Below are 43,702 nucleotides of genomic sequence, written 5' to 3'. Positions count from 1 at the left end.
CAAGAGGTGGTTGACCAGGAGGTCAACCATCCGGGAAAAAAGCACAAGAGGTAGTTGCCCAGGAGGTCAACCATCCTGGAAAAAAACGCAAAAAGTAGTTGACCAGGAGGTCAACCATCCGGGAAAAAAGTGCAAAAAGTGGTTGACCAGGAGGTCAACCATCCGGGAAATAAGCGCAAGAAGTGGTTGACCAGGAGGTCAACCATCCGGGAAAAAAGCGCAAAAGGTGGTTGACCAGGAGGTCAAACATCCGGGAACAAAGAGCAAGAGGTGGTTGACCAGGAGGTCAACCATCCGGGAAAAAAGGGCAAGAGGTGGTTGACCAGGAGGTCAACCATCCGGGAAAAAAGCGCAAAAAGTGGTTGAACGGGACATCAATCATCCGATATTACTCTGCGAGCTAAAAAAATTTTCATTTCGCTTGACAGAACAATGTAACTGCTTTTTTTTGTTAAAAAAGAGGTAAATTATGTTAGATGTAATTGTCTTTTTAGGAATCCAGGGTAGCGGTAAAGGCACTCAGGCAGAACTTTTGGCTGAAAGGACAGGATTTCAACACATAAATATTGGAGATCTTTTTCGCGAAGAGGTTAGCAAGCAAACAGAGCTGGGGAAAAAAGTGCAAGAAATTATTGCCAAAGGTGAACTTGTTCAGGACGACCTGGTTTTTGAAATTGTGAATGCCTCTTTGGCGAAGAATTGTCCTGGTGTTATTTTTGATGGTTTTCCCAGGACTTTGGCTCAGGCGGAATATTTATTGCGGAACTATAATGTAAAAAAAGTTTACTATCTGGAATTAAGCGCTGAAGATGCAATAGCCAGAATTGAGGCACGCCGTGTTTGTAGTTCCTGTGGTGAAAACTACAATATTCTAAGTAAAAAACCCAAGCAGGAAGGTATTTGCGATAAATGCGGTTCTCACTTAATTCAAAGAGCGGATGATTCCGGAGAAGCAATTCGGCAAAGAGTGAAGGAATTTTATGCTCAGACCTTTGCCTTGAAAGAATTTTTTGCGAACAAGGGTTTACTGCGTGAACTTTCTGCTCGCCAAACGATTGCTGAAATTCAGCGGGAAATAGTTACTGACTTGCAATCAGGTAACTAAAAAACGAAACTATGCCCTCGGAAAAAAAATCTGGAACTATTAGCCATATAGAATTAATTGCCTATTTACTGGCTATTTGGAGTTTCTTAGTTCTTTTTCTGGAACCGATTATTGAATATTATACCGGTGCTTATAAGACCATTGTCTTTATTACTGCCCTGGCAAATTTAGGGCTATTGGTACTTACCATTTTATCGCGTTTGTTATCAGGAGAGGTGAAACAAAGCAAAACAATTGTTTATTTTGATCTTGCGATGTTGATCTTGGGTTCTTTGCTGCTTAGTTATCAGGCAAAGTTTGTAATCTTTTTCCTCTTGATTCGGCAGACCTGGTTTATTGTGCAATTTCTTCTTTTTACGGCATTTGAAGGTAAAATATACAAGTTGCTGATGAAGAATCCACCTGTTTCCTTAATGCTTAGTTTTGCAGCGGTAATTTTAGTTGGTACTATTTTGTTAATGCTGCCTGCTTCTTCTACGGAAGGATATATCACAAACTTTATAGATGCTTTGTTTACTGCTACTTCTGCTACTTGTGTAACGGGTTTGATAGTTGTGGATACGGGCACCTATTTTTCCTTATTCGGTCAGATTGTAATTTTGTTGCTGATTCAAATTGGGGGATTAGGGATAATGACGATATCTACAGCTTTTGCTATAATGCTGGGGCAACGGATATCTTTAAATGTGCAGAATGTGATGCATCAAGTTGTTGGTGAGACCCCGGTAATTGATGTGTTTAAACTTTTGCGGGGAACTGTGTTAGTTACATTGCTAATTGAACTGATTGGAGCGATGTTTCTTTTTTTCAGTTTTGCCAATATGATGCCTGTTGCGAAAGCGATTTACTATTCTATTTTTCATTCTGTTTCAGCATTTTGCAATGCCGGTTTTTCTTTATGGAGCGGTAATTTAGTCAGTTTTGTGGAATCCCCGTTGGTAAATTTCAGTTTCACTTTTTTAATTATTCTGGGGGGATTGGGTTTTGCGGTTTTAATTGACATCTATCATTTTTTCTTTCATCATCAGCAGGTGCGAAAATTAGCATTGCATTCCAAAATAGTGCTAACTGCTACTGCATTATTGATTGTTTCTGGTTTTATAGGACTTTATATTGGAGAATATTATAGTTCTATGAAGGGTTTTACGGTTTCCAGAAGGGTTTTCAGTTCCTGGTTTCAATCCGTAACGGCAAGAACTGCCGGCTTTAATACCATTGATATTAGTTTATACAGTTCCGCTTCGGTGTTATTAACCGTTATTTTAATGTTTATTGGTGCTTCCCCTGGTTCCACTGGAGGGGGAATTAAAACCACAACTTTTTCGGTATTGGTGCTTTCCGTGCTTTCAATGCTCAGCGGAAAAAATGACCTGTTAATTTTCAAGCGCAAAATACCGCAATCCAATGCCAGAGAGGCAACAACCCTGGTAACTCTGGCTTTGGCTATCATTTTAACGATAATTTTTATTTTGCTGCTTATAGAACCGTTTCCCTTTGAAAAAATACTGTTTGAAGCATTTTCTGCTTTTGGAACGGTTGGCTTAAGTATGGGAATAACTTCTCAGTTATCTTATGCAGGTAAACTGCTGATAACTATCTTGATGTATATTGGAAGGATAGGACCTTTAACTTTGGTGTATGCAATTTCTATTCGCAAAAGACAGCCCAATTTCTCTTATGCGGAAGAAAAAATCTCCATTGGCTAAAGGAACTGTTGGAAAAAGGAGTAAAAAAAATGGCAAGATACGGAGTAATAGGTCTCGGTCGTTTCGGTATGACCGTTGCTAAAATATTGGCAGAAAACGGGATGGAAGTGATTGCCATAGATAAAAATCAGGATTTGGTTAATGAAGTAAGCTCAATCGTTACTTTCGCCGTTTGCATGGATAGCACCGATGAAGATGCTTTAAGAGCTCAAAACCTGAATGAGACAGATGCAGTGATTATCGGTATCGGAAGTAATATTGAAGAATGCATTCTCACTGCCGCTATCCTGAAAAAAATTGGTGTGGGTATTATCTATGCCAAAATTGAATCGGAATTGCATGGCAGAATTTTGAAATTAATTGGCGTGCAGCATACTCTTCTGCCTGAAGAAATGGTAGGCAATCAATTGGCAAGAACCTTAATTTCCAGTAATGTTCTGGAATATATCAATCTCTCCAGTGGGCACATAGTAGTGGAAATGATTGCTCCCAAAGAATTTGTGGGCAAACCATTACAGGAACTTGCCCTGCCTTCAAAAAGAGGGGTGAATGTAGTTGCCATCAAATATAACTACCTTTCAGTAACGGAAGATGGGCAGAATGTAATAGAAAATCGGTTGAACGATATGCCTGGAGCCAATGATATTATTAACGAAGGCGATGTGCTAATTTTGCTTGGACCTAAAGGCAATATAGACAAGCTTATCTATGAAACGGCAGTAAATAAGGATTAAAGCAATGAAACGCTCTTTTAAAACCAGATATCATATTTTGATTGCCATTCTGTTTGGCATCATCGTGTTACAAACCCTTATTCTATTATTTTCGGTAGCTCAGGCACAGGATTTAGCTACCCTTGCCAGCGATATTCATTCCATTGTAATCATCTTCGTTTTTCTCATTTTTGTGTATATCGTTATTCTTTACAACTATATACCCTACCGTTTGCATAAGGCGATTTATGAGGTGGAACAGCTGATTGAGGAAATTTCCAGCGGCAACTATCAAATTGATATAGACAGCTCTATTTATGATCAGGATAAAGATTTCCAGGAGCTGGTGAATGCCCTGAACAAAATGCTGGAGATAATTACCCGTTTTGATCAGGCAAAAGCGGATAAAATATTTGAACACCATCAGCGCCTCCAGCTGCTAATAAACCTTCTACCCCAAAGTATCTTAATAACCGGTGCCAATGGCGATGTAGTTTATTGTAATGAACCTTTGCGTAAACGCTTTCCGATGATTTCGGAAACAGTGAATTTGAACGAACTGATTTGGAAAAACGATTATTATTCCCGCATTTTTTCTGTGATAATGGATTCTTTGCGCTATGGAAATAATATTTACGATGTGATTGTGGAAGATGTAGTATATTTAGGCAAAGTGCGAATCAACGGTTCTGTTGTAAGAAACAGGAAAGGAATTTCCACCGGCGCAGTTTATGTGCTGGAATTTTATAACAGTGAAAGATAAACTGAAGGTATTATACTCTTTACCTGCCTCGCAGAGATTAGATAAATATCTGGTGGAATTGAATATCCAGGAATTGTATTCCCGCAGTTTTATTGAGCGCCTGATAGAAGAAGACAGAATCCTGGTAAATCTTACTCCGGTGAAAAAAAGCTACCTGTTGAAGGAAGGAGACGAAGTTATCATCAATCTTCCGGAACCTGAACCGATGGATGTTTTGCCGCAGAATATACCTCTGGATGTAATTTATGAAGATGATGATCTTGCCATAATCAATAAACAAGCCGGAATGATTGTGCATCCGGGTTTTGGCAATCCGGAAGGAACTTTGGTAAATGCCATACTATATAGATTCGGAGAAAATCTTTCCAGAGGCAGAGAATTGAATAGACCTGGAATTGTGCATCGTTTGGATAGAGGCACTTCGGGATTGATTATTATAGCTAAAAATGATCCTGTTCAGGCACGGCTTTGTGAAATGTTTGCCAAACGCTTAGTAAAAAAGACCTATCTGGCTATAACTACAGGAGTTCCCGAACCCCTAAACGGTGATATAGAAACCTTTCTGGCACGCAGTAATAAAAATCCCAGAACAGTTTGCGTGGCAAAAGAAGGACGCCATGCCCTTACTACTTATGAAACGCTGAAAACCTGGCATTATTTTGCCTTGGCGAAAGTGAATCTTGCTACCGGAAGAATGCATCAAATAAGAGTCCATTTTGCCTATATTCATTATCCCGTTTTGGGGGATTTATTATATAACAGCAGAAACTATGTGCATTCATTGGTGCCGCAAAATATGAAACGCAAAGTTACTGAATTGCTTGTTAATCACTTACACCGCCAGGCGTTGCATTCATGGCAACTGGAATTTGAACATCCGATAACAGGCAAGTTGTTGAATGTTACCGCTCCCTTACCGGAAGATATAAAATACACTTTGCGCTGGTTGAATAATTATTTTAGTATTGACACGGATACCCGTGATGTTAATGTGTTACTGAATGAGGATATAAACAATGGACAGAATGGAACAGGAATTGGATAGAACTGTTTTCGCCTCTATTGAAGAAGCGATTGAAATTATCCGCAAGGGTGAAATGCTAATCGTTGTAGATGACGAAAATCGGGAAAATGAAGGCGACTTTTTGCTGGCTGCGGATAAAATCACACCTGCCAAAGTGAACTTTATGATTAGCCAGGGTAAAGGTCTGCTTTGCGTTCCTTTGGATATTGAGGTTGCCAACCGTTTGAATATCCCTTTGATGACTAATAAAAGCAGTGACCGCCAGGGAACCAAGTTTGCCGTTTCCGTGGATGTGATTGAAGGCACTACTACAGGAATTTCAGCTGCGGAGAGAGCAAAAACCATCAAAGCATTGGCAGACCCAAATGCGAATGCTTCTATGTTTATGCGTCCGGGGCATATATTTCCTTTAATTGCAGAGCGGGGAGGGGTTTTAAGAAGAGCAGGCCATACTGAAGCTGCTGTAGATTTAGCTAAACTTGCCGGTCTGAATCCTGTAGGAGCAATATGTGAAATTATTCGCTCGGATGGAGAAATGGCTCGGTTGGATGATTTGATTCTTTTTGCCTCCAAATTCAACCTGAAAATAATCACGATTGAGGCGTTAATTCACTGGCGGAGAAAAAAAGAGCACCTTGTGCATCAGGTCTCTCAAGCACAGCTGCCAACCCGGTTCGGTCAATTTAAAATTATTACCTATAGCAGCGATATTTCAGATGAATATCACATTGCTTTAGTGATGGGAGAAATCAATAAAGATGAGCCGGTTTTGGTGCGTGTTCATTCCGAATGCTTAACCGGCGATGCGTTATTCAGTTTACGCTGTGATTGCGGAGAACAATTGGCTCGTGCCTTTCAAATGATTTCAGAAGAAGGACGCGGAGTAATTCTTTATATGCGTCAGGAAGGTAGAGGAATTGGTTTACTGAATAAAATTAAGGCATACCATTTGCAGGATGAAGGAGCGGATACTGTGCAGGCAAATATCCAGCTTGGTTTTCCCCCGGATTTAAGGGATTATGGAATCGGAGCACAAATTTTGAAAGACCTGGGGATAAAGAAAATGCGACTAATGACCAATAATCCGAAAAAAATAGTGGGTTTAAGCGGTTACGGACTGGAAATTGTGGAACGCGTGCCAATTGAAATTAAACCCCAGGAAAACAACCGCGAATACCTGAAAACCAAAAAGGACAAGATGGGGCATATCCTGAATGATATATAAACGGTTCTTTTCCGCTATTTCATTCCTTTTAGCAGCAACATTACTGTTGGGCGTAGTTGTGCCCAAAAAAGTTGGTTTTGTAAATGACTTTGCCAATGTTTTAAGTGCTGAAACCCGCAATAAGATTAATGACTGGGCAATTGAGTTGCGGGAAAAAACGGATGTGGATCTGGTAATAGTAACTCTTCCGAATATTGAAGAAGCCGATATAACAGATTTCGGGGTTCAACTATACAATAAATGGGGAATTGGAAGTAAGCGGGATGAAGGTGTTTTAGTGCTTTTGGCTTTGCAGGAAAAACAACTGCGTTTGGAAGTCGGCTATGGTTCCGAAGGATATTTAACCGATGCCTATACATTTCAGGTTTACCAAACAATGAAAAGCTACCTTACCCCGGGTAATGAAAAATGGGATGATGCATTCATTCAGGGTTCAATGATGTTGCTTTCTGCCATAGCCAAAGAAAAGGGAGTTACCATCACCGGTATCTCAGAATATGCCCAGAAGAAAAAAGAGAGTAATTCCTCAGGGTTAGGCATATTTGCTTTTTTGATAATTTTCGTTATCTTAATAATAGTCACTCGTGGTAGAATTTTGGAGTGGCTTATCTTGATTAATATTTTTGGCGGACGCGGAGGTGGAGGCAATAGTGGTTCCTGGGGTAGCGGTAATAGCGGCTTCGGGGGCTTTGGCGGTTTTGGTGGCTTCGGAGGTGGTCGTTCTGGAGGTGGGGGAAGTGGAGGAGGTTTTTAAATGATTTTTTTAAAGTCACTCACTTTTATCTTATGGAACATAGCCCTGGGCACACTTTTAGTGTTGCTTCTGAATTGGCTGTTGTTCAATCGCAAAGCAAGATATATCTTTGGCAAAAAGATACCGCTAACTCCAGGTTTCTTTGTTGCCAAAAGAGAATGGGTGTTTGATAAAGCTCGTGATCTGTTACACGATTATTTGGATCAGGCAACCCATCCCTATATAAAAGACGGCTATCTTTACGGCTGGATAAAAAAAGTGCATCAGTATCTTTGGGAAAAAACAAGTTTTGTAGATGACTGGCGGTTTTTACCCGGAAAGTTCAAACAAACGATTAGGAATAAGATTACGGATGCGTTTACGGCTATTGCGGAAAACCTGTTACGCAAAACGGTGCCCAAATTGGTGGATAGCTTAAGGATTGAACATCGTATTGATGAATATGACATCCAATTCAGCGTGGATTTCTTCTATGGCTATTTCAAGCGCTATGTTTATAAACCGATGTTACTTATCTTTGCCGGAATTAACCTCTTGGTCGGCATTATGAATATGGTTTGGTTCTTGATTATCGTATAAACCAATGAAATTATTTGGACATCCCTTTCGGAAATTATTAGACCGCTTTAATATCCGCGGAGAAGACCAAAAACTGCTTATCCGTTTTTTATGGGTATGCTCTTTTATAGCCATTCTGCTATTGATTTCCGCATTGCTGGCTTGGGGTTTTGAACATCAGGGCGGGCAGCAAAACTCTATAAAGTCATTCTGGGATGGTATCTGGTGGGCAATTGTAACAATAGCTACAGTTGGCTATGGCGATAAATACCCGGTTACCTATCAGGGTCGTTTTGTGGGTATCATTTTGATTATTGTGGGCTATTCTTCATTATCTTTTTTTACGGGTTTGGTTGCTTCCCTTTTTGTGGAAGACCGGCTGAAAGGAGCTAAGGGCTTGAAACAGATAAGAACGCACAATCATATAGTAATTTGCGGCTGGAACAATACCGCCGATTATTTTTTGAAAGCGATGGTGGAAAAAAAGGCAACCGAGATAGATATCTGTGTTGTAACAAATAATCCGCCGGAGTTTTTTGAAAGGTTGGAATCTCGTTATCCAACTCTTTCGCTGAAGTTTGTTCGGGGTGAAACTATTCAGGAAGAAACTTTAAAGCATGCTTCCGTAGAGACGGCTGCCCGGGTTATCATTTTGGCGGATGAGCAATTTGAGAGCTCCAGTGCTGATGACCATAGTATTATTGTTGCTAATGCAGTTCATTATCTTGCCAAAAAAGACAGGATAACTGTGCAGCTGGTAAATCCTGAAAATCGTTCTATGCTGCAGCGTTTAGGTATTCAGAATATTATTGTGTGGGATGATATTGGCGGTTATGTTTTAGCCAATACCGTTGCAGATAATAATTATCTGGCTGTTTTCTGTCAACTGGCACAGGATAGAGAAAATCATCTGCAAACGCAAGAAATTCCTGCTGAATTTATCGGGAAAAGCTTTGGCGAGCTATCCGATTATTATTATCAGGAATGCGGTTACTTGCTTTTAGGAGTAATAGCCACGGAACCGGAGCTTGAACTTTCCTCTATTTTTACGGAGGATAGCAGTGGTATAGACCAATTTATTCAATATGCCTTAAGCAAATCCCGTAAACAAATTCCGGAAGAGAAAAACAATGTGCGCTGGAAGCCAAACAGGGATGTTACGCTGCAGACAAATGACTATGCCATCCTGATGGTTTAAAGGGGGAAAGAATGATAGAACTGGAAACTCTGGCTAAAGTTCCCCTTTTTACAGGAGTAGATACTGAAGCGCTGATATTTTTACAACCCTGCTTTAAACAACTGCTGGTTCCTAAAGGTACGGTAATTATTAAAGAAAACACGGAAGGTGACCAGATTTTTATTCTGGTGCAGGGCAAAGTGCAAGTTACGAAAGACCTGGTAAAGGGCTTTGATGAAGATCAGCTGCTAACGGAAAAGGTTTTAGCAACCCTCAGTGATGAATCGCTGCCCACTTTTGGAGAAAATGGTTTATTGGCACATGGAATCAGAATGGCAAATATCATCGCTCTTGCGGATAGTGAATTATACACTCTTGCCAGAACGGATTTTGATAGCTTTGCAGCTAATAACTACCGGGCAGGTTATATCGTGATGAGGAACATAGCCCAGAAATTATCACAAAGCTTGAAAGCCACCGACGATAATTTGGTTAAGCTGGCAACGGCATTATTTATTGCTGTGCAGTGTTAAGCCATCTGAAATTTGCTTGTTTCGGGAAATTGATTAGTATATATAGATGAATCAAAAAATAGGGATGTGATAGTTACGATACGGAACTTAATTTACATACTGAAATAACATTGTTATGTTAGAGATTATATATGGAGTCCTGTTGCTTAGAGATTACAGGATGGTATAATTAGTTTAGATGATGGCAGTTTTCATTTTAGCACTTGCCGGGAAATCCAGTTAAAAATAATTATCCGGATTTCTGATAAGGCAGGTATTATACCTAACCTTTCGTTTAAGAAAGGTGTTAACGAACAGAAAAAAAATCATTAGGAGATAAAGTGGATAATACAAGCAATAAAATACCCCGAACTTTACCCGTGCTGCATATGAGCAATGTAGTGATGTTTCCCTACCTGCTTATGCCCCTGGTGGTTTCGGATGAAGAATCTAAGCTGGTGATTGACTATGCACTGGCTAACGATAAATTGATGGCATTTTTCCTGGATATGGAAAAAGAGGATGGCGAAGTAACTGAACTTGTCAAATTCGGAACGGCTGTAACTATTTTAAGAATGCTGCGCAATCAGGATGGTTCAATCAGTATGCTGCTACAGGGTTCAGCGCGCATCAAGCTGCAGAAAATTGTGCAGAAAACCCCGTTCATTATGGTAGATGTGGAAGCAATTCAAGAGCAATATGAAGAAGATACGGAAATTCAAGCTTACCGAACTGTAGCTTTGGAACTGCTGGAAAAAATAGCCGAGGAAAGCACTATCCTCAATCGGGAAATGATTGCCGGGCTTAGCAATATCAAGCAGGCAGGCAGAGTTGCCGATATCATTGCCGGAAACATTGATTTACCGATTTATGACCGCCAGCAAATATTGGAAACGATTGACCTGAAACAGCGTTTCCGCTATCTGAACAATTGCCTGGCAGAACTGATTAAGCAGATTAAGGTGGAAAATCATATCCGCAGCAATATTCAGCTGGAAATGAATGAAGACCAGAGGCGTTATTATTTACGGGAACAATTGGATGCCATTCGCCGAGAATTAGGCGAAACAGATGAAGTCAGCAAAGAAATATTGAAATGGCGAGAACTTATAGAACAGAAAAATCTGCCCGATTATGTGCAAGAAACGGCTCTGGAAGAAATAGACCGACTTTCCACTATGCAACCTGCTTCCAGTGAATATAGCGTAATCCGCAATTATCTGGAGTGGATTGTGAATTTGCCCTGGAGAAATTATAGTAAAGATTGTCTGGATTTGCATAAAATTGAGCGCATTCTGGAAAAAGACCATTACGGCTTGAAAGAAGCCAAGGAACGCATTCTGGAATTCATTGCGGTGAAGAAGCTGAAAGGTAATTTAAAAGGACCTATTCTCTGCTTTGTAGGACCTCCCGGAACAGGAAAAACCTCCATTGGTAAATCGGTTGCCAGAGCTCTGGCGCGTAAATTTATCCGAATGTCCTTAGGTGGAATTCACGACGAAGCGGAAATTCGTGGACACCGGAGAACTTACATTGGTGCTATGCCCGGGAAAATTATAATGGAAATTAAGAGGCAGGGGACTGCCAACCCGGTTTTTATGCTGGATGAAATTGATAAAGTAGGCAGGGATTTTAGAGGAGACCCCGCTGCCGCATTACTGGAAGTTTTAGACCCTGAACAGAATAACAGCTTTGTGGATAACTACATCAACCTGCCCTTTGACCTTTCGGAAGTGCTGTTTATAACCACTGCCAATTCTTTGGATACCATTCCTCCTGCCTTGCGGGACAGAATGGAAATTATTGAATTTACCAGCTATCTGGAAAATGATAAAATAGAAATAGCTAAGCGCTTTTTAATTCCCAGGGAAAAGGAAGATAACGGATTGGGAAAAGAAAAGGTTAACCTTACCAAAGGCGCTCTCCAGGAAATTATTCGTTATTATGTGCGCGAAGCGGGAGTGAGGAATTTACAAAGACGCATTGGCTCCATCTTTCGTAAGATAGCCAAAGAAGTTGCTATGGGTAAGCAGCAAAATTTAACTATTAAAGCTGAAGATATTGTTAACTACCTCGGTCCCCGCAAAGTAACTCTGGAATTGGCAAATCGCAAACCCGAGGTGGGAGTTGCCACTGGTCTTGCCTGGACAGGTTACGGGGGTGAAATCCTTTTCTGTGAAACACTGCGGATGCCGGGAAAGGGGAATATTATCTTAACCGGGCTTTTAGGAGATGTTATGAAAGAATCAGCACGCATCGCGGTCAGCTACCTGAAAGCCAATCATAGCACTTATTTGATACCACCCAAGATGTTTGAAACGGGAGATATACATATTCATTTTCCTTCTGGAGCAGTTCCCAAGGACGGACCCTCCGCCGGTTTAACTCTCACGGTTGCTTTGGCGTCTCTATTTACGGGACAGAAAGTGCGTCATGATATTGCTATGACCGGGGAAATTACCCTGCAGGGAAAGGTTTTAGCTATTGGCGGGTTGAAAGAAAAGCTTTTGGCAGCCAGGCGTGCAGGAATTAAAAAGGTAGTTATTCCGGAAGAAAATAGAGAAACCCTATCCGATTTTCCCGCCGATATTTTGGAAGGGATGGAAATTATGTATGTAACCGAAATTCACGAGGCAATCAAAATATTGCTGATTCCGAATAACGAGGTTGTTCAGTCAAAATCCAAAGCCGAAAGGATTGCCTGATTTTGGAACGCTATCCTAACATCAATATTCTGTTGAATCTGCCGGAAAAGTATATCCCGAAAGCAGAGTTTGTGCTCCGCACCTATTGTTATATATTACGGTTAAATCCAACCTTTCTTTACGGCAAGCACTATGAAGGTGCACACCTTTATTACGGCTTACCCGGGAAGTTTGATTATCCGTTGAAAATATATTACGAGCCGGAAACAGCAGAGTTCTTTGAAAGAAGGGAATTGTATCCCCTGGAGAAAGTGGATTTCTGCAAGTTCAGAAACGAACCCATTCCCTTTCTTTTTTCCCGCAGCGGAGCTATCTTTTCTTTTACGGAAGAGACCTGCTTCTTTCATAAAGATATAATTGCCAGCGGGTTTTATTTTTTAACCTGCTGGCATGAATATATCAGTTCTTTTTTCGGGCAAACAGAGGGCAGGATTGACTATAAACAAAGCTTGCAATACCGTTGGGATTTTACGGAAACTCCCGTTGTGGATGTATATTGCCAAATGCTGCTGTATGCAATGGAAAAATACTGTCCGCAATTCATCAGAGAAATAAGCTGGATAGAAAAAAAGCGTTTTGCCGTATCTCTTTCTCACGATATTGATTACTGGAATTATTGGAATAGTTCTGCCAAACTGGATGCCTTTAAATATAACCTACGGACATTTATCAAACGACCTGTTAATTCTATATATAAAATTTCTGGTCATTTTCTGCATAAAAATCTAATCTATAATCCCTGGAAGACAATGCGAACTTTAGTTCGCTGCGAAATGGACAGAGGGGTTCGTTCCACCTGGTTTTTACTGGCAAGGAACGATTTTCCCGATCAGCGTCAGAATTACATCAGCGATGTGAAAGCCCGCGTTCAGATAATGGATTTATTGGGTCAGCAAGATGTGGGTTTGCATGGCAGTCCGCAATCCGCATATAATCCTGAAGTTTTAGCTGAGGAGCTGGCAAACTTGCGAGATTTAGGATTTAATCCTGCCGGTTTCAGAACCCACTATTTGCACTTTAACTATCAGAAGAGCTTTGCTATTTTGGAAAATGCCGGAATTAAGTATGATTCCACTTTGGGCTATTGGGAGCATATTGGTTTTCGGGCAGGGATATCTTTTCCCTTCTTTCCCTTCAATATAGCTGAAAACAGACCTTTCCGGGTTTTGGAAATTCCTCTCATTGTAATGGATACAACTCTTTTTTCCAAAAAAGCGATGAATTTACACTATATTTCTGCTAAAAGTTCGTTGCGGAATCTGATTGATACGGCAGAACAATATCAATCCCATCTGTCTTTGCTGTGGCATAATACCACTTTTGATCCCATTGATTATCCTATGTGGGGTAAATTATACTGGAAAACAATTGATTATGCCTTAAAAAAACGGGGCTGGGTAACTTCTCTGAATGATATCTATGAAGAGTGGGTAACCCTTAGTTATTAAGACAATAGCATAATGAAATCACTGCTTTGGGAAGTCCTATTCTGCCTTTTGTTTCTTCTTTGGATGTTATTCTATATCCTATACCTCGTTGCCAAGCTACTTTTACCGCGAAAAATCTCCCACCGCTTTATGCAGTTTGTAGTCGGCTCCTGGGCTAAAATAACTATTTTATCCACAGGCAGCAAAGTGAAGGTCTCAGGAAAAGAAAATTTGCCTGCTGGCGGGAATATCTGCTTCGTCAGTAATCATCAAGGTTTGTTTGATATTCCTCTTATTTTGGGCTTTTTGGGAATGCACACCGGCTTTATTGCCAAGCGAGAACTATTTAAAATACCCATTTTAAGCCAATGGATGCGAGAAATTCCCTGCACTTTCATTGACCGCAGAAATCCCCGGAAAGCAATGCAGACCATTAAAAAAAGTGCGGAACTGATTAAAAAGGGCAATCCGCTGGTTATTTTCCCGGAAGGAACACGCAGCCGTAGCAATGAATTAGGAAACTTCCATTTGGGAAGCTTGAAACTTCCCCAGTTAGCGGAAGCGACGATTGTGCCTTTAGCTGTTAAAGGCAGCTGGCAAATCTATGAAAAAGAGAATAAAATCCGTCCTGCTACCGTCTATCTGAAAATACTACCGCCAATTAAGCCAGAGGATGAAATCTATAAAGATAAACGGAAACTTGCCGATTTCTTGCATTCCTGCATTTCCAGGGCACTGGAAGAAGAAATTTTTTGTACCGGCGCTCGCCGTAGCGCCGAATAAGATTTTTTTTGTACCGGCGCTCGCCGTAGCGCCGAAAAAATAAGGCGGAACAGCGTCCGCCGGTACTATTTTTGTTTTAACTCTAAACCGAGCTTCAGCTTTGACAGTATCGGACAATAAATAAATTTCCTGTTGCGATTACATATAGTTGCAACTACAAAAGTGTCGGTTTAGAGTCAAAACAAACAAGAATCCTGCACACTTACAACCGAGCTACAAATGTTTTCCTCATTTCAAAATTGTGAGTAAAAGCAAGAACAACAATCATCAATCATTCCTCTTTGTTCTTCCGTAACTGATGTCTTAACGAATCTTTAACAATGCCTTAAATTTGTTTAGGAATCGTTAAAGAATCGTTAAAGCTATATAAATGACAGGAGAAAGCAGCGGTAATTGGATAGCTGCACTATGCCCGGCAGGGTGAGAATAATTTTTGGAATTTTGTCACCTCTTATCTGTTTTTGTCACCCCCGGATATTATAGAAAGACACAAAAAGGAGAAAGAAAATGAAAGTAAAATTTCAATACGGCTTAGCGGGCTACACTGGTAAAGCAGATGGTTTGATCTTCTGCTACAACAGAAAATCTGGAAAGGTGTATGCTCGCCGAAAAGTGCAGCCGAAAATTACGGCTCATAATCACAGAACTGGTTCAATAACGGCAAATTTGCATTCCCTGAAGCCATCTACCGGTTTCAAAAATGATTTGCGGTTGTATTCGTTACGCTATAACGGTTTGCCGCAAAATGCTGAAAAGAATGTGTATTCCTGGGTGAATCTCTATTTGAAAATGATGCATAAATTGGCGGAATTGTATCCGGAAATTGATTTGAGCACTATTACCAGGGAATATATCTATGCTAACAACCTGCCTTGCATCAGCATTAAAAAAGCTGTAGAAACGGGTTTATTGCCTGAAGTTCAGGACTGGCAGTTTTTAGACCACTCCCTGTAAATGGACGATAACCTTGAAAATTGCCGTAGAAACAATTAGCAGGGATATTTAGCATTAGGGTTGCCGAATTCCGATTTACTTAATGCCGGGGAATAAGTTTACTCTGAAACCGGCATTATTGTGCCCCATCGGAATTTGACAACCCGTTTATTTGCATCTGCTTTTAGCTTTAGCTAAATTATTATAGCTAAAGCGTTACCCGGTTCAGACGCTAACCGGCTATTTTGATATACCCTGAAAAGGTTTACTAATAAGACGCCGTTGCCTGATTTATCAGCTGATTAACTCTATTGATCCGATTATTGATATCTGTGAGAGCATTTTCATCTGTAGCGCGTGCTTTGGCGTTATTTAAATATTCCAGAGCTTTACGGAAATTGGCTATAGCTGCGTTCTTGGCATTATCTCGCTGGGTTTTTAAAGTACTCGCTTTTTTACCGACTGCCTGAGCAGCTTTTTTCTCCAGGTCTATGAAACTGTTATAATCGGTTGTACCTTTGCTTTGACTTACCGTAGCAAGATATATATAGGGCAGATATAAAGTTGGATCATTTTGCAATGCCTTATTGGCATATAATTCGGTTTCGGTAAATTTATTCTGTCCCAGATAAATAGCTGCCAGATTCATATAAGCTAAAGCATTGTTCGGTTGATTTGTAACAAGAGCATTCAAGATATCAATAGCTTTTTTATTGATTGCTGCAACCACTGTCGGGTCGGATGTTTGGGAGGCCTTTAAGCGATAAAGGTTTACGGCGCTTAAATAAGCAGTTGCATTTTGGGGATTGGTTTTAATAGTATTTTCATATTTAGCAATGGCATCATCCAAACGATTGGCTTTCTGATAGGCGCTTGCCAAACGGGTAGAAATAAGTTCGTTTTCGGGATACTGATCAAAAATCGCTTCCAGATAGGGAATTGCCTCTTCGTAACGATTGAGGTCATACATCAGCAATGCCAAACGAGTTTTTGCCTCAATAAAAGCAGGGTCAATTTCAATTGCTTTTTTAAGTGCAGCTTCTGCTTTGGGGATGTTATTCTGTTCAGCATACAGGTTGCCGATGGTAAGCCACAAATCTTCATTATTATTTAAAGCAGCAAGTTTTTCCATAGTGTTTAAGCGCTTAGCGGGCTGATTTGTCTTCTCGTATAATTCCATTAAAGAATTGAGCGTTTGGGTATGTTGCGGATTTTTTTCCAGATTTATTTCCAGATTTTGAATTGCCTGTTCCAGCTTGCCTTGTTTGTAATAAACGGAGCCAAGATAATAATAAGCATCTTTAAGGTCGGGATTAAGCCCCAGAGCAAAATTGAGGTTTTTCTCTGCTTCCGCATAGTTGCCATTGGCATAATTATTTAAGGCAATATTATAGATTTTGCTCACTTCATTGGAAACTACATCATCAAGCTTGGCAATAAAAGTTGTTTCCAAAGTTTTCCAGCGGGCTTCTCTATCTTTAGTTACATTAAAATCCAGTTGAGTAAGTTCTTCTGTTTTTGCACTGAAAAACCGTGTTGATAAAGAAAACTGATCACTACTAATACTATTGATGCTACCTAAAACCAGGATATCGCATCCGGTCATTTCTGCCAGCTCTCTCATTTCTTCAATTTCCAGTTCTTCTACATCCCGATAACCGGAAAGCCGGAATTGTTCTGCCACTTCTTCCATATTCAAAAGTGAATATTGAGGGTGTTTAGCGAAAACATATTCCAGGTCACGCACGGTTAAAATCTTTTGAATGTAACCACTGGATGAATCCATCGTTTTAAGCGGTAAGATAGCTACTTTGGTAACAATCCCCGTATAGGGTTCAATATTTTCAATTTCCGGAACTGTGCGATTTGCCGTGCAGCCAAAGAGAAACAGCACAACAGTTAACACTGATAGTATCCATTTATTCATTATTCCTCCACTATATCCAAGGTCAAATTATTTTTTTTAACCTGATTTTGGATTTTGCATATCTGTCAAGAAAAACCGTAAACTGTTTACCGAAACAGAAAGAATTTAACTGAGGCAGGTTAATTTAAAAATTTTAAGATAGAGCCGGTATGCACCGTTATCAGTTCACCCTTTTCATTTCTTGTCAATAAAGCTCCGCTTTCGTCTATTTCAATAATTTCTGCTTCCAAATTCGTTCCGCCCGTTTCCAGTAAAGCAATGCGCCCTTTGCCAAAAAGATAGTCATTACAATAGTTCAGATAACTGCTCTGCTCATCCATAAAGACACAATTATCCTCCACCGTTTTAATTATTAAGCGGCAGAGTTCTTTATTAGAGACCTCAAAACCCAGAATATCCTTCAGGCAAATTGCACCGAATTTTCCCAGTTCGGAATCAATTTCATTATTGGTATTTATGCCCACTCCCGCGATATACATTCTTCTATCCTGATAGTAGTGACAGAGAATTCCCCCCAGTTTGTATCCGGAATAAATGATATCGTTAGTCCATTTTATTTGCAGTTTATCCTTCAGAGTTACAAACAGGGACTGCAAACATTGGTGGATGCAAAATCCCAGGTATAAGGCAAAAGAAGGCAGCGTTCTATTATTTTCGTAATCAAAAGTAAACCATAAGCCCTCTGGAGGAGACAGCCAAATATGATTAGCTCTGCCAAAACCGTCATTTTGAGTTTTAGCTTGCACGCAAAGGGGTTCTGCATTTAGTTCTTTTAAGCGTTTGTATTCCAGCATAGTGCTGTCTAATAAATCATAATAAAAGTAATTACGCATTCAATCCTCAATAAACATTGCATCGCCGTAACTGAAAAAACGGTATTTTTCCTGAACGGCAATATTGTATGCCTGGATAATAGTTTGATAGCCGCCGAAAGCAGTTATCATCATTAAAAGGGTAGATTTGGGCAGGTGAAAATTGGTGAGCAAAGCATCCGTTACTTGAAATTGAAAACCGGGATAGATAAAGATATCAGTCCACTTTGAACCGCTTTGCATTTTTCCTTCCTGCCAAAAGCTTTCTACGCTGCGGGTGCTGGTTGTTCCAATGCAGACGATTCTTCTGCCTTCTTTTTTGGCTAAATTGATGCTGTCTGCTGTAGCTTGAGGTATTGTAACCAGTTCGGAATGCATTTTATGGTCTATTATGCGTTCCGTTTTTACCGGACGGAAAGTTCCAATGCCAATGTGTAAAATAACTTCGCTGAAAAGCACGCCTTTCTCTTTCAGGGCTGTAAGGGTTTGGGCGTCAAAATGCAAACCCGCGGTAGGAGCTGCAATAGAGCCATTTTCTTTGGCATAAACAGTTTGATACCTTTCGCTATCCAAAGCAGTATCACTGCGTTCAATATATGGAGGCAAAGGGATGTGCCCGATGCGGTTAAGCTCTTGCCAGAAATCATTTTTGCAAGTGAAACTAATCTCTCGGAAGCCATCACTATTGCCCTTACTGATGAAGCCGCTTAAATTATCCGAAAAATACAGCCATTGGGGCTGTTTAACTTTTTTCCCCGGAGAGGCAATACACTGCCAAGTGTTTTCATTTAGTTTATTCAGCAGCAGAATTTCTATTGTGGTACCTGTTTCTTTTGTAGCATAAAGGCGAGCAGGAATAACTTTGCTGCTGTTAATGATTACTAAATCCCCTTCGTTCAGCAGTTGAACAATATCCGCGAACCTGCGATGAATTATTTCTCCGCTTTTTCTTTTAACCTGCATCAGGCGTGAGGCAGTTCTTTCCGCTGCAGGAAATTGGGCAATCAATTCCTTCGGCAGATAATAATTGTAGGTCTCAGTAGCTAAAAGATCAGGTGTCATACCTTTATTTTGTAAGGAACCTGCTGTGCACTTTTCAAAACTGCCACAAAACTGCCGATAGTTATTTTACTTTCCAGGCGCACGGGAATTTTGTATTCATCATTGGTAACCCAAATTAAAATTCTGCCGCTTTGCTTGAAAATTGCTTCTCCTTTCAGTTTAGGTTCAATAACCAGGCATTCAATATTGCCGAAAATGGTATTTTGCTGTTCTTTGCGGTGAACTAAAATCTCGGTTGGCATATTTCTGCCATCAGCAGTTATATTTACAATTATCGGTTTTCCCACTTGCAGATTTTTAGTGCGTGCTAAATAAAAAGCGCTTAAAATGTCTTGAGTTCCTGCAGGAATTTCCATTGTGCTGTTTTCAAAAACCTTGTTTTTGAAGTTCCATTTTTTATAGGTTGAATTTAACGAGGAATGGTCATAAAGGTGTACACGATGTTGACGGTAATGCCCTTCCTGTAAATTTTTGCTGAATTTATAGGGCTGAAGATTATTTTTATCCCACCAGCTTTCTACTGTGTCACGCACTTTATAAACTTTATCAAAGAAGGGATAGGTTTTGGCTGTGGTGGAAAGACGCCAAACCGGAGCACCCAGATAAACAGAACTTTCAGTTTGCAAAGATGCCTCTCCGGCACTTATTATTCCATATTTAACCGTGAAAGTAAGTTTTTCTCCTTCCCGAAAAGGAACTTCCGCTGCGGTCAAATTCGCAATCAAAATCAGGAAGAAGAAGATGGTGCAGAGCTTAACCTTCATTATACACCTCCGTCTATAATGATTTCTTTGCCATTGAGATTAGCAATGTTCTCCTCTATCAGCAGGTCTATAACTTTCTTAATTTCTTCTTTAGTAACTAATTTGCCGGTAGGGGCTTGGGCTAAATATTCTGCAAAATAGCGCTTCCGGAAGTTTAAATACTCTCCGCTGTAATCCTCTTCCAGATTGGTTTCTACCGGAGCTGGAGAAACAGCATTGATGAGAATATTGTATTTTGCCATTTCTAATGCCACGCTTTTTACTAAATTTACTATTCCTGCTTTGGAAGCGGCATAAGCACTACCATTTTTTAGTCCTTTTTGGCTAACATCGCTTCCCATAATTATTACTCTGCCAAAACCGTTTTCCTGCATTGCAGGTAAGGTCCAACGAAGGATATTATAGGTGCTCATCATATTTGTTTGCAGCACTTCAGCAAACTGCTGTGGCTCTGTTTTGTAAAGTGGTAAAGCATCCGAACTGCGAATTGCCGCACAATGAATTACAGTATCGGTTGTTTGTTGCAGAGACCGTTCCGCCTTTAAAACTGCTTCTTTTACAGCTTCGGAATTACATAAATCAACAGGATAGGAAAATACACCTTCTTTATCTAATAATTCTTCAATGCGTTCATTGCGTTTATGATAAAGTAATACCAGTTTGTATCCTTGCCGGTAATATTCTTTAGCCAGGTAACTGCCAATCTGAGAATTGGCTCCGCTTATTAAAATCTGCCTCATAGCTCTTTCAGAATGTTAATCAAGTTATGAGCCAGTGAGAATTTATCCCCTTTCATCACTACAGAATTGAGATTGGGGTCTTCCGGCAAGGTGGGATAGCCCTTAATTTTTCCCTGCACGATAAGTTCGTCATCTTCTTTACCGGCAAAGCGAATATCATTGGCACAAATAAGATCAAGGTTTTTACGGTAATATTTATCCAGAGCGCTTGGAATGAGGTTATCGGATTGAGCTGCAAAACCTACCAAAATTTGATTTTCCTTTTTCACTTTTCCCAGTTCGGCTAAAATATCTACTGTAGGAATAAGCTCAAGATTTAGTTCTTCCTGTTTGGGCAGTTTCTGGTTTTTTGTTTCTTTAGGTTTATAATCCGCAACGGCTGCACAACATATCAGCCAATCCATTTCAGGGTAACGAGTGATAGCTGCTTCATACATTTTAGCAGCACTTTCACAAAAAACAGCTTCTTTTAAATAATAAGGAAGTTCCAGCTGAATATTGCCGTAAATAAGAGTAACTTCAGCTCCCCTTAATGCTAAAGCGCGAGCAATCGCAAAACCCATTTTACCGGATGAACGATTACTGAGAAAACGCATCGGGTCAATTGCTTCAATTGTTGCTCCGGCAGTAAGCAAAACCTTAATTCCCTGTAAATCAGTTTGATAGTTCAGATAGGTCTTAATAGCATAAACAACTTCCGTGTTGGAAGGATATTTACCTTCTCCGGTAACGCCACAGGCAAGCATTCCGGTTTCCGGTTGTAAAACATAATTTCCCCGCTCCTTTAGTTTCCTGAGATTTTCCTGAACAATTAAGGACTGATACATATTCACATTCATTGCAGGAACAAAAAGCACCGGTTTATTGGAAGCAACTAAAATTGTGGAAAGTAAATCATCGGCAATTCCAGTTGCTGCCTTGCCAATTATATTTGCCGTTGCGGGAGCTACAACAATTAAATCTGCCCAAGAGGATAGGGTTATATGAGGAATAGGATCAATATCGGAAAACAGAGAAGTGTGCACACTATTATGCGTTATGGCACTGAAGTTTATAGGTGTTACAAATTTCATAGCATTTTCCGTTAGCACACATTTAACTTCCCAACCCTGTTTGTTTAGCTGGCTGGCTAAATCTATTGCTTTGTAAGCAGAGATACCTCCGCTTACACAGAGTAATATTCTCTTCCCTGACATTTTTTCCTCTCTTGATGTCTTTGGCTTTTACTTTATTTTTAATAGCGGATTTGCTGTCAATAAAAAAGGTCGGAAGGTCGAGAGGTCGAGAGGTCGAGAGGGCGAGAGGGCGAGAAGGATTTTGGGTAGCCGGAGCTCGCTGAAGCTCTGCACAATAAACAAACGAAGGATTAGCGTCCTCCGGCTACACAACAAAAAAGGATTTGACAGATATAGGGCTATGTTTACAAAAGAGATATGATAAAAAAAAGAGCAGCACAATGAAAAGCAACAACCTACCTATATATTTGAACGGATATTACTTTCCGTTACAGTGAAATATTATGGCTAACAAGAGCATTAAATTCCTGCTTTTCTTTTTGCTGTTTGCCTGGTGTGCTTTTATGAACGGTTTGGAAGTTCCTTTATTCCTGAGTTGGAAATCCCTCAATACCGGTGCCTATTGTCCTAACCAAACAGGAAAGGAAATACACTGGAACGAATTTTATCAAATAGGATTTGGTATTGATTCCCTGGCTTATAAAGACCTTTTTGCCACAATGGAACTACGCAGCAGAGCCAATTTTATAGAGAATTATGTAGAATTATATCGCTTTGACCTTTCCTGGGCTAAAGAAAACCGGCAAATTACAGTCGGCTCTATTCCCTGGGGTTATGGATTACCCAATAAACTATATTCTTTTTCTCCTGTTTCTGCTGATCAGGATCAATACCGTTATCAGGCAACGCGTTTGAATAGAGTTCGTTTGGGATTTGGCTTTGCCGAAAACCTGATTGCAATTGATGTCGGGGGTGATAATCATAATCAGGCAATTGGAATGGTTACTTTTCAACGGCAGTATCCTTTTGGTTATTTTAAAGCTGCAGAAGAAATTAGAGCACAGGATAACCATTGGCAGACGCCTGTTTCTATCAGTTACCTAAACACCCAAATTCAAAAAGGAGACCTTGTTTTAGAAGGGCAGCTGGCTTTAAGCTTTCTTCCCAATTATGATGTAACTGAAAATCATACAACTACTTATGCCCTTGTAGCAGGTAACTATCAAATAGATAATTTAACCGCATTATTTGGCAGTGCTGAATATCTGGAATTGGAACCGACTTTAATGAGTTATCAACAATATAGAATAGCTTTAAGCCGTAAAATAAGCGTTTGTTCCCTAAATCCTTTTTACTATCTTGATTATTATGATAAAAGCACTTTTCAGAGAATTGGTTTGTCCTGGGACTGGCATTTTTGCCAAAACCAACGAATCGGATTATTATATTATATAGAAGGAAGTAAATTTCGGAAAGCGAAACATAATTTGGGAATTCAGGCAAATCTGGAATTGGGATTATGAAAAAGCCGTTATTTATTGTGATTTTGCTTTCTATGTTGCTTGGTTCCTGTAATTTCTTTACTCCCGTGGAAAGGAATACTCCTGTAATTTGTCTTACTTTTGATGATCAAAAAAGCGGAGTTTATACTTATGCTTTTCCTTTGATGCAGGAATATGGATATAGAGGAACCTGTTATGTAAATTCCCAATATCTTTATGGACCTAAAAATATGAGTTTAGCTCAAATTCGGGAATTGCATAAGAATTATAACTGGGAAATTGGAGGTCACTCTCTTCGTCACGAAAATCTGGCTGAATTAACTTACGAAGAAGCAGAATATACTATCAGTCAGGATTACTGGCGTCTGAATAATTGGGGTTTTAATCCCCGTTCTTTTGCTATGCCGAGAGGAAAATGCCCCCTGGAATATTATCCTGTTTTAACGGAATATTATACTTACTTACGAGGTAGTAATGATTACGCAATGCATATTCCTCTTAATGTTCAAGGGCTGGGTTATCTGGCTTATCAAAGTTCCTGGACGGCTGATATCTATAAAGAACGCATCCGCAGAGGGATAGCTAATGGAGAAGACCTCATTATTCTGGGTTTTCATTCTATAGAAGAACCGGATAATCTTTCTGGAACCAATTGTCCGGTAGCGGAATTTGAAGAAGTTCTAAACTATATAAACCATTTAGGACTGGAGGTTTTACCTCTTTCCGAGGCAGTGGATAAACTGAATAAAGAGTGAAGACGGAATTTGCCGAAGCACCGCAGGCGTTGGTGAACAGGTTAACGGGTTAACGGGTTAACAGGTTAACGGGTGAAGGGGTGAGTGGGTTAACGGGTGAACAGGTTAACGGGTTAACGGGTGAAGGGGGTGAGTGGGTTAACGGGTGAAGGGGTGAATTTTGTACCGGAGCTCGCTGAAGCTCCGCATAAAAATAAAGCGGAACAGCATCCTCCAGCTACCTTTTCTTCCTTATAACTTCAGTTCTTGGGACTTCTTGATTGACAGAATATCCCTTTGTAAAAATTAGGAACTATAAAAATTGCGTCCCTGTAGCTCAGCTGGATAGAGTGGCACCCTCCGAAGGTGAAGGTCAGGCGTTCGAATCGCCTCAGGGACGCCAGAAGGGTTAACGGGTTAACGGGTGAACAGGTTAACGGGTTAACGGGTGAAGGGGTGAGTGGGTTAACGGGTTAACAGGTTAACAGGTGAAGGGGTGAGTGGGTGAAGGGGTGAATGCCTTGTATAAATTCAAGGCAGGGATGCAACTAATTATATATGTTTATGTTAAAGTAATAAAAAGAATTTGCGAAATCTGCGAAAATATCCGCGTAATCCGCGGGAAACCAACATCGTGATTTGCGGGAAAAATAGATTATGAACGAAGTCCTGCTAACTCTGGAAAATGTATCCTGCCTTTATGGAGAGAGAATTATTCTCCAGGATCTCTCTTTGGGCATTCATACTTCCGAAAAAATAGGCATTGTAGGTATCAACGGAAGTGGCAAAACATCATTACTGCGTATTATCAGCGGTTTGATAAAGCCGGCAACAGGAACCGTTACCAGGCGTAAGAACTTAAAAGTATGTCTGTTAGAACAAGACCCGCAATATCATCCCGCGGTTTCTGTTTTACAACATACATATCCTCTGCAAGGTGAAATTAAGGACGAGTATCATTATAAATCCATTCTCAGCCGTTTAGGAATAAACAATTACCACGAAAAAATGGGAGAACTTTCCGGCGGGCAACGCAGAAAAGCTGATTTAGCAAGAGTTTTAGCAGCCGAACCGGATTTATTGCTTTTAGATGAGCCCACCAATCATCTGGATTTGGAGACCATTGAATGGCTGCAGAACTATTTGGTTAATACCTCAATAGCAGTTATTTTCGTTACCCACGATCGCTATTTTCTGGATGCGGTTGCCACCAAAATCATTGAAATTGAAAGAACAAGATTATATGCTTATGAAGGTAATTACAGTGCCTATATTAAAGGCAAGCTTATTCGGGCAACCGATAGTCAGCGTAAAGAAATCAGGCGTCAGGCACAATTAAAAAAAGAACTTGATTGGCTGAATAGGGGAGCAAAGGCAAGAACCAGTAAGCCCAAAGACCATATTGACCGGGTAAAAGAACTGCTTAGCAAAAGTTATCTCATCTCTCACCAGGATTTGGATATCTCTTTTCAAATTGATCGCTTAGGGAAAACGATTCTGGAATTGCATAATCTGAGTAAATCCTACTCTGGGAAAGCCCTTTTTACAGGTATTGAGCATAACTTTCAAAATATGGAAAGAATTGGCGTTATCGGTCCCAATGGCTGTGGCAAAACAACTTTGCTGAAAATAATTATCGGAGAAGAAAAGCCCGATTGCGGAACTGTGAAATCAGGTGTAAATACCCATTTTGCTTATTATAAACAAGATGAGGATAGTTTTGATCCCAATCTTACTGTCTATGATTATATAGCCCAATTTGCGGAAGTAATTAAAACCGCTGACGGAAACAAAGTTACTGCCACAGAAATGCTTAAGCGCTTTCTTTTTGACGGCAAAATGCAACAAATGAAATTGAGCGCTCTTTCCGGAGGCGAAAGAAAACGGCTCTATTTATTGAAAGCGTTAATGTTTGGAGCCAATTTTATTATTATGGATGAGCCCACCAATGACCTGGATATTCGCACTCTGGAAATTTTGGAGGACTACCTGGATGCTTTTAAGGGTTGTTTGTTAATTGTTTCGCACGATCGCTTTTTTTTGGACAGAACAGTGGACTATCTCTTTATTTTCCAAAATGGTAAATTGCGTAAATTTGCCGGTAACTATTCCGATTATTTATTGGTGCAACACTATGAACAGGAAGAAACAGCAGAAAAGAAGGAACCGCTAATTACGCGTCCCAAACGCATTGCCAAAGGATTGAGCTATAATGAACAACGGGAAATGGCATTGATAGAAAAAGAGATTGAAACCGCCGAAAACCAACTTCAGGAACTGGATAACAAACTGAACGACTTTGCCAAGTCACTAACTCCTAACGATTATACCCAAATCAGTGTCTCCCTTCAGGAGCTGGAAAATAAACACCAGAAACTACTTACGCGTTGGCTGGAACTAAGCGAAAAACAAAATGCCGGGAATTGAAGACCTATAGCATAAAATGCCTAATTTTTTATCATTTATCCCGTTTCCCTAAAGTCCCTAAGGGGCTTTTTGTTCAGGAAGAACGACGTCCTCGTCGTTCAAGCACAAGAAGAGGTTGACCAGGAGGTCAACCATCCGATCTCGCCCTAAGGGGCTTTCAGGAAAGGGGAAAGTGAAAAAAGCGCTCGGGGCTTACCTTTTACGAGGGGCTTACGCCACCATCGCTATTTTTGTGTCGCCCTAAGGGGCTTTTAGGCCAGGAAGAACGAAGTCCTCGTCGTTCATAAGAAACATCAACCCTCTAAACCTTCTCAGCATTATAAACTTTATTTTCCTTTTATGTCTTTTCAATATCAAAGGTATAATAATTGGGTTGCTTACCCGTTTCTCATTCCAAACCGATTCTTGTTTTTTGGTGCTATACCGGGGATGAGATTCCCGTGTCTTTCTCATATTGCGATACGGGAAAGATATGAGAATCATATCGGAGTGTTATTGCAAAAATTTCGGGATTGAAGGTGCGCGAAAAATTGCAGGTTAAAACATTCTACCGGTTACGATGTTATGTAGCCGGCGCTCGCTGAAGCGCCGCTTTTTTCCGGAAGAACGACATCTTGTCGTTCCCCTTGCAACCGAGTTATTTCTCTATTACCTTTTTTTCCGTAACGAAAATAGCTATAAAGGTGGTTGACAAGAATGTCACCATTGCGGAAAAAAAGCTATATAGGTGACTGACGAAAACATCAACCATCCTGTGCTCTCTGCCTATTTTCCTATCCCAATAATCTTTCTCAGCTGTTTTATTTTGTCCGAGGCAAGAATGCGGGCTTTTTCACTTCCTGCTTTTAGTGCGTTCCAGATAACATCTTGATTGTTTATCCAATAATTATAGCGTTCCCGGATTGGGGTTAATTCTGCATTCACAACTTCAAAAAGTTCCTGTTTTGCCTGACCCCATCCCAAGCCACCTTTTAAATAGCGGGAGCGCATATTTTCAATCTGTTCGGGTGAAGCAAAGTTTTTATAGAGGGCAAAAATATTTGATGCCTCAGGGTCTTTGGGTTCTTCCACTGTCTGGCTATTGGTTACAATGCTCATAATCAATTTTTTCAGTGCTTTTTCAGAGCAGAACATAGGAATGGTATTATTGTAGCTTTTGCTCATTTTGCGTCCATCCAAGCCAACAACGGTTTTTGTTTCTTCCTGAGCTATGGGTTGCGGAATTTTTAATGCCTGGGTCTTATACACAAAATTGAAGCTTTGAGCAATATCCTGTGCCATTTCAATATGTTGAAATTGATCGGTGCCAACGGGAACAAAATCTGTATCAAAAAGTAAGATATCCGCTGCCATTAAAATCGGATAGGTATATAGACCCATATTAACTCCGTCGTCAGGGTCTTTACCATTTTCCAAATTACTTTGCACGATGGCTTTATAGGCATGGGCACGGTTCATTAAACCCTTGGAAGTGAAAGCCATTAGTATAGTTAGCAGTTCAAATGTTTCCGGCACATCACTTTGACGGTAAAAAAGTGTTTTTTCGGGATTAAGCCCGCAGGCAAGCCAGGCAGAGGCAATTTCCACAGTCATATTTTTCAGTTCTACAGGGTCTTTACAGGCATTTAAAGCATGGTAATCGGCAATAAAATAACGCGCTTCACAGGTCTCGGAAAGTTTTAAAGCCGGTTTAATAGCTCCCAGATAATTTCCGATGTGGGGAATTCCAGTTGGTTTAATTCCCGTTAAAGCTATCTTTTTCATATACTTATTCCTTATTGCAATTTATATTAGAGTGAAAAATACTCATTATTTCATCTCCGATAATATCTACGATTTCCACATTTATAATAGGACTTCTATCTTCAGGAAGGTTATCTATATGGACACAGCCATCAATTTCAGGCGCTTGAAACCATAAGCGACCTGTAAATTGCTCGGTATAGGGTTGACATCTTTCTACTAAAGCGGGTTGAATAGTTCCCACATATTTTTCCAGATGTTTCTGCCTATCTTTTCTCAACTTATCTTCCCAATCAAACATTAAATTTTTGCCTTTTTTCCAGTCAAATTCATCGTAGATGTTAACGGAAGGGTCTTTGGATTCGGGAGAATAAGCAAACACACCTCCCTGTAAGATAGGAACTTCGGAAAGAAATTTGTCCAGCAGGTCTAAATCTTCCTTTGTTTCATTTGGATAATCAACCATCAAAGTAGTGCGGAAAACGGCATTAGGAACTTCTTTCTGAATATATTGAAAAAGTTCTTTCAATTGCTCATAGCTCTTTTTACGGTGCATTGCTTTAATGATTTCAGGGCTCACCTGTTGAATAGGTATATCAAAATAGGGCAGTAACTTAGGATACTTTTTCCAGAGTTCCGTCCATTCGCTCTCAAAGTTATCAGGATGCATATAGAGAAGACGAATCCAGTCATAATTTGTCTGATTATGCAATGCTTCAATTAGTTTAGGCAGGGCTTTTTCTCCATAAATATCGGTTCCATAAGTGCAGGTATCCTGAGCTATCAAAATAAGCTCTCTACCGTATTTTTGCATTGATTTTGCTTCTTCAACGAGGGTCTCAATCGGCTCTGAAACCTGTTTTCCTCTAATATATGGAATCATACAGTAGGAGCATTTATTATTGCAACCGTCTGCAATCCGTAAATACACATACTTTCCGTTTTCCAGATGAGTTCTTTCTTTGTAGGATAACCTTTTAGGGGCTATATAAGAAGGCAGAATATTATCCAGCAGATATTTTTCAAAAGCAGCAAAGTCCTTTAACGGAATCCAGGCATCCACTTCCGGAAATCCTTCTTTGTAATCCTCATAACCCCGATTCATTATACAGCCGGTAACTATTATTTTGACATCTCTATCTTCAGTGTGATCTATTATATCACAGAGTAAATAATTCAGTTCATCTAATGCCTCGCAGATAAAGGCACAACTGTTAAGTATAAACAAATCTGCTTCATAATAGTAATATGACTCAGAAAGACCATATTTCTTTAAAATCGTTATAAAACGCTCGCTGTCCACTAAATTTTTAGAACAGCCCAAACTTTCAAAGGTATAAGTAGTCATTTCAGTAAGTGAATAAATAATCCGCTACGCAATTTGGGCTCAAACCAGGTTGATTTCGGAGGCATAATTTCTCCGGCATCGGCAATACCTAAAAGTTCATCCATACTGGTAGGATACATAGCAAAAGCAACTGTTTCTCTTCCACTATCAACTCTTTTAACAAGTTCACCAAGACCTCTAATTCCACCGATGAAATCAATTCTTTGATCGGTGCGCGGGTCGTTGATGCCTAAAACGGGTTGCAGAAGATTATTCTGTAAAATGGAAACATCCAGGTCTTCCACAATATTTTTTTCATTCCAGGTTCCCGGTTTGGGTTCTAAACGATACCATTTTCCATCAAGATACATACTTATGTTATGTTTCTTTTGAGGAGCAAAGTTATTGCCTTCAGGAATGGGAGTAACATTCCATTTTTCAGCTATTTTGGCTAAAAATTCTTCTTTGGTTAAGCCGTTCAGGTCTTTAACCACCCGGTTATAATCATAAATTTTCAATTGATTATCCGGAAAGATAACTGCCATAAAATAGTTGAATTCTTCGTCGCCGGTATAATCAGGAAACTGCTCACGCTTTTTCAATCCAACTTTTGCTGCACTGGCAGTTCTATGATGTCCATCTGCTACATATAAATTCGGCAAAGAGGTAAAGGCATTTTGAATAGCTTTAATATCCTCCGGGTCATCCATCACCCAAAGAGTATGATGAATGCTGTCATCACTTATAAAATCATATTCCGGCTGCTTATTAGCCATAACTTTGGCTACTGTATTATCAATTACATCCTGATGACGATAGGTAAAAAATACAGGTGAAGGATGTGCATCACAGGCAGCAATATGACGAATGCGGTCTGCTTCTTTTTCTGCACGGGTTAATTCGTGTTTTTTGATGGTGCCGTCCATATATTCATCTACAGAAGTTAAACCCACTAAACCAATTTGAGCGCGGCCATCCATAACTTGTTTATAGATGTAATATGCTGGCTGCGCATCCTGTTTCATATAGCCATCAGAAACATATTTATAGAGGTTTTCCCTGGCTTTGGCATATACTGCGGGATCGTATAAATCCGTTCCCGATGGAAGGTCAACTTCGGGCTTTTCTACATGGAGAAAGCTTAAAGGGTTTTTTTGCACTTCTTTGCGTGCTTCATCTGAATCCATAACATCATAAGGCATTGAAGCAATTGCCTTAGCTTTGTCCGGAATCGGTCTTAGGGCTTTGAAGGGTTTGAAGGTTGACATTGTATTCTCCTTAATATATATATTTGTTGTAGTTGTGAAAGAGCGAGGTGGCGAGATGGCGAGATGGCGAGATGGTCATTTTGTTACTTTATTATTTCTGCTTTGAAGTTGATACTGAAGAGACCAAATCTGTTTACTAAGTATTTCTGCTTGAGCAAGAATTGGATTTATATCCGTTATGCATACAATTTCACAACGCTCAGATAACAATAAGTGGGTTTCCAGTTCTCGTAAACTACCTGAGGCAATCCTTAAATAATGGATAAATTCTTTACTCATTTTTCTTCCCCAGCCCTCTGCAATATTTGCAGGAACTGAATCAGCAGACCTTCTAATCTGGCTAACCATATTATACCTTTCTTCAGAAGGGAATTTTTTTGTTAACTTATAAGCCATTTCTGCTATATTCATACTTCTTTGCCAGATATCTAAATCACGATAACTTCTTATTTTTCCGTTATTCATTTTTTATCTCCATTGATGTTATTCTATCTCGCCATCTCGCTATCTCTCTAACTTGCCATCTCGCTATCTCGCCATCTCGCTGTCTCGCCATCTCGCTGTCTCGCTATTTCGCTGTCTCGCTATCCAAAATACCGTCTAAGTACTTTCACCAGGTATTTGTGGTCTTCAGTTCCACCAGTTTCTCTAATGGAATGCATTGCCCAAATTGGATTTCCGATATCAACTGTCTGCAATCCCAATCTTGAAGCTAAAATAGGTCCGATAGTAATTCCACTGGTAGCATCGCTACGCACTAAAAATTTCTGATAAGGAACATTTGCCTTTTCGCAAAGCTGAATAAAGCGATAAGAACTTTCTGCATCGGATGCGTATCTGTGATAAGCATCAAACTTAATTACAGGTCCTTTATTTATCAACGGAGCATAATCCGGTTCATATTTTTCGGCAAAAGACGGATGCCAGGCATTGGCTACATCGGCACTAATAAAAAAGCTGTTGCGCAAAGCCAGGTAAAAATCCTCTCTGCTATTGCTTTGGCTGAGGCAAATTCGTTCCAGCATTTCTTCCAGGAACAAAGAATCGGCTCCCTGAGGGGTCTGCGAGCCGATTTCTTCATTATCAAAAAAGATAGCTGCAGCGGTCTTTTGCGGCTTTTCACATTGAAGAATGGCAGAAAGAATGGCATGAGCCATAGCCAGGTTATCAAGTCCCTGTGAAGCAATCATTTCCTGCTGCAAACCGATTTGAGCTGCCGGAATGAAGTCATATAAATAAAGCTCTGTTTCGGCAATTTGTTCTTCCTTAACTTTCAGTTCTTGCGCGATTGCTGAATAAAGTGGATTTATACCGTTTGAACTAACACTTAGGATAGCATTTAACTGGGTTTGCGGATTATAGGCAAAACCCTTATTAACTTCCCGGTTCAAGTGAAGAGCTACATTAGGAATAATGGCTACCGGCTTTTGAAAATCCACATATTCTACTCTATAGCCCTTAGCTGTTTTAACAATCACTTTTCCGGCAATGCCAAGTTCACGGTCTAACCAAGTGCTGATAATAGGTGAGCCATAAACCTGCACACCAATTTTGGTAATCCCTTTTTCGGTTTTTATACTTTGAGGTTTAAGTTTGAGACAGGGATAGTCAATATGGCTTCCGGCAAGGTTAAAACCGCCTTTTGCAAAGTTTTCGCTGCCCGTTATGAAAGCTAAAATAGCCGTTCCCTGGCGTTGGAGATAATATTTTCCTCCGCTGCTCAATTTAAAAGGTTTATTTTCAGGAAGGCAGATAAAACCTGCCTCGTTCAATCTTTTTTGAATTTCCCTGCTGGCGAAAAAACTGCTTCTGCTGCCAGAAAGGAAAGAGAGGAAATCCTTAATTAATATATCCATTATTAAGCTCCAATTTATGTTTCTTTATGCCAGATTTTTCAGCTTAGCTTTCGTGTCAAGCGGGGGAATTTAGAAAATAATTTTAGTTTTGTCACCAAGCTCCCATTTTTGTCACCCCCAATAAAAGTGAAGGCAAGTTTTCCGGAAACGCCTAAAGAAAAAAAAAAAAGGAGACAAAAATGAAAGTAAATTTCAAGTACGGAATCCGAACCTATTCCGGTTCGTTGGATGAAATAACCTATGCCAGCTATCGTAAAAATACGATTTGCATAGGTCGCAAAAAAGTTAAACCGCGTATAACCGAAAACAATACCCTAATTGGTTCTAAAACCAAAAATCTTGCTGCTATTTATGCAAGTATCTCTGCCCCTTACAAGCAAGAATTGAAACAATACGCACAGCTGAATACCGCAAATGTTCCCAAAGGCAATCTGCCACCCAATGGCTACGCTCTTTGGGTTAAAATGATGTTCAACTTTGAAAAGAGCGATCCTGAACACATTGATCTGACAACCTTAACTTACACCGATTTGCAAACCGTTGGCGATAGCATCATTTCCATCGCTTCAGCCGTCACTAACGGCTTTCTGGCAAAAGTTCCCGGTGCTGATACATTAACCGCCAATATGTAAAAAAGGAGAAAAAATGAACGATAACAATATCCTGGTAAAAGAACTCGCTACCCGCATCAATCAACTTGTGGATATTCCCTTGATTAATGAGCAGAATGAACAGGTATTCTTTGAATTGGTGCTCTCTATCCTGCTCGGTATCTTCCTGGATGAATTAGATAAACAAATACTCAAATAGCTATCTGTTGCCTCTGAATATACAAACCCCGGTTGGCTGCCGGGGTTTTTGTTTCCCGCAGAGTTTGTTTCCCGCAGATTACGCAGATTATTTTCACGCAGATTACGCAGATTACGCAGATTTTAATAATTAGAAGGGATAAGATGGTTGAGAGGGTCTAGATAAGATGGTTAAGAGGGTTTAGGGTGTTGGGATACACTCTGCTCTCAGCCCTCTACCAATAAGCCCGTAGGGCGATACATTGATAGCGACGGTGGCGTAAGCCCCTCGTTAAAAGTTACAATAATTTATTGAACAGTAATGCAATAGACAACGCCCAGGAATAACTTACTAAGGTCCCCACCAGGATATAATTACTATAATTTTCTGTATTTCTATCTTGTATTTCGGGTAAGCGCATTAGTGATTTTGCAGCGATCAGAAAACCGATTAACTCATAATGCCCGATCAGGACAGCAATAGTAATTAAAAACCGTTCGCTCATACCAATTAATCGGGAAGCTTGATATTGATGGTTATCTTTTTCATACACTTCTTTCAGGATAACTTTTAATATGCTATCGGTGAAGAAGATGCCTCCGAAAACAGTGACAGTAAACAGGATCAGATACTGTAACAGCAAATCAACAAATAATCTGTTTACGCAGGAAAGAATATAAATTCTATCAGGCAGAGAAATAAACCAAACTGCTAAGATAACAGTAATAATGTGAATTATCTGGTCAACCAGAAACAGCAGCCATTCCTTATTATCCAAAAGTGGATGCAGTAAATTCTTTCCGTAGTCCACAACTCCATGCAGAAAAGCCAAAATCAGGAGAGTTAAAATGACCTTAGCTGATAGTAGATTTGCCGTAAAAATAAGCATTACAGCTAAATATATCAGGCAATGTAAAACTAAACCCCAAATATATTTTTTGCTTTTAATCAGCCAGCCGTTCTGGAGTAAAAAATCGCTCACAAATAAAGCTAATAATAAGCGCCAGAGAAGCATTATTTACCTTCTTTATCAGTAATTAGATATTGCAGGAAATCCACCCGTCCTAATTTTTTAATGAACCCCCCGGTTTTGGTTGATTTTACAATAGTCAACCATATATGGTTGACATATAGAAAGTCAATCATATTCGGTTGACCTATAGTAAATTTCAACATTGAACATCTTGATTTTCTAAAGGTATCGGTGTGCAAAATAGATCCATAGCTTGAGTAAATAAATTCCAATTTGCTCTTTTTAACAAACGATCAACATTTTGCTTGCTAACTCCTAAGTTTTGGGCTGCTTGCTGATATGTTAAACCTGTAAGAATTTGTTTTATAGCTTTTTTTTGATCATAGCTATGAGACCTTTCTAAATCATCACAAAAAGCGAGAACCGTATTGTAGCATTTATCCAGGAAGGGATGGTTGAAATACACAATACTCAAGCGTTTCTTATTAACTGTCTCAGCAAAACTATTCATTGCATAACGGGAATTATGATAAGCGCTGCCATCCATTTGATAGCTGTTGCTTTTACCTTCAATAGTTCTTGTTCCAAATCCGATACCTGCCCTGAATAGAGGAATCGGTTCAATTCCACATAACGAAAGACGATTTCTGAAGGTAAAAAGAAAGTGATAAAAATAGGGAGAGGATTCCATACTGAATTGAAATTCATCACCCTGGGTTACAGAAAAAGACATATAATCCGCTTGCGCTTGAGGGATTATTTTACAGGCATATTGAAATGATTCGCTAATTTGGGTTTCCAATTGCTGTCTTTGGTTTACACCATACACCCTGGAGCGGATTATGTCACATGTTAGAACCGCTATCATAACTCTATCCTTCAGGCATTTATCTTTTTGTAACTTTTTATTTCTATCAGTATAGGATGTCAAGAAAAAAGCTAAGGATGATTGGGATGGTGAACATTTCTAATTTGACTTCTGTTAGTTAGGATTTGTAACTATGGGAATGAGTTATACCCAATCAAATTATGTTTCCAGCAGAGTTTGTTGCCCGCAGATTACGCAGATGATTTTCACGCAGATTACGCAGATTATGCAGATTTTAATAATGAGAAAGGATAAGATGGTTGAGAATACCGGAAGGTGGACATCTTGTCAACCACACCAATCTCTTTGTTTACCTTGCCTATAGCGAAAAAAACAGGTTACCGGAAGGTGGATATCTTGTCAACCACCGCTTACGCTTTGTAACCTATAGATTACTAACTTTGGGAGGGACAGGGCAGATGAACCTCCCGAAGATTTTACTTGAATAAATTACAGCAGTTCAAATAATGGTTTTTAATGCTAAATTGTATATCAGAAGATGAATACAGGATACGGACAAATACTAAACCTCATCTATTTTTCTAATATGAAAGGAGTATAAGATGAAAGTTTTAGAAGGAAAACTAATTTCCAAGGGCTATAAATTTGCTCTGGTAGTAAGTCGTTTCAACGAATTTCTCAGTTCCCGTTTGCTGGAAGGAGCTTTGGATTGTCTTAAGCGCCACGAAGTTAACGAGGAAGATATCAGTGTGATGTGGGTTCCGGGAGCTTTTGAAATACCTTTGGTAGCCAAAGAAGCAGCTTTACAAAGTGATATTGATGCCGTTATCTGTTTGGGAGCTATCATCAGAGGCGCTACTCCTCACTTTGAATATATCAGTGCGGAAGTTACCAAAGGCATTGCTATGGTTGGTTTGGAAACCCGCAAACCGGTTATATACGGGGTATTAACTACGGATAGTATAGAGCAGGCAATTGAGCGTTCTGGAACGAAAGCCGGTAACAAAGGTTTCACGGCTGCCAGTTCCGCTCTGGAAATGTTAAACCTTTTAGCAGCGATGAAAAATGGGGCAAAGGCGTAAAGCTCGCGAAATGGCTATTCAGTGCCTCTATTCTCTTGAATTTTCAGAGATAGAAGGGAGCTATCGCGAATACGGTTTATTAAATGAATACACCGATATCTTGCTCTCTTTGGCTGAGGGGGAGAATATCCATTCGGATTCTCCGGTTTACGCATTTGCCGAAGAACTGGTTAAAAACACCATCATAAACATTGAGCAGATAGAAGGGGAAATTGATAAACTTGCCGACAACTGGGATTTGGAAGATATCGCTATGCTGGACCGCAGTATTTTATGCCTTGCCGCTTACGAGCTTTTATATACTGATACTCCGGCTGCAGTTGTAATCAACGAGGCGATTGAGATAGCCAAAAAATTCAGCTGCGAAGCATCCGGCAAATTTATCAACGGTATTCTGGATGCTTTGCACAAGGAAATAAAACAAAGACAGCAGGGGAATTTACCTACATAATTTATGGATAAAATTAGATGTTCCGTGGGAGTTTTTGCTCATAACGAAGCAGGCAATATCATTTTGTTACTGGAAGCGATTGAAAACCAGGAATTGCAAGCAACCGAAATCTGCGAAATAATTGTCGTTTCCAGTGCCAGCACCGATGGAACAGACCAACTGGTAAGCTCTTTTGCCGAAACCCATAAAAATGTAAAGCTTCTCACTCAGGCAAAAAGGGAGGGTAAGTCCTCTGCCATCAATCTGTTTTTAGCCAATATGCAGGAAGCAATAGCCGTAATTATCAGTGGTGATGTTATTCCTGACCGAAAGACGATAGAGAAACTGGTCTCTGCATTTAAAGACCCTGAAATTGGTGCTACGGGAGGGCGTCCTGTTCCCGTGAACAGTGAAACCACCATTTTGGGCTATATAGTTCACCTTTTATGGCGTTTACATCATCGGATGGCACTAATTTCTCCTAAATTGGGAGAGATGATTGCCTTTCGGAAAGTGATGGATAGCATTCCTAAAGATAGCGCCGTTGACGAAGCCAGCATTGAAGCAATCATTAGAGAGAAGGGCTTGAAACTGAAATACATACCCTCCGCCATAATCAGAAACAAAGGAGCTGAAAATCTATCTGACCACATAAAACAGCGCCGCAGGATTCAGAACGGGCATTTGTGGTTAAAGGATCATCAACACTATAAGGTTGTTTCTCAGGATAGCTGCATTTTGCTGAAGGTTATCATTCAAGAATTACAGGATAGACCTAAAAGCGTTTTCAAGCTTATTCTGGCAATTCTATTAGAAATTTACTGTCGGTTGCTTGGCAGCTGGGATTATTATGTGCAAGGCAAAAATCCTTTTACCTGGGATATTGCAAGTTCTACCAAGAACCTTAAGCAACATCCCGAAGATAGGGTTCGGAAATGATTTATCTGGTTATACGCATCATCGGTTATTGGCTGATGAAGAATTTGGGCTTTCCTCATCTGATGCCAATGAATTACACAGTCAGTTTACTTTATACCTGCAATTCGCGTTGCAGCACCTGTAATATTTGGAAAAAGCAAGCAAAAAATCTGACCCTGGATGAATACAAAAAGATTTTTAAAAGCATCGGTAAATCCCCTTACTGGATTACTTTCAGCGGAGGCGAGCCATTTTTACGCAGCGATATTGTAGAAATTGTTACCACCATCTATCAAATTTCCCGTCCCAAAATTATTAATATCCCGACCAATGGTCTTTTAACTCAAACCATTATAGAGAAAACAAATGCCATAGCGGCTGCCTGTTCCAAGGCGCAGATAATTATTAATGTATCTATTGATGGAATTGAAGAACAACACGATAACATTCGCAATATTCCCGGGAACTATAAAAAGGCAATAGCTACTTTTAACGGTTTGAGGGCACTTAAGCATAAAAACCTCAGCGTTGGCATTCATACTGTTATTTCCCGCTTCAATGTAGATAGTTTTCCTTCCATCGCTAATGAATTGATGCGCTTAAAGCCCGATAGCTACATTACGGAAATTGCGGAAGAAAGAGTGGAACTGGATACCATTGGAACAGATATTACTCCTTCGCTGGTTGCTTATAAAAGTGCCATAGATTATCTTATTCATCGGATAAAAAACAGCGAATATAAAGGTATGAGCAAAGTAACTATGGCTTTTCGCATTGAATATTACAATCTGGTGAAACGAATTATGCGGGATAAGAGACAGATTATACCTTGTTATTCAGGAGTTGCCTCGTGTCAGATTTCTCCCGAGGGTGATATTTGGAGTTGTTGTATCAAAGCTAAGTCCTTGGGAAACTTACGCAAGACCCGTTACAATTTTAAAAAAATCTGGTTTTCAACTGTTGCGGAAATGGAACGCCGCTCAATTCATAAAAAGAAATGCTGGTGTCCTTTGGCAAATGCAGCTTACACGAATATGCTGCTTCATTTTCCTACTCTTATGCGCGTTTCCTGGCGCAGTTTTATTCGTTGGTGGAATTAAAAGATGATTTCCTTACAAAGTTTGCAGGCATCTCCTCCGCGCAGTATTTGTGAATACAAAACCACAAAGGATGGGCATTTTGCCTGGTTTTTGCTTACCTGGCATCCGGAAAAGGATAATGTGCTGGAAGAAATTGTTGCCGAAATCAAACTGGAAGTGCTCAATTCCAAAGTTTCCACTCTTTCGCGTCTGGAAGTTGAGAAATGGCTGAAACAGTTCTTTTCTGAGCTGCATTGGAAACTTTACGGTATTCTGCGGAAAACGCAATTGCAGGAAAAGGGCATCTCTCTCTTTTTTGGCGTCCTTTTTGATAATGAACTATATTTTGTGCAGTTTGGCAGGATATTCTGTGTGTTGGCGGATAGTAAAAAAATAGCCCCTGTAGGACGGGACTGGAAAAACTTTCAAGTTCAATCCCTGGAAGGGATGCAGTTGCTGGGTTTAAATGCTCAGGATATAAGCATCAAGCCCCGAAGGGTTTACATTGACAGCAAACAGCATCTGATAGTTCTTTCCGGAGAATTGGCACATACTGTTTTCAACAGCGTGAACGAGCCAGCTGCCATAGATACTTTACTGGAAACTTATGCCACGGAAGATAACCCTCTCTGGCTGATTTTGGAAGGCAAAGAGGAACTGACGAAACAAAAGCGGAGAAAGCTTTCCCGCTTGCAGGTTACCAGCATCATTTTAATTGCCCTGGCTTTACTGGCTGCATTATATATGATGTTAGGTAATCGGATTCTGGATCAAATGATTCATAAAACACGCCTTTCGCTTAAAGAAGAAAAACTCCTGCGGTTGGAACAAATTCCCGCCAACCTGAATATTACCAGCGAGAACTTGAAAAAATATATGGATAAGCTGGTGAATATGCCGGCAAGAAACATCTCCTTAAGAATTGCCTGGAGTACAGAATTGCCTTATGATGTCAGTTTATCGCCATCTTTTTCCTTAAGCACGATTTATCTGGTTTCTCATAACCGCTTAAGCGCTTACGACAAAAAATCCCGGCAATTACTCTGGTCTAAATTACTGGCAGATGAAATTCGCACTACAACTATCCATCAGGGCGTTCTAATTGTGTATCTGGCAAATCAGCAAATTCTGGGATTAAATGATGATGGTCAGCAACTCTGGCAACAGCATTTGCCTACGGAAAGCATTACCGGTGATCGTTTCATTCCCTGTATTATTAAAAATAGCGATGATCCCCGTTTGGATAGAAGCATTATTGTTATTCCTTCCAAAAGAGGCATCAGCATTCTTGATCCTGTTAGAGGAGAAACGCTTAGCAGTTTAACTTTGAAACAGGATTTAAATGCTTTATCCGTTTATGATAGTTTTACCAATTGCTTTTATGCGGTAGTAGATGATGCGGTTTTATGCATAGAATTGAAGATAGTGAATTAAATTATGCAACGCTACCTGATTATTATTTGCCTGTTTTTCTGTCTGCCTATATTAGCGGTTGTTGAAACCCCGCTAAAAGTAGGTTTTACCCGTTTACAATATGACGGAGGGGGAGATTGGTATAACGATCCGGAGGTCTTATCCAATTTAGCTAAATTTGCCAATTTGGCTATGGGGGCAAGTTTTCCAATTGACCAAAGCGTTGTAAAAGCATCCGATGCCAAGCTGTTTGATTACCCTTTTCTATATTTAACGGGGCATGGCAATATCAAGTTTTCTGATAGGGAGATTGAGAACCTCAGAACCTGGATGCTGCGAGGGGGTTTTTTATATGCCGATGACGATTATGGAATGGACGAATCGTTCCGCAGGGAAATAAAACGCATTTTTCCCGAACGAGAGCTTTTGGAATTAGACCCTTCTTTTCAACTATATAACTGTTTCTTTGATTTCAGTGCGGGTTTGCCAAAGATTCACCTGCACGACGGCAAACCACCTCAGGCGTTTGGTATTTTTGACGATAACGGGCATTTGATGTGTTTATATACTTACGAAACCAATATCAGTGACGGGTGGGCTGATCCCGAAACCCATAACGACCCTCCCGAAGTGAGAGAAAAAGCTCTTAAATTTGGAGTTAATATCCTCTATTTCGTAATGCACAAACAATGAAAATCATCGCTCTTTCCGATTGCCACTATAAATTTCACTGCACTGCAAGCGCCGATAGAGAAAGTGCGTTAATCCTCATCAGTTTTTTACGCAGTATTGCCGGAAAATATGATTTGATGGTGCTTTCGGGGGATATTTTTGATTTCTGGCTGGAAGGCAGATTCACCATCGTAAAACAATATTTCCCTGTGCTTTGTGCTCTTGCCGCTATCAAAGAAAGCGGAACCCGCATAATTTACATCAGCGGAAATCACGATTTCTGGTTCGGAAACTTTTTATCCACCTATATTGGCTGTGAAATTCATCCGGATGGCTTTACTCTTAATACGGATGGTAAAAAAATCCGTTTTGAACATGGCGATACCCGCACTTTCAACGATTTACGCTATCAACTTTACCGGAAAGTTATCCGCTGGAAAGCTATGCGGAAAATTGCTTCCCTGTTGCATCCCGATTTGGCTTTAACTATTGGCAGTTGCTTTTCCCGCACCAGCAGACAAAGGAAAGATAGCCAGGAACTTGTTGACAAAAAAAGCAAGGGCTTAAAAAATTACGCCAAATGGCTGATTGAACATAAAAATGCTGATATTGTTGTTTTGGGACATAGCCACCAACCCGTTTTGGAAAGAATGGGACACGGCTATTATCTGAATTGCGGGGATTGGCTTACCCACTATTCTTATGTGGAAATAGATGCAGGAAAGCCAACCCTGAAAGAGTATATAAGATAACACCACCGAGAATAATGCAAAGGAGTTATATTATGGTGCATCTAAACAGAAACCTTATTCCGATCCTGATTGCCTTTCTGATGATTGCCGTCAGCATCGGATGCCAAACAAAAACTACCCCGGTAGAAAAGCCAACGGAGCAACTTATGAAACAAACGGATAATACACCGGTTAAGACCAAAGTGGAAATGGAAACCACTTATGGCACCATTGAACTGGAACTTTGGGATAATCTTACCCCTAAAACCGTTCAAAATTTTGTGAAACTTGCCCAAAGCGGCTATTACAACGGCTTATATTTCCATCGGGTCATTCCTGATTTTATGATTCAGGGTGGCTGCCCCAATACGCGAGATAAAGACCGTAGCAATGATGGACGCGGTGGTCCCGGTTATACATTTGAAGATGAATGTTTCCGGGATGGAAACGAAATTATCGGTAAAATAGATACCAAGAAGAAGGCAGAAGCTGTTTGGGCTAAAATTATCCTTCCCCACCTTAAAAATAACCGCACTCCTAATGAAGATATTGTTGCCATTGCCAAAGAATGTCAAGCAGCACAAAATATTGAGCCCGTTATGAAGCACGACCTTAAGTTCTATCAGGAAAAAACCGGCAATATGGATAAGGTCTATGAACAGGAGTTAATTGCTCCGGTAAGCTATGGAACTATTTGTATGGCAAATTCAGGACCTAATACCAATGGCAGTCAGTTCTTCATCGTTACTAAAAAAGATGGTACACCCTGGCTGGATGGCATACATACAGTTTTCGGGAAGGTTACTAAAGGAATGGAAGTAGTTCATAAAATTGAAAATCTGCCTCGCGATAAAAGCGACAATCCCAACCTTGAAAATCAGGCATATATAACCCGGATTTCTTTTCCCAAATAAAAGCTGAAATGTGCCTCACCAAAGATTTTACAGGGTAAACGGAGCTCACTGAAGTTCCACCAATAAGAGAGAATAATTAGCTATGGCTCGCGCAAACGAATCCGCCTTGCAACAGGAAATTATGGCTTGGATTAAACAAAATCAGTATGCCTATCTGGCAACTGTAGATAAAAACCGCGCCAGAGTTCGTCCCGTTGTTCTGTTTATTTACGATGACCGCTATTTTGTTACTACTTTCAGCGGAGACGCCAAGGTGAGCCAAATTCAAAATAATAAAAATATAGAGGTCTGCATTCCGCTTTACGAAGAAGGTCAAACGGGCTATCTTCGTTTAAGCGGAATTGCCTCTATTGTTCATAATGCAACGCTTAAGGCAGAAGCGTCTGAGCGTTGCTTCTTTTTTGATGACTATTTTTCCGGCTATGATGACCCCGATTATACGCTTATAGAATTAGATTTTGACTATGCGGAATACTTAAGACCCGGCGAAAGCTATAGTCAGGGCTGCAATTTGAAACGCTACTAATTGAGAGGGTTGAGAGGGTTGAGAGCAAAGGGCGCAGAGCAGAGGGCAGAGGGATACTTTCCGGAATAAACGAAGTCCTCGTCGTTTCCTGTCCTCAATGTAATTTAAAATTCACGATTTAAGCGGTGGGAAGTTTTGACTCACAATTTTCACCTGCCTTCAATGAAACCACACCCCACACATTTTGTTCACTTACAACCGTGCTACAACTGGTTTCCAAACCGAAATATTGTGAGTTAAAACAAAAACCTTGCACACTGGCAACCAAGCTATACATACCCCTCAAATTTCACAATTATGAAAGAATGTCCTTCTTCACATTTGCAGGGTTGGGTTGGAATTGTTTAGAAATGGTGGCTTCGGAGCGGAATTTTTGTTTTAACTCTAAACCGAGCTTCAGCTTTGACAGTATCGGACAAAAGACAAATATTCTGTTACCTCTGCATTTTGTTGCAACCACAGAAGAATCGGTTTAGAGTCAAAACAAACAGCTTGTTTTGACTTACAATTTTCACCTGCCTTCAATGAAACCACATCCCATACATTTAGTTCACTTACAACCGTGCTACAACTGGTTTCCTCATTTCAAAATTGTGAGTTAAAACAAAAACCTTGCACACAGGCAACCAAGCTATACCAACCCCTCAAATTCCACAATTGTGAAAGAATGTCCTTCTTCACATTTGCAGGGTTGGGTTGGAATTGTTCAGAAATAGTTGTTTCGGAGCGGAATTTTTGTTTTAACTCTAAACCGAGCTTCAGCTTTGACAGTATCGGACAAAA

The 43,702-nt window shown here is 40.0% G+C and carries 42 protein-coding genes and 1 tRNA gene; 30 read left to right on the top strand and 13 right to left on the bottom strand.

Annotated elements, in window-relative coordinates; all coding sequences use genetic code 11:
* Positions 1–469: 469 nt before the first annotated feature.
* The 14 genes from PLE33_05755 (at position 470) to PLE33_05690 (ending at position 15,406) form a co-directional block, all read left to right on the top strand.
* Positions 470–1,105, top strand: coding sequence for a nucleoside monophosphate kinase (locus tag PLE33_05755; protein ID HPS60749.1), 636 nt, complete (start codon positions 470–472; stop codon positions 1,103–1,105).
* An 11-nt stretch (positions 1,106–1,116) separates the two neighbouring features.
* Positions 1,117–2,811, top strand: coding sequence for a TrkH family potassium uptake protein (locus PLE33_05750; protein ID HPS60748.1), 1,695 nt, complete (start codon positions 1,117–1,119; stop codon positions 2,809–2,811).
* 29 nt (positions 2,812–2,840) lie between these two features.
* Complete coding sequence (locus PLE33_05745) at positions 2,841–3,545, top strand: TrkA family potassium uptake protein (GenBank protein HPS60747.1); 705 nt, start codon at positions 2,841–2,843, stop codon at positions 3,543–3,545.
* A 4-nt stretch (positions 3,546–3,549) separates the two neighbouring features.
* Positions 3,550–4,287 carry a hypothetical protein gene (locus PLE33_05740; protein ID HPS60746.1) on the top strand — a complete coding sequence of 246 codons (738 nt, stop codon included), beginning with the start codon at positions 3,550–3,552 and terminating at the stop codon, positions 4,285–4,287.
* Entirely contained in the window at positions 4,256–5,332 is a 1,077-nt protein-coding gene (locus tag PLE33_05735) for an RluA family pseudouridine synthase (GenBank protein HPS60745.1), read from the top strand. Before PLE33_05740 ends, PLE33_05735 begins: the two co-directional genes overlap by 32 nt.
* A complete protein-coding gene (locus tag PLE33_05730) occupies positions 5,304–6,536 on the top strand; it encodes a bifunctional 3,4-dihydroxy-2-butanone-4-phosphate synthase/GTP cyclohydrolase II (protein HPS60744.1) in 1,233 nt (410 codons plus the stop codon). Before PLE33_05735 ends, PLE33_05730 begins: the two co-directional genes overlap by 29 nt.
* Positions 6,526–7,290, top strand: coding sequence for a TPM domain-containing protein (locus PLE33_05725; GenBank protein ID HPS60743.1), 765 nt, complete (start codon positions 6,526–6,528; stop codon positions 7,288–7,290). Before PLE33_05730 ends, PLE33_05725 begins: the two co-directional genes overlap by 11 nt.
* Complete coding sequence (locus PLE33_05720) at positions 7,291–7,869, top strand: hypothetical protein (protein ID HPS60742.1); 579 nt, start codon at positions 7,291–7,293, stop codon at positions 7,867–7,869.
* A 4-nt stretch (positions 7,870–7,873) separates the two neighbouring features.
* Positions 7,874–9,046, top strand: a complete 1,173-nt coding sequence (locus PLE33_05715; GenBank protein ID HPS60741.1) for an ion channel — start codon at positions 7,874–7,876, stop codon at positions 9,044–9,046.
* Positions 9,047–9,057: 11 nt separating this feature from the next.
* Positions 9,058–9,558, top strand: coding sequence for a cyclic nucleotide-binding domain-containing protein (locus tag PLE33_05710; GenBank protein ID HPS60740.1), 501 nt, complete (start codon positions 9,058–9,060; stop codon positions 9,556–9,558).
* A gap of 320 nt (positions 9,559–9,878) precedes the next feature.
* Positions 9,879–12,242, top strand: coding sequence for an endopeptidase La (gene lon / locus PLE33_05705; protein HPS60739.1), 2,364 nt, complete (start codon positions 9,879–9,881; stop codon positions 12,240–12,242).
* A gap of 2 nt (positions 12,243–12,244) precedes the next feature.
* Positions 12,245–13,690, top strand: a complete 1,446-nt coding sequence (locus tag PLE33_05700; protein ID HPS60738.1) for a polysaccharide deacetylase family protein — start codon at positions 12,245–12,247, stop codon at positions 13,688–13,690.
* Between the two features lie 129 nt (positions 13,691–13,819).
* Entirely contained in the window at positions 13,820–14,452 is a 633-nt protein-coding gene (locus PLE33_05695; protein HPS60737.1) for a lysophospholipid acyltransferase family protein, read from the top strand.
* A gap of 507 nt (positions 14,453–14,959) precedes the next feature.
* On the top strand, positions 14,960–15,406 hold the full coding sequence (locus PLE33_05690) for a hypothetical protein (protein ID HPS60736.1): 447 nt from the start codon (positions 14,960–14,962) through the stop codon (positions 15,404–15,406).
* A 247-nt stretch (positions 15,407–15,653) separates the two neighbouring features.
* On the opposite strand, the gene PLE33_05685 is transcribed toward PLE33_05690, so the two are convergent.
* From PLE33_05685 to coaBC, 6 genes are all read right to left on the bottom strand, one after another.
* Positions 15,654–17,312 (bottom strand): tetratricopeptide repeat protein, encoded by a 1,659-nt coding sequence (locus PLE33_05685; protein ID HPS60735.1) that lies wholly within the window; start codon positions 17,310–17,312, stop codon positions 15,654–15,656.
* Positions 17,313–17,431: 119 nt separating this feature from the next.
* The gene (locus PLE33_05680; protein ID HPS60734.1) at positions 17,432–18,145 is read right to left on the bottom strand and encodes a biotin--[acetyl-CoA-carboxylase] ligase; all 714 of its coding nucleotides are present in this window, start codon (positions 18,143–18,145) and stop codon (positions 17,432–17,434) included.
* A complete protein-coding gene (gene queA, locus PLE33_05675; GenBank protein ID HPS60733.1) occupies positions 18,146–19,186 on the bottom strand; it encodes a tRNA preQ1(34) S-adenosylmethionine ribosyltransferase-isomerase QueA in 1,041 nt (346 codons plus the stop codon).
* A complete protein-coding gene (locus PLE33_05670; protein HPS60732.1) occupies positions 19,183–19,950 on the bottom strand; it encodes a DUF3108 domain-containing protein in 768 nt (255 codons plus the stop codon). The genes queA and PLE33_05670 overlap by 4 nt, the downstream gene beginning before the upstream one ends.
* Positions 19,950–20,690, bottom strand: coding sequence for an SDR family oxidoreductase (locus tag PLE33_05665; GenBank protein HPS60731.1), 741 nt, complete (start codon positions 20,688–20,690; stop codon positions 19,950–19,952). Before PLE33_05665 ends, PLE33_05670 begins: the two co-directional genes overlap by 1 nt.
* Positions 20,687–21,886 carry a bifunctional phosphopantothenoylcysteine decarboxylase/phosphopantothenate--cysteine ligase CoaBC gene (gene coaBC / locus PLE33_05660; protein HPS60730.1) on the bottom strand — a complete coding sequence of 400 codons (1,200 nt, stop codon included), beginning with the start codon at positions 21,884–21,886 and terminating at the stop codon, positions 20,687–20,689. Before coaBC ends, PLE33_05665 begins: the two co-directional genes overlap by 4 nt.
* A gap of 323 nt (positions 21,887–22,209) precedes the next feature.
* Here coaBC and PLE33_05655 point away from each other — a divergent pair, with 323 nt between their 5' ends.
* The 4 genes from PLE33_05655 (at position 22,210) to PLE33_05640 (ending at position 26,369) form a co-directional block, all read left to right on the top strand.
* Positions 22,210–23,229 (top strand): hypothetical protein, encoded by a 1,020-nt coding sequence (locus tag PLE33_05655; GenBank protein ID HPS60729.1) that lies wholly within the window; start codon positions 22,210–22,212, stop codon positions 23,227–23,229.
* The gene (locus PLE33_05650; protein ID HPS60728.1) at positions 23,226–23,963 is read left to right on the top strand and encodes a polysaccharide deacetylase family protein; all 738 of its coding nucleotides are present in this window, start codon (positions 23,226–23,228) and stop codon (positions 23,961–23,963) included. Before PLE33_05655 ends, PLE33_05650 begins: the two co-directional genes overlap by 4 nt.
* 305 nt (positions 23,964–24,268) lie before the next feature.
* Positions 24,269–24,345: transfer RNA gene (locus PLE33_05645), tRNA-Arg, on the top strand.
* A gap of 254 nt (positions 24,346–24,599) precedes the next feature.
* Positions 24,600–26,369: an ABC-F family ATP-binding cassette domain-containing protein gene (locus PLE33_05640; GenBank protein ID HPS60727.1), complete on the top strand. Its 1,770-nt coding sequence runs from the start codon at positions 24,600–24,602 to the stop codon at positions 26,367–26,369.
* Between the two features lie 765 nt (positions 26,370–27,134).
* On the opposite strand, the gene PLE33_05635 is transcribed toward PLE33_05640, so the two are convergent.
* The 5 genes from PLE33_05635 to PLE33_05615 all read right to left on the bottom strand — a co-directional run bounded on the left by PLE33_05635 (position 27,135) and on the right by PLE33_05615 (position 32,563).
* Entirely contained in the window at positions 27,135–28,133 is a 999-nt protein-coding gene (locus tag PLE33_05635) for a tryptophan--tRNA ligase (protein ID HPS60726.1), read from the bottom strand.
* 4 nt (positions 28,134–28,137) lie between these two features.
* Positions 28,138–29,460 carry a MiaB/RimO family radical SAM methylthiotransferase gene (locus PLE33_05630; protein HPS60725.1) on the bottom strand — a complete coding sequence of 441 codons (1,323 nt, stop codon included), beginning with the start codon at positions 29,458–29,460 and terminating at the stop codon, positions 28,138–28,140.
* Positions 29,457–30,707 (bottom strand): DUF1015 family protein, encoded by a 1,251-nt coding sequence (locus tag PLE33_05625; GenBank protein ID HPS60724.1) that lies wholly within the window; start codon positions 30,705–30,707, stop codon positions 29,457–29,459. The genes PLE33_05630 and PLE33_05625 overlap by 4 nt, the downstream gene beginning before the upstream one ends.
* Before the next feature lie 75 nt (positions 30,708–30,782).
* Positions 30,783–31,172, bottom strand: a complete 390-nt coding sequence (locus PLE33_05620) for a four helix bundle protein (protein ID HPS60723.1) — start codon at positions 31,170–31,172, stop codon at positions 30,783–30,785.
* A gap of 119 nt (positions 31,173–31,291) precedes the next feature.
* Positions 31,292–32,563, bottom strand: a complete 1,272-nt coding sequence (locus PLE33_05615) for a M18 family aminopeptidase (GenBank protein ID HPS60722.1) — start codon at positions 32,561–32,563, stop codon at positions 31,292–31,294.
* Between the two features lie 179 nt (positions 32,564–32,742).
* Here PLE33_05615 and PLE33_05610 point away from each other — a divergent pair, with 179 nt between their 5' ends.
* Positions 32,743–33,195, top strand: a complete 453-nt coding sequence (locus tag PLE33_05610; protein HPS60721.1) for a hypothetical protein — start codon at positions 32,743–32,745, stop codon at positions 33,193–33,195.
* 13 nt (positions 33,196–33,208) lie between these two features.
* Complete coding sequence (locus tag PLE33_05605; GenBank protein ID HPS60720.1) at positions 33,209–33,373, top strand: hypothetical protein; 165 nt, start codon at positions 33,209–33,211, stop codon at positions 33,371–33,373.
* 277 nt (positions 33,374–33,650) lie between these two features.
* Here the strand turns inward: PLE33_05605 and PLE33_05600 are convergent, their stop codons facing one another.
* Entirely contained in the window at positions 33,651–34,367 is a 717-nt protein-coding gene (locus tag PLE33_05600) for a DUF3307 domain-containing protein (GenBank protein ID HPS60719.1), read from the bottom strand.
* Between the two features lie 154 nt (positions 34,368–34,521).
* Positions 34,522–35,193: a SatD family protein gene (locus tag PLE33_05595; protein HPS60718.1), complete on the bottom strand. Its 672-nt coding sequence runs from the start codon at positions 35,191–35,193 to the stop codon at positions 34,522–34,524.
* Between the two features lie 260 nt (positions 35,194–35,453).
* Here PLE33_05595 and PLE33_05590 point away from each other — a divergent pair, with 260 nt between their 5' ends.
* From PLE33_05590 to PLE33_05545, 10 genes are all read left to right on the top strand, one after another.
* A complete protein-coding gene (locus PLE33_05590; GenBank protein HPS60717.1) occupies positions 35,454–35,642 on the top strand; it encodes a hypothetical protein in 189 nt (62 codons plus the stop codon).
* Between the two features lie 114 nt (positions 35,643–35,756).
* Positions 35,757–36,236 carry a 6,7-dimethyl-8-ribityllumazine synthase gene (gene ribE / locus PLE33_05585; GenBank protein HPS60716.1) on the top strand — a complete coding sequence of 160 codons (480 nt, stop codon included), beginning with the start codon at positions 35,757–35,759 and terminating at the stop codon, positions 36,234–36,236.
* Positions 36,220–36,687: a transcription antitermination factor NusB gene (nusB, locus tag PLE33_05580; protein HPS60715.1), complete on the top strand. Its 468-nt coding sequence runs from the start codon at positions 36,220–36,222 to the stop codon at positions 36,685–36,687. The genes ribE and nusB overlap by 17 nt, the downstream gene beginning before the upstream one ends.
* A gap of 3 nt (positions 36,688–36,690) precedes the next feature.
* The gene (locus PLE33_05575; GenBank protein ID HPS60714.1) at positions 36,691–37,605 is read left to right on the top strand and encodes a glycosyltransferase; all 915 of its coding nucleotides are present in this window, start codon (positions 36,691–36,693) and stop codon (positions 37,603–37,605) included.
* Positions 37,602–38,684, top strand: a complete 1,083-nt coding sequence (locus PLE33_05570; GenBank protein ID HPS60713.1) for a radical SAM protein — start codon at positions 37,602–37,604, stop codon at positions 38,682–38,684. Before PLE33_05575 ends, PLE33_05570 begins: the two co-directional genes overlap by 4 nt.
* A 3-nt stretch (positions 38,685–38,687) precedes the next feature.
* Entirely contained in the window at positions 38,688–40,097 is a 1,410-nt protein-coding gene (locus PLE33_05565) for a PQQ-binding-like beta-propeller repeat protein (GenBank protein ID HPS60712.1), read from the top strand.
* A gap of 3 nt (positions 40,098–40,100) precedes the next feature.
* Complete coding sequence (locus PLE33_05560; GenBank protein HPS60711.1) at positions 40,101–40,769, top strand: DUF4159 domain-containing protein; 669 nt, start codon at positions 40,101–40,103, stop codon at positions 40,767–40,769.
* Entirely contained in the window at positions 40,766–41,500 is a 735-nt protein-coding gene (locus PLE33_05555) for a UDP-2,3-diacylglucosamine diphosphatase (protein ID HPS60710.1), read from the top strand. The genes PLE33_05560 and PLE33_05555 overlap by 4 nt, the downstream gene beginning before the upstream one ends.
* A gap of 32 nt (positions 41,501–41,532) precedes the next feature.
* Positions 41,533–42,393, top strand: a complete 861-nt coding sequence (locus PLE33_05550) for a peptidylprolyl isomerase (GenBank protein ID HPS60709.1) — start codon at positions 41,533–41,535, stop codon at positions 42,391–42,393.
* A gap of 82 nt (positions 42,394–42,475) precedes the next feature.
* Positions 42,476–42,919 (top strand): pyridoxamine 5'-phosphate oxidase family protein, encoded by a 444-nt coding sequence (locus PLE33_05545; GenBank protein ID HPS60708.1) that lies wholly within the window; start codon positions 42,476–42,478, stop codon positions 42,917–42,919.
* The last annotated feature ends 783 nt before the right edge of the window (positions 42,920–43,702 follow it).

This window comes from Candidatus Cloacimonas sp. (assembly GCA_035403355.1).
In the GTDB taxonomy this organism is placed as follows: domain Bacteria; phylum Cloacimonadota; class Cloacimonadia; order Cloacimonadales; family Cloacimonadaceae; genus Cloacimonas.
This window is presented reverse-complemented; position numbering and strand designations above follow the sequence as displayed.

Coding starts and splice junctions, on each gene's coding strand:
- PLE33_05755 (HPS60749.1), top strand. CDS start 470: ATGTTAGATGTAATTGTCTTTTTAGGAATCCAGGGTAGCGGTAAAGGC.
- PLE33_05750 (HPS60748.1), top strand. CDS start 1,117: ATGCCCTCGGAAAAAAAATCTGGAACTATTAGCCATATAGAATTAATT.
- PLE33_05745 (HPS60747.1), top strand. CDS start 2,841: ATGGCAAGATACGGAGTAATAGGTCTCGGTCGTTTCGGTATGACCGTT.
- PLE33_05740 (HPS60746.1), top strand. CDS start 3,550: ATGAAACGCTCTTTTAAAACCAGATATCATATTTTGATTGCCATTCTG.
- PLE33_05735 (HPS60745.1), top strand. CDS start 4,256: ATGTGCTGGAATTTTATAACAGTGAAAGATAAACTGAAGGTATTATAC.
- PLE33_05730 (HPS60744.1), top strand. CDS start 5,304: ATGGACAGAATGGAACAGGAATTGGATAGAACTGTTTTCGCCTCTATT.
- PLE33_05725 (HPS60743.1), top strand. CDS start 6,526: ATGATATATAAACGGTTCTTTTCCGCTATTTCATTCCTTTTAGCAGCA.
- PLE33_05720 (HPS60742.1), top strand. CDS start 7,291: ATGATTTTTTTAAAGTCACTCACTTTTATCTTATGGAACATAGCCCTG.
- PLE33_05715 (HPS60741.1), top strand. CDS start 7,874: ATGAAATTATTTGGACATCCCTTTCGGAAATTATTAGACCGCTTTAAT.
- PLE33_05710 (HPS60740.1), top strand. CDS start 9,058: ATGATAGAACTGGAAACTCTGGCTAAAGTTCCCCTTTTTACAGGAGTA.
- PLE33_05695 (HPS60737.1), top strand. CDS start 13,820: ATGCAGTTTGTAGTCGGCTCCTGGGCTAAAATAACTATTTTATCCACA.
- PLE33_05690 (HPS60736.1), top strand. CDS start 14,960: ATGAAAGTAAAATTTCAATACGGCTTAGCGGGCTACACTGGTAAAGCA.
- PLE33_05685 (HPS60735.1), bottom strand. CDS start 17,312: ATGAATAAATGGATACTATCAGTGTTAACTGTTGTGCTGTTTCTCTTT.
- PLE33_05680 (HPS60734.1), bottom strand. CDS start 18,145: ATGCGTAATTACTTTTATTATGATTTATTAGACAGCACTATGCTGGAA.
- queA (HPS60733.1), bottom strand. CDS start 19,186: ATGACACCTGATCTTTTAGCTACTGAGACCTACAATTATTATCTGCCG.
- PLE33_05670 (HPS60732.1), bottom strand. CDS start 19,950: ATGAAGGTTAAGCTCTGCACCATCTTCTTCTTCCTGATTTTGATTGCG.
- PLE33_05665 (HPS60731.1), bottom strand. CDS start 20,690: ATGAGGCAGATTTTAATAAGCGGAGCCAATTCTCAGATTGGCAGTTAC.
- coaBC (HPS60730.1), bottom strand. CDS start 21,886: ATGTCAGGGAAGAGAATATTACTCTGTGTAAGCGGAGGTATCTCTGCT.
- PLE33_05655 (HPS60729.1), top strand. CDS start 22,210: ATGGCTAACAAGAGCATTAAATTCCTGCTTTTCTTTTTGCTGTTTGCC.
- PLE33_05650 (HPS60728.1), top strand. CDS start 23,226: ATGAAAAAGCCGTTATTTATTGTGATTTTGCTTTCTATGTTGCTTGGT.
- PLE33_05640 (HPS60727.1), top strand. CDS start 24,600: ATGAACGAAGTCCTGCTAACTCTGGAAAATGTATCCTGCCTTTATGGA.
- PLE33_05635 (HPS60726.1), bottom strand. CDS start 28,133: ATGAAAAAGATAGCTTTAACGGGAATTAAACCAACTGGAATTCCCCAC.
- PLE33_05630 (HPS60725.1), bottom strand. CDS start 29,460: ATGACTACTTATACCTTTGAAAGTTTGGGCTGTTCTAAAAATTTAGTG.
- PLE33_05625 (HPS60724.1), bottom strand. CDS start 30,707: ATGTCAACCTTCAAACCCTTCAAAGCCCTAAGACCGATTCCGGACAAA.
- PLE33_05620 (HPS60723.1), bottom strand. CDS start 31,172: ATGAATAACGGAAAAATAAGAAGTTATCGTGATTTAGATATCTGGCAA.
- PLE33_05615 (HPS60722.1), bottom strand. CDS start 32,563: ATGGATATATTAATTAAGGATTTCCTCTCTTTCCTTTCTGGCAGCAGA.
- PLE33_05610 (HPS60721.1), top strand. CDS start 32,743: ATGAAAGTAAATTTCAAGTACGGAATCCGAACCTATTCCGGTTCGTTG.
- PLE33_05605 (HPS60720.1), top strand. CDS start 33,209: ATGAACGATAACAATATCCTGGTAAAAGAACTCGCTACCCGCATCAAT.
- PLE33_05600 (HPS60719.1), bottom strand. CDS start 34,367: ATGCTTCTCTGGCGCTTATTATTAGCTTTATTTGTGAGCGATTTTTTA.
- PLE33_05595 (HPS60718.1), bottom strand. CDS start 35,193: ATGATAGCGGTTCTAACATGTGACATAATCCGCTCCAGGGTGTATGGT.
- ribE (HPS60716.1), top strand. CDS start 35,757: ATGAAAGTTTTAGAAGGAAAACTAATTTCCAAGGGCTATAAATTTGCT.
- nusB (HPS60715.1), top strand. CDS start 36,220: ATGGGGCAAAGGCGTAAAGCTCGCGAAATGGCTATTCAGTGCCTCTAT.
- PLE33_05575 (HPS60714.1), top strand. CDS start 36,691: ATGGATAAAATTAGATGTTCCGTGGGAGTTTTTGCTCATAACGAAGCA.
- PLE33_05570 (HPS60713.1), top strand. CDS start 37,602: ATGATTTATCTGGTTATACGCATCATCGGTTATTGGCTGATGAAGAAT.
- PLE33_05565 (HPS60712.1), top strand. CDS start 38,688: ATGATTTCCTTACAAAGTTTGCAGGCATCTCCTCCGCGCAGTATTTGT.
- PLE33_05560 (HPS60711.1), top strand. CDS start 40,101: ATGCAACGCTACCTGATTATTATTTGCCTGTTTTTCTGTCTGCCTATA.
- PLE33_05555 (HPS60710.1), top strand. CDS start 40,766: ATGAAAATCATCGCTCTTTCCGATTGCCACTATAAATTTCACTGCACT.
- PLE33_05550 (HPS60709.1), top strand. CDS start 41,533: ATGGTGCATCTAAACAGAAACCTTATTCCGATCCTGATTGCCTTTCTG.
- PLE33_05545 (HPS60708.1), top strand. CDS start 42,476: ATGGCTCGCGCAAACGAATCCGCCTTGCAACAGGAAATTATGGCTTGG.